This is a genomic window from Pectobacterium jejuense, from assembly GCF_026800125.1.
GTDB classification, from domain to species: domain Bacteria; phylum Pseudomonadota; class Gammaproteobacteria; order Enterobacterales; family Enterobacteriaceae; genus Pectobacterium; species Pectobacterium jejuense.
On record NZ_JAPQKX010000003.1, the window covers coordinates 288,358 to 346,028 of the forward strand.

The following is a 57,671-nucleotide window of genomic DNA, read 5'->3' on the forward strand; positions in this document are numbered from 1 at the left end:
TGCCATCAGGGACTGCGTTAACTGGTAGCCGCTGCCAAACGGATCGTCCCATGGATTCCAGAAAGACGTCACACGGCGCATACGGTAAGGCTCAGCGACAATCAGCAGGCCAACGGCAAACACGCCACAGCCGATGATCGCCAGAAACTGCCACATCTTGGCGCCAGCCAGAAACAGCATCGCCAGCGTCGTAATAAACAGTACAACCACGGTACCGAGGTCAGGCTGTGCCAGCAGCAGCACCGCCAGCACCACCATCACGCCCATTGGTTTGCAAAAGCCCCAGAAGTTATTTCGCACTTCTTCAACTTTGCGCACCATGTAGCTGGACAGGTAACAAAACAGCGCCAGCTTGGATAATTCCGCAGGCTGAATACGCAATGGCCCCAGCGAAATCCAGCGGGATGCACCGTTGACCGAGCTTCCCACCGCCAGCACCACCAACAGCATGACCATCGCGAGCAATAACAGCACCGGGCTGTAGCGCTGCCATATCTCCATCGGGACACGCAGCGTGATTAACGACAAGCCAAATGCCAACCCCAGATAAATCGCATCACGCTTCGCGAACAAGAACGGGTCGCTGGCAAGGCGCTGCCCAACAGGCATAGAAGCCGACGTCACCATCACAAAACCAATCACAGCCAGCCCAAGCGTCAACCACACCAGCGTTCTGTCGTACAGAACCACGCTGAGCGTATCGCTTTCGCGCGTTCCCATCACCCAGCTCTTGATGCGCTCGATAAACGCCAGCCCGAAGAACCGCATCAGCCTAACTCCTCCGCCAGACGAGCGAATTCATCGCCTCGCTGTTCAAAACTGCGGAACTGATCCAGGCTGGCGCAGGCTGGCGACAGCAGCACCATATCGCCCGGCTTAACGCGTTCAGCGATGATACGCATCGCCTGTTCCATCGTTTCTGTCTGCTCGGCAATGTCCGGGCGCAGCGCAGCCAGCTGTTGCCCATCCTGGCCGAAGCAGTACAAATGAATGCGCTCGCCCTGCAAATACGGCACCAGCGGCGAGAAATCGGCAGATTTACCGTCACCGCCTAACAGCAGGTGCAGTGTGCCTTCTACCGCCAAACCGCTCAATGCGGCCTCGGTGCTGCCCACATTGGTGGCTTTAGAGTCATTGATCCACCGCACACCGTTGCGCTCAAAGGCCATTTGAAAGCGATGAGGCAGTCCGGTAAATGACGTCAACGCCGTCAGCGCAGACGCACGCGGAATCTTCACTGCATCAGCCAGCGCCAGCGCTGCCAATGCATTGGTATAATTGTGCTGCCCGACCAGCTTGATTTCACGGGTATTGAGCACACGTTCACCGTCCACCCGCAGCCAGGTTTCTCCCTGCTGACGGTTAAGATGGTAATCGCCGACATCGACACCAAAACTGCGGCAGCGTGCATCCGCACCGCGAACCGGCATGGTCAGCGCATCGTCAGCATTCACAACACACAAATCCGCGTGTTCATAAATACGCAATTTCGCCGCCCGATACTGCTGTAGACCAAACGGATAACGGTTGGTGTGATCTTCTGTCACGTTCAGAATGGTTGCCGCAGCGGCGTGCAGACTACTCGTCGTTTCCAACTGGAAACTCGACAGTTCCAGCACATAAAGCTGAGCGGGCTGTTCGAGCAGTTGCAGCGCAGGTAGGCCGATGTTGCCCCCCACGCCCACCTGCCAGCCTGCAGCACGCGCCATTTCACCGACCAGCGTCGTCACCGTGCTTTTACCGTTAGAACCGGTAATCGCCACAATCGGTGCCTGCGCTTCACGGCAGAACAGTTCGATATCGCCAACGATCTCAATGCCAGCGTCAGCAGCGTCACACAGAATCGGCGTCGCCAACGCAACACCAGGACTGGCGACGATCAAATCTGCGTTCATCAGCCAGTCTTCATTCAGGCTACCGAGGTGTCGTTCTACCTGCTCCGGCAGCTTATCCAGACCCGGCGGACTGATACGGGTATCCACCACGCGTGGTACGACATCGCGCGCGAGAAAGAAATCAACACAGGAGAGCCCGGTCAGGCCCAACCCGATAATGACGACTTTTTTACCCTGATAGTCCACCATGTCTTACCGTACCTTCAGCGTTGCCAGGCCAATCAGCACCAGCATCAACGAAATAATCCAGAAGCGCACAATCACGCGCGGTTCCGGCCAGCCCTTAAGTTCATAATGATGATGAATCGGCGCCATGCGGAAAATCCGCTGCCCGCGCAACTTAAAGGACCCGACTTGCAAAATCACCGACAGCGTTTCGACCACGAAGACACCGCCCATAATCACTAACAAAAACTCTTGGCGCAGCAGGACCGCAATAGTCCCCAGCGCGCCGCCCAGCGCCAGAGAACCTACGTCCCCCATGAAGACCTGGGCTGGATAGGTGTTAAACCACAGGAACCCAAGCCCTGCGCCCACAATAGCGGTACAGACGATCACCAGTTCACTGGCATGACGGATATACGGAATGTGCAGGTAACCGGCAAAATTCATGTTCCCCGTTGCCCATGCCACCAGCGCAAAACCCGCCGCAACAAACACGGTCGGCATGATTGCCAAACCATCCAGACCATCGGTCAGGTTTACCGCATTACTGGTGCCGACAATCACAAAGTAGGCCAGCGCAACATAGAGCAGGCCCAGTTGCGGCATCACGTCTTTGAAAAACGGCACAACCAGCTGCGTGGCTGGCGTATCTTTTCCGATGGAATACATGGTGAAAGCCACCACGAGCGCAATCACCGACTGCCAGAAATATTTCCAGCGGGCAATCAGCCCTTTGGTATCCTTACGAACCACTTTGCGATAATCATCGACAAAACCGACTGCGCCATAGCCTGCTAACACCAGCAGTACGCACCAGACATACGGGTTAGACAGATTCGCCCACATCAAAACGGAAACGATAATCGCCACCAGAATCATCACGCCACCCATCGTCGGGGTTCCGCGCTTACTGAAATGTGATTCTGGCCCTTCGTTACGCACAACCTGCCCAATCTGCAAACGCTGCAGCCAGGCAATCATGTGCGGCCCCATCCATAAGGAAATAACCAATGCGGTCAGCAGGCTGACAATGGCGCGGAACGTCAAATAAGAAAAGACGTTAAAGCCGGTATAAAGTTTGGCCAAATGTTCGGCCAGCCATACTAACATTGAGCATTCTCCTGTAATGCATGTACAACCTGCTCCATCGCAGCACTGCGTGAGCCTTTGACCAATACGCTGATGACGTTATGTTCTGACATCAGCACCTTCAAACGTGAAACCAGCGCGGCTTTATCCTGAAAATGCTCACCATTGCCACTGGCAGTGCCGATCAATTCACTCAACGTTCCCACACTCAATACGCGATCAATGCCCGCAGCACGCGCCGCTTCGCCCACTTGACGATGGCACTCAGGGGCTTCATCCCCCAGCTCGCCCATATCACCAACGACCATCACACGGTAGCCCGGCATCTCTGCCAGCACCTGTGCCGCTGCCGTCATTGAACCGACATTTGCGTTGTAGCTGTCATCCAGCAACAGCTTGCCTTCAGACAAGGCAATCGGGAACAGCCGCCCAGGCACCGCCTGAAGCTGAGATAATCCAGCTTTAACGGCTTCCAGCGTCGCTCCGATGGACATCGCTAGCGAAGCCGCAGCCAATGCGTTCGAAATGTTATGACGACCCGGTAAAGGCAGCAGAACCTGCGTTTCACCAAACGGCGTATGGAGCGTGAAACGCGTGCCTTGCGCCAAAACATCTACGTCGCTGGCAAAAAAATCGATATCGCAAGCAGCCTGCGGTGAGAAACGCCAGACGGTTTTATGATTCAGCATGACCTGCCAGTGCGGGAAATCGTTGCTATCTGCATTCACGATCGCTACGCCGTCTGCTGGCAAACCAGAAAATATCTCACCTTTCGCCTGCGCCACGCCGGCCAGTGAACCAAAACCTTCCAGATGCGCGGCGGCCAGATTGTTGACCAGCGCGCTTTCCGGCCGCACCAGATCGGTGGTATAGGCAATCTCACCAATGTGATTTGCCCCCAGCTCAATCACTGCGAACTGGTGTTCCGCCGTCAGACGCAACAGCGTTAGCGGCACACCGATATCGTTGTTGAAGTTACCGGCGGTATACAACACGGAGCCACACTGGCGCAGAATTGCCGCCGTCATTTCTTTAACTGAGGTTTTTCCGGAAGAGCCTGTCAGGGCGACAACACGCGCCGTTGACTGCTGACGAACCCAGGCACCTAATTGGCCCAGCGCCAAACGCGTATCGCTCACCAGCAGTTGCGGCACATCGATAGGTAAGTGCTTACTGACTAAAAGAGCCGCCGCGCCGCCTTTTACCGCATCAGCAGCGTAATCATGTGCATCGAATTTCTCGCCTTTCAGCGCGACAAACAGACAGCCAGACGCCAGCTTACGGGTATCGGTTGAAACATCCTCAATATCAATATCATTGCCAATCAGCTGCGCATTCAGCACCGTGGCAAGCTGCTGCAAGGAGACGCGAATCATGCAATCACCCCCAGCAGGCGGGCAACGGTGATGCGATCGGAATAATCGAGACGCTGATTGCCCACCAGTTGGTAGTCTTCATGCCCTTTACCCGCAACCAGCACCACGTCATTTTCCTGCGCCTGCATGATCGCGCTGGTAACCGCTTCAGCACGCCCGTGAATCACCTGAACCCGTCCGGCATCCAGCAGCCCGGAGAGAATATCGGCAACAATGGCCTGAGGCTCTTCGCTACGCGGGTTATCATCGGTAACCACAACGCGGTCGGCCAGTTGTTCTGCGATACCGCCCATAAGTGGGCGCTTACCTTTATCACGATCGCCACCACAGCCAAACACACACCAGAGTTTCCCCTGACAGTGTAGGCGAGCCGCTTCAAGCGCTTTTTCCAGCGCATCTGGTGTGTGGGCGTAATCCACAACGACCGTTGGTTTTGCTTCAGCATGGAAAACTTCCATGCGGCCACATACTGGTTGCAACTGAGAACCCGCGATAACCAATTTATCAAGCGGATAGCCCAGAGACAGTAGGGTTGCCAGCGCCAGCAGCATATTGCTGACGTTAAACGCGCCCATCAGGCGGCTTTCAATTTCGCCATGTCCCCAGCTTGAATCAAACACGATCGTGGCACCATTGTCGTGATAATCAATCTGTGTCGCTTTCAGCCAGCGCCCACGACAGCCGGGGACCAAATTGTTTTCCATGGTTACAGCAACCGCGTCCGGCAACTTCGCCAACCAGCGCAGCCCGACCTCGTCATCAGCGTTGATAATCATCTGCCCAACACGATGCTCGGCGAACAGTGCCCATTTGGCCGCTTCGTAGCTTTCCATATCGCCATGGTAATCAAGATGATCGCGGCTCAGGTTAGTGAACACCGCAGCCGCGAACGGCAATGCAGCCACACGATGCTGCACCAGGCCGTGGGAAGATACTTCCATGGCGACGAACGTCGCACCTTGCTCGACCAGTTGACTCAGCACCTGCTGAACATCGACAGCAGATCCTGTCGTATTCTCTGTCGGAATCGCCCGACCTAATAGGCCGTTGCCTACGGTGCCCATCACGGCACTCGTTTCGCCTAATGCCTGACTCCACTGTGCCAGAAGCTGAGTCGTCGTCGTTTTTCCGTTGGTTCCCGTTACGCCAATCAGCTGTAACTTTTCCGCAGGCTGCTGATAAAAACGGCCTGCCAGCGCGGACAGTCGCTGGTTCAGATTGCTGAGATACACCACTGGCACACCGTGCATTTCGCGAACGGTGCCATCAGCGGCCTCACCTTCAGCTTCGGCAACAATCGCTGCTACGCCTTGCGCAATTGCCTGCGGGATATAGCGCCGTCCATCTGCTTTGTGCCCGACAATCGCGACAAACAGATCCCCGGCAGCCGCAACGCGGCTGTCTAATGTCATTTCCCGCAGCGCGCGCGCCGGAGTGTCTTGCACCCACGGCGCAAGTAAATCGCGCAAATTACGATCTGCCACCTGATCCCTCTTCTCTATTAATTACAAACTCGTTTTTGTCACCTGTCGGCAACGCATCCGGTTCGATATTCATCGTACGCAGAACGCCGCCCATGATGGCGCCAAAGATTGGCGCAGAAACCGCGCCGCCGTAGTACTTCCCTGCCTGCGGATCGTTAATCACGACAACCAGAGCAAAACGTGGGTTACTGGCTGGTGCCACACCCGCCGTATAGGCAATATATTTATTGATGTACTTGCCATCCGGGCCAACTTTCTTGGCCGTACCGGTTTTAATCGCGATACGGTAACCTTTGATGGCCGCCTTGGTACCGCCGCCGCCTGGCAGCGCTACGCTTTCCATCATGTGCACCACGGAACGCACCAGCGCTTCAGGGAAAACACGCTCTCCTGGAACCGGTGGATCAACTTTGGTAATCGACAACGGACGGTAAATACCGAAACTGCCGATCGTGGCGTAGACTCGCGCTAACTGTAACGGTGTTACCATCAGCCCGTAGCCGAAAGAGAAGGTGGCCCTCTCTATGTCAGACCACCGTTGTTTTTGAGGGTATAAGCCACTGCTTTCTCCGACCAACCCCAAATTGGTCGCTTTTCCTAATCCAAAGCGCGCGTAAGTATCTACTAGCGCAGAGGAAGGCATCGCTAACGCCAGCTTAGACACGCCAACGTTACTCGACTTCTGAAGCACGCCCGTCAGCGTCAATTCGCTATAGCGCGCCACGTCTTTGATCTCATGACCATTGACGTAGTACGGCAGGGTGCTGAGTACACTGTTTTCTTTCACGACACCGCGCTGTAGCGCCGTCATCACCACCATCGGTTTAACGGTAGAGCCGGGCTCGAAGATGTCGGTAATCGCGCGGTTACGCATAATGTCTTGCGGCGTACCCGCCAAATTGTTCGGGTTATAAGACGGGCTATTCGCCATTGCCAGCACTTCGCCCGTATTCACATCGACCAGTACGGCCGTGCCTGACTCAGCTTTGTTAAAGGCAACTGCGTTATTGAGTTCACGGTAAACCAGCGCCTGCAAACGCTCATCAATACTGAGCGCCAGATTGTGTGCAGCCTGGCTGTCAACGGAGGAGATATCTTCAATCACGCGGCCAAACCGGTCTTTACGCACGGTTCGTTCACCGGGTTGCCCGGTCAGCCAGCGGTCAAAACTTTTCTCAACGCCTTCAATGCCCTGTCCATCGATATTGGTGAAGCCAATGAGGTGAGAGGTCACTTGTCCAGAAGGATAGTATCGGCGAGACTCCTGCCGCAGATTGATGCCCGGCAGCTTCAGCTTATGGATATATTCACCAATAGCTGGGTTCACCTGACGAGCCAGATAAACGAAGCGACCTTTAGGGTTAGCGTTGATCTTGGTCGCCAACTGATCCAACGGAATATCGAGCGCATCAGACAGGGCTTTCCAGCGCGTATCCAACGTAATCCCGCCACGATCGTTCACTTCTTTCGGATCGGCCCAGACGGCATTCACCGGCACGCTGACGGCCAAAGGACGGCCAGCACGATCGCTTATCATACCGCGTGCGGTTGGCACTTCCTGTACACGCAGGGAACGCATATCCCCTTCGCGCACCAGTTTGTCTGGGTTGATGACCTGAAGATAAGCTGCACGTGCCATCAAGCCAACCATCGCAAGCAGGATACAGCCGCAAAGCAACGCAAAACGCCAGCTAACAAAGCTGGCTTGATCTTCCTGGCGCTTTAACTTTCCTGTACGGGCTGCTTTCATGCTTAGCTGGTTGCCTATTTAGTTCATTGCTTAACCACAATGTTTTCCTGTGACGGATCAACGTGCCCCATTTGCAGTTTTTCCGTCGCGATCCGCTCCACGCGGCTATGATCCCCTAGTGAGTTTTCCTCCAGGATCAGGTTTCTCCATTCGATATCCAACGCATCACGCTCTAGCAGAAGCTGTTCGCGTTCTGCTGTCAGCAGGCGTGTCTTATGCGCCGTGGTGACCACAAAGACCGCAGAAACCAGCACGGCAATCAGCAGCAGCACCGGGAGCTTTGCATTACGCAGCAAATCCTCACCGATGACGCCGACCAGAGTATGCCGCTCGTTACCGATCACGCTGGCAGTCTCTCAGCGAAGCGCAGAACAGAACTGCGCGCGCGTGGGTTTTCCGCAACTTCTGCTTCCGAAGGCATCATTTTCTTGCCGACAGCTTTTAACGTCTGTCCGCCCTGGCTGCGCAACTGCTCTTCAGTTAACGGCAGGCCCGCCGGCACCTGTGGCCCACGGCTCTGATGGCGAATAAACCGTTTCACAATCCGATCTTCTAACGAGTGGAAGCTAATCACCGACAGACGTCCTTGCGGAGCCAGTACGCTCAGTGCACCTTCTAGCGCACGTTCGATCTCTTCCAATTCGCTATTGATGTAAATGCGGATCGCCTGAAAACTGCGCGTTGCCGGATGCTTATGCTTTTCTCTAATTGGGCTGGCGGCAGCGATCAATTCAGCGAGTTCTTTTGTCCGCGTCATCGGGTCGAGACGATTACGCTCCACAATGGCGCGGGCAATACGTTTGGCAAAACGCTCTTCGCCGAACGTTTTCAAGACCCAGACAATATCGTCAGCTTCCGCTTTCATCAGCCATTCCGCGGCGGACAAGCCACGCGTCGGATCCATACGCATATCCAGCGGGCCATCACGCATAAATGAGAACCCGCGCTCCGGGTCATCAAGCTGAGGGGAAGAAACGCCAAGATCGAGCAGAACGCCATCGATCTGCCCAGTGAGTCCGAGTTCCGCAACATACTCCGCCATCGCGGAAAACGGCCCATGAATAATAGAGAAACGAGGATCGTCAATCGCCTTGGCGGCTTCAATTGCCTGAGGATCACGATCGATAGCTAACAGACGTCCTTCCGGCCCCAGTTGGGAAAGAATCAGACGAGAATGACCACCACGGCCAAATGTGCCGTCGATGTATATGCCGCCGCTGCGAATGTTCAGGCCATTTACTGCCTCATCCAGCAGGACGGTGGTATGTTTATAATTTTCCAGCATGACTATAGCGATAGGTCCTGCAACCGCTCAGACAGAGGTTCCTGAGTCGATTGTTCAGCGTCAATATCATCCCTGACCTGTTGATACCAAGTCTGTTCATCCCACAGTTCAAACTTGTTGAACTGCCCGACTAGCATCACTTCTTTTTTGAGGTCCGCATGCTGCCTTAACGTATTCGCAATCAACAAACGCCCTGCACTATCCATTTGGCACTCGCTGGCATGCCCCAATAACAAACGCTGAACACGACGTTCAGCAGGGTTCATACTCGACAAGCGCGACAATTTTTGTTCAATAATTTCCCATTCAGGTAAGGGATAAAGCAGCAGGCATGGCTGATGCAGGTCAATGGTGCACACCATTTGACCTTGCGATTCCCCGTTCAGCATTTCCCGATATCGGGTAGGCACAGCAAGGCGCCCTTTACTGTCGAGGTTAACCAGCGTAGCCCCACGAAACATACCTGAGTTACCCCTCCATAACCTTTTTCACCACTTTACCCCACAAAATCCCACCTTTAAGAGTGTACGGAGGGTATGAAAACCTTGTCAAGCCAGAGCTGGCGCGCTTTGGGATTATTCCTGAATGAATTCGGGCCGTCATAGAGGTAAAAGGAATAAGGAGTCAGAATTAACAAAGATTAACATCATGATAATTTGAGGAAAATTTATCGCGGAACGGGAACATTGCAAACATATAGCCACCAACTCCGGCATATCGATTATTTTTATTGTCACAAGCTGATACCAAAGACAGCGGTTTTCAGAATAGTCTTACCAAGCCGAACACCTTGAATACCAAGGCCTACACAAGCCCGCAGCATCATACCGTAGCTGTTAACATCTGCTCAATGTCACATTTTTAACATCAACATCACCGATTCTTCATTAATCAGCCAATTTACGTTCATTGATGCCCCTACCGACGAATGCGGTTTCCTGAAAAGAAAAGCAGGCTCAGGAAATGTGCCGAATAAATTAAGCACCCCTCATCCTCAAAGACGCATTAAAAATGAGGCACCACGAGCAACCCTGTTTTATCGGTCATCTACTCACTTCCTTTAATGCTTTAACGCAATTCCTTCCCGCGCAGAAAGGCCTTTCACCAAAAAACCATAACGCTTTGTTTTTAAATAATTTTAAATCTCTTGTCGCGATAAAAAAACGGGAAAATTACCGGACAGACATAAAGTAGCGGGAAAGTATAAAAAACGCTCACAAATAAATATTTTTACCTAGTACAAAGCCAATCATGCAGTGATGTAAACTACGCGAATAAAATAAGGCATGACAAAAAACCACACCAAACCATTACACCAGTTTATCCGCCCTAAGAATGGAGCAACCAGGAATGTTTTCCCCGACGTCACGATTGCGAAGTGCCACCGCAGATACCTTTGCGCTCGTTGTCTATTGTTTCGTCACTGGCATGGCGATAGAAATCATGCTTTCCGGTATGAGCTTCGAGCAATCGCTGTCTTCACGCTTGTTATCTATCCCCGTCAATATTGCCATTGCCTGGCCGTATGGGCTTTACCGCGATCGCGTGTTGAACATGGCCAGACGTCACGGCGGTGAGCATTTCCTGGTGCGCAGCGTTGCCGATCTGTTTGCCTATGTCAGTTTCCAATCTCCGGTTTACGCCATCATTCTCTGGTCTATCGGGGCGAACCCCGCACAAATCCTAACCGCGGTTACCAGTAATTTGGTGGTGTCGATGGTGACGGGCGTGATATATGGCTACTTTCTGGAATATTGCCGTCGGCTATTCCGGGTCGCCTTGCCGTAAAAATGAATTGGGACTGGATAAGGAAGAAGCGCCATAGCAATCTATGGCGCAAAAAGCAGGTAGAGATTACGCGCGGCTCAAAGAACCACGACGATACAGATTACGCCGGATACGATTCAAACCCGGTTTCGGCCTTTTCGGCTCATCCAGACTGGCCAACACCAGTTCCAGTACGCGCTCCGCGACTTCACGATGGCGCTGAGCGACAGACAATACTGGACATTCCAGATAATCCAACAGTTCATTGTCCCCAAAGGTCGCGATAGCCAGATTATTCGGCAAACGCCCGTTAATCTTCAGGTTGACGTCCATCACGCCCTGCAATAGCGGGAATGACGTGGTGAATAACGCTTCAGGCATAGGATTATTTTTCAAATAATCCATAAACGCAGCAGCAGCAGCCACGCGTTCATAGCTATTAGAATAAAGGTAATTCACTTCGCGCGGATCGCCCGCCCATGCCTGACGGAACCCCTGCTCACGCAGGAAGCTGACGGAAAGCTCGGGCAAGGCACCAAGATAAAGTACCGATTTCGCAGGCACTTTCCTTAATTCCTGCGCCAGCATTTCAGCATCTTCAAGATCGGCCCCCACCACGCTGGTGAAGTGCTCACGATCTAACGCCCTGTCTAACGCAATAATCGGCAAGCTGCCGTTTATCCAACGTTGATAAAACGGGTGCTCCGGCGGTAATGCGGTAGAAACAATAATCGCGTCAACCTGACGCTGCAACAGATGCTCAATACACCGCATCTCGTTGTCTGGCTGATCTTCTGAACACGCAATTAATAGCTGATATCCGCGCTGTCTGGCCTGACGCTCCAGATAATTAGCGATGCGTGTATAGCTGGTATTTTCCAAATCGGGAATAACCAAACCAATTGAACGCGTACGCCCGGCACGTAATCCAGCCGCGACGGCGTTGGGATGATAATTGTGCTCCCTGACGACAGCCATGACTTTCTCAACGGTCTTATCGCTAACGCGATATTGTTTTGCTTTCCCGTTAATGACATAGCTGGCTGTCGTGCGTGAAACACCCGCAAGACGCGCGATTTCATCCAGTTTCACGGTAACCCCTTAGTAGGCCGGAAAATAAGTAGGCCGGCTCAATAAATAGTGTGATGACCATAAAATCATCATGGATATGGCGTAGATCTAACAGCAGAAGCTTTTGTACGGCAACTGCTTTTATCACGTTACCCACATATTTCAAGCTGCCATATCAATAATGGATGTCTTTTAAGCCGAATATATTGTGTCTATATAAGATAAGGGAAATAAAAAGGCCCGATACTATTATCGGGCCTCTTAAAAGAAAAAGCAGCGAAAAGTCGATTAACGCATGATTTTATCGCCGCGCGATACACCGACGATACCAGAGCGCGCCACTTCAACAATTTCGGAGACTTCACGCACGGCACTGAGGAACGCATCCAGCTTATCGCTGGTGCCAGCAAGCTGTACGGTATAAAGCGAAGCGGTGACATCCACGATCTGGCCGCGGAAAATATCGGCGCAGCGTTTCACTTCTTCACGACCATAGCCTGTCGCCTGTAGCTTCACCAGCATGATCTCACGCTCAACGTGCGCGCCCTGTCCCAGTTCGCTAACGCGCAGGACATCCACCAGCTTGTGCAGCTGCTTTTCGATCTGCTCCAGCACTTTCTCATCGCCTACCGTCTGGATAGTCATACGAGATAGCGTTGGGTCTTCGGTTGGTGCCACCGTCAGACTTTCGATGTTGTAGCCGCGTTGGGAAAACAGGCCGACGACACGTGACAAGGCGCCTGATTCATTCTCAAGTAATACTGATAAAATCCGCCGCATGATCAGGTCCTCTCCGTTTTGCTCAACCACATTTCATCCATCGCACCGCCGCGAATCTGCATGGGGTAAACATGCTCGCTGCTGTCGATGTTGATATCAACAAACACCAGACGGTCTTTCTGCGCCAGCGCTTGCAACAGCTTGCTTTCCAGTTCGTCCGGCGTATCGATAGAAATCCCGACGTGACCGTACGCTTCAGCCAACTTGACGAAATCCGGTAATGATTCCATGTAAGAACTGGAATGGCGGCCAGAGTAAATCATGTCCTGCCACTGTTTCACCATGCCGAGGAAACGGTTGTTCAGGTTAATGACCACCACAGGCAGATCATATTGCAGCGCCGTAGAAAGCTCCTGAATATTCATCTGAATACTGCCGTCGCCCGTTACGCAAATTACAGTCTCTTCCGGCAGAGCAAGTTTGATACCCAATGCCGCAGGCAGGCCAAAGCCCATCGTGCCCAGTCCACCGGAGTTCACCCAGCGGCGCGGTAAATCGAAAGGATAATACAGCGCGGCGAACATCTGGTGCTGGCCGACGTCCGATGCCACATAGGCTTTGCCTTCGGTCAGCCGGTGCAGCGTTTCAATCACCGCCTGCGGTTTAATCTTGTCGCTGTCGGTGCTGTATTTCAGACAGTGACGCCCACGCCACTGTTCGATAACCTGCCACCAGTCGCGCAGCGCATCAAACTGCTGCTGTGCGCCATCTTGCGCCAGCAACTCCAGCATCAGGCTTAATACCTGTTTGGCATCGCCAACGATAGGAACATCGGCATTGACCGTTTTGGAAATCGACGCGGGATCGATATCAATATGCAATACCGTCGCATTCGGACAGTACTTCGCCAGATTGTTCGTCGTACGGTCGTCGAAGCGCACCCCTACGGCGAAAATGACATCGGCGTTATGCATAGCCATGTTGGCTTCATACGTCCCGTGCATCCCCAGCATACCGAGGCATTGACGATGCGTGCCGGGAAAACCGCCCAGCCCCATCAGCGAAGTTGTCACTGGCAGGTTAAGTTTTTCGGCCAGCGTCAGCAGTTCTTCGTGGCACTCCGCGTTAATCACGCCGCCACCGCCGTAGATAATCGGTTTTTCTGCCGCCAGCAGCGTTTGCAGCGCACGACGAATCTGCCCTTTGTGCCCTTGAACCGTCGGGCTATAGGAACGCATGCTGATGCTTTCGGGATAAACGTACGGCAGCTTATTCGCCGGATTCATAACGTCTTTCGGCAGATCGACCACCACAGGCCCCGGACGTCCGGTTGATGCCAGATAAAACGCTTTTTTCAGGACAGTCGGGACATCTTCCGCTTTCTTGACCAGAAAACTGTGCTTCACGATCGGACGAGAGATCCCCACCATGTCGCATTCCTGGAAGGAATCGTAGCCAATCAACGAAGTCGCAACCTGACCGGACAACACCACCATAGGAATGGAGTCCATATAGGCAGTAGCGATACCGGTAATGGCATTGGTCGCACCGGGACCGGACGTGACCAGCACAACGCCGACCTCACCCGTCGCGCGCGTATAGCCATCCGCCATATGTACCGCACCTTGCTCATGCCGCACCAAAATATGATCGATACCGCCAACCGTATGCAGGGCGTCGTAAATATCCAACACCGCACCGCCCGGATAACCGAACACATGTTTTACGCCCTGATCGATCAACGATCGGACCACCATTTCGGCGCCTGACAACATCTCCATGGGTCTGCCTCTTTTGTTCAGAAAGCGGAATCCGCTTCTGTATTGATCGGGAGAAATCCCCGAGCTCACATTGTATTAATACTGTTAACTTTTAGTACAAGAATACGAAATATTATAGGGATTACTGATAACCCATTAACATAACGCCAGATTATGACGCAGACAAACGGCAAAAAACCACCGCCCTTAATCGTGCCTAGGGGAAATCGAACGTGAGGGAAAAAGGAACTGAGATAAAATACTAACTGGGAACCTTCCGACCTGAGAGATCGTCCATGAAGGACATAAATTACAGAGTGAAATATTGAGGCCGAAAACCACATTTCTTTTCAGGAAACGCGCTTCTCGGCCTACGACATCATCAAGACTCTGCGTACATCGCATCAATTTCCAACTGGTAACGCTGGTTGATGATCTTCCTGCGCAGCTTGAGCGTTGGCGTCAGTTCCCCTTCTGCCATCGAAAACGGCACGGGCAGCAGCGTGAATTTCTTCACCTGCTCCACGCGGGAGAGCTCCTTCTGCATCTCCCGCAAACGCTGTTCGAACAGCTCAATAATATGGCTGTGGCGCAGCAGCTCCAGACGATCGTGGTACTTCAGGTTGATGGAGTGAGCATATTCTTCCAATGCTTCGAAGCAGGGAACAATCAGCGCAGACACGTACTTACGCGTGTCCGCAATAATCGCAACCTGCTCGATGAAGCGATCCTGTCCCAGCGTACCTTCCAGATGCTGCGGTGCAATATATTTACCGCCGGAGGTTTTCATCAGATCTTTCAACCGTTCGGTAATAAACAAGTTACCGTTGGCATCCAGCTCTCCCGCATCGCCGGTTTTCAGCCAGCCATCTTCGGTAAACGTTTCTGCGGTTTCCTGCGGACGGTGGAAATAACCCCGCATGATGGTCGCACCGCGTACCTGAATCTCTTTTTCCTCGCCAATGCGGACCTCAATGCCCGGCAGCGGCGTACCAATAGAGCCCAGACGGAAGCGGCCTTCCTCCCAACAGGAAACCGTCGCACAGGTTTCGGTCATGCCGTAACCATAGATAATGCGAATCCCAATCGACCGGAAAAACAGAATGATGTTGTCATCCAGTCGCGCGCCTGCGGCTGGCATAAAACGAATCTCGCCCCCCAGCAGTTGGCGCAGTTTCCCTAACACCAGACGGTCTGCATAGTGGTGCATCACGCGGCGGAAAAGGCCGCCCTTCTTCGCGGTCTGGCTCGTCAGAAAAGCATGTTGCCCCTGCGCGATAGCCCAGTTAAATAGCCGCTGGCGATACCACGGTGCCTGCGCCACTTTTTCATGGATGGCGCTATACACTTTCTCATAAAAACGCGGTACGGCGCACATCACCGTCGGCTTCACCGCCTGCATCGCATCACGAACCAGATTCGTGTTGTTGAGATACACGTTCTGGGCACCACGATGCATGATGACAAAGCTCCACGCACGTTCAAATACGTGGGAAAGCGGCAAGAAACAGAGCGATACGTCATTTTCTGACATATCCAGACGATCGTCATGTAGCTTAAGCTGCATCGCCATGTTGGTGTAATCCAGCATGACGCCTTTCGGCTCGCCGGTAGTACCAGAGGTATAAATCAGCGTAAACAGATCGTTGAGATCGCGGCTGTCGATACGCGCTTGCCATTCATCACGCCAGAAATCGTCTACGGCCTGCGCTTCAAATTCATGCAGGGATTGTACGATGTCGCTACCACGCAGGTTAACGCCTTCATCCATCACGATGATGTTTCGCAGTTGCGGGCACGTATCCCGCAGCGCCAGCAGCGCATCCAACTGCTCCTGGCCGCCGACGAATATCGTACGGATATCCGCATCGTTGATGATGAATGCCGCCTGTGCCGCCGTATTCGTGGCATAGATTGGCACGCTGATCGCACGCAGGTGCAGCAGCGCCAGATCGGCCAGCGACCAGTTCATTGAGTTGTGAGAGAAAATCGCAACCCGTTCCTGAACATCCAGCCCCAGCGCTAAAAGCGCGCTGGCAATGCGCTGAATGCGCTGCCCGGCCTGTGTCCAGGTGAGCTGCTGTTCGCCCGCAGGCGTCCACTCGCGCAACGTGATACGGCCTGCGCAGTGATTGATTCGATCTTGGACCCGGTGCACCACATGGTATGGCTGTAAATGATTATTCATCTGTAAAAGAATTTCTAAGGGGGAAGAATTTGACAGCGTTTCAGCGTACAGCTGTACATTATTTGGCGTGCAGTCTACCGTCATTGTTCAAAACCGCAACGATCTTTCGTTCATTCGGCGCAGGCTATCGCTGGTTTACTTGATGCATGTCACACCAATCAAAAGTTGACATAACCCTGATAATCGCGTACCAATAAAGGAACACCGAATTTTAGATGACGAGACACCATGTTCAACTTTACTGTCCTACTAAGCCTACTACTAAACGCATCCTTCTTGCGCGGTAGGTTTGTGGGCAGAGTTCAGAACTAAGTTTCTCGCCACACGATACAAAAACCCGCGCTGATGCGCGGGTTTTTTTTTACTCGCCGAGCGCCAAGTACAAGTAGACACGACAAGGAACTAAACCGATGAGCGAGCAAGTCATTATTTTCGATACCACATTACGCGATGGTGAACAGGCATTACAGGCGAGTCTGAGTGTAAAAGAAAAGCTGCAAATTGCCTTCGCCCTGGAGCGTATGGGCGTTGATGTCATGGAAGTCGGCTTTCCTGTGTCCTCTCCCGGCGACTTTGAATCTGTTCAGACGATCGCCCGTAATATCAAAAACAGTCGTGTGTGTGGCCTGACCCGCTGCGTCGAGAAGGACATCGATGTCGCTGCAGAGGCGCTGCGTGTCGCAGAAGCGTTCCGTATCCACACCTTTATCGCAACCTCACCGATGCACATCGCCACGAAGCTGCGCAGCACGCTGGATGAAGTGATCGAACGCGCTATTTACATGATCAAACGCGCGCGTAACTACACAGATGACGTTGAATTTTCCTGCGAAGATGCGGGACGTACGCCAATCCCAGACCTGTGTCGCGTGGTTGAAGCCGCCATCAATGCCGGTGCTCGAACCATCAATATTCCTGACACCGTCGGCTACACCATGCCGCATGAGTTCGGCAATATCATCGCCTCGTTGTACCAACGTGTTCCCAATATCGATAAAGCTATCATTTCCGTTCACACTCATGACGATCTGGGTCTGGCCGTCGGCAACGCCATGGCAGCGGTGCATGCAGGCGCTCGTCAGGTCGAAGGCACACTGAACGGTATCGGCGAACGCGCGGGTAACTGTTCACTGGAAGAAGTCATCATGGCGATCAAAACTCGCCATAACATTCTGAATGTACACACCAACATCAATCATCAGGAAATCTACCGTACCAGCCAACTGGTCAGCCAGATTTGCAACATGCCTATCCCTGCTAACAAAGCGGTTGTGGGTGCTAACGCCTTCGCTCACTCCTCTGGTATTCACCAGGATGGCGTGCTGAAGAACCGTGAAAACTACGAAATCATGACGCCGGAATCCATCGGCCTGAAAGAAGTACAGCTGAACCTGACTTCCCGTTCCGGTCGCGCGGCGGTGAAACACCGCATGGAAGAGATGGGCTATCAGGACAGCGATTACAATCTGGACGATTTGTACTCTGCCTTCCTGAAACTGGCGGACAAGAAAGGTCAGGTCTTTGATTACGATCTGGAAGCGCTGGCCTTTATCAGCCGTCAGCAGGAAGAGCCTGAGTTCTATCATCTGGATTATTTCAGCGTTCAGTCTGGTTCCAGCGTGATGGCAACCGCCTCTGTCAAACTGATCTGCGGCGAAGAAACCCAGTCAGAAGCCGCGACGGGGAATGGCCCGGTGGATGCCGTTTATCAGGCGATCAACCGCATTACGGGTTATCAGGTTTCACTGGTCAAATACCAACTGACCGCCAAAGGTCAGGGTCGTGATGCGCTGGGTCAGGTTGATATTGTCGCGGATTATCAAGGGCGTCGCTTCCACGGCGTCGGTCTGGCAACGGATATCGTTGAATCTTCCGCGCAGGCAATGGTAAATGTATTAAACAACATCAAACGTGCTCAGCAGGTAGAAAAAGAAATTCAACGTCTGCAGCAGCACAGTAACCAACAACAAAACGATAGCAAACAACAAAACAGTCAGGAAACAGTGTGATGACAAAGAGCTACCATATCGCCGTTTTACCCGGAGACGGCATTGGCCCAGAAGTAATGGCGCAGGCCCATAAAGTACTGGATGCGGTACGTCAGCGTTTTGGCATCCGCATTACCACCAGCGAATATGACGTTGGCGGTATCGCCATTGACCGTCAGGGCACGCCGCTGCCACAGGCGACCGTCGCAGGCTGTGAGCAGGCCGATGCGATTCTGTTTGGTTCCGTGGGTGGCCCGAAATGGGAACACCTGCCGCCGGCAGAACAGCCAGAGCGCGGTGCGTTATTGCCTCTGCGTAAGCACTTCAAACTGTTCAGCAACCTGCGTCCTGCTCGTCTGTATCAGGGGCTGGAAGCGTTTTGTCCGCTGCGTAGCGACATCGCCGCGAAAGGCTTTGATATCCTGTGCGTCCGCGAACTGACGGGTGGGATCTACTTCGGCCAGCCAAAAGGTCGTGAAGGTAGCGGTCAGTATGAGCGCGCTTTCGATACCGAGGTGTATCATCGTTTTGAGATTGAGCGCATCGCCCATATCGCGTTTGAATCCGCTCGCAAACGTCGCAGCATCGTGACCTCCATCGATAAAGCCAACGTGCTGCAAAGCTCGATTCTGTGGCGCGAGATCGTCAACGAAGTCGCCAAAGCCTATCCCGATGTGAAGCTGTCCCATCTGTATATCGATAACGCGACGATGCAGTTAATTAAAGATCCGTCTCAGTTTGACGTGATGCTGTGTTCTAACCTGTTCGGTGACATTCTGTCCGACGAGTGCGCCATGATTACCGGTTCAATGGGCATGCTGCCTTCCGCAAGCCTGAACGAGCAAGGCTTTGGCCTGTACGAACCGGCTGGCGGTTCGGCACCGGATATCGCTGGTAAAGATATTGCCAACCCGATTGCACAGATTCTGTCGCTGGCGCTGCTGCTGCGCTACAGCCTGGGTGCGGATGATGCCGCAGAAGCGATCGAAAAAGCCGTCAATACCGCACTGGCTGAAGGCTACCGCACTGCCGATCTGGCAAGCACCGGTAGCGCGATCGGCACCAATGAAATGGGCGACGTGATTGCGCGTTTTGTCGCGCAAGGGGCATAACCATGGGTAAGACGTTATATCAAAAATTGTTCGACGCGCACGTGGTTCATGAAGCGCCGAACGAAACGCCGCTGCTGTACATCGACAGACATCTGGTACACGAAGTGACTTCACCACAGGCCTTCGACGGCCTGCGCGCGATGAGCCGTAAGGTTCGTCAACCGGGGAAAACCTTTGCGACCATGGACCACAACGTGTCCACGCAGACCAAAGACATCAACGCCAGCGGTGAGATGGCCCGCATTCAGATGCAGGAGTTAATCAAAAACTGTGCAGAATTCGGCGTTCAGCTGTATGACCTGAACCACCCGTATCAGGGTATCGTTCACGTTATCGGGCCTGAACAAGGGATGACGCTGCCGGGTATGACCATCGTCTGCGGTGACTCACACACAGCAACGCACGGCGCGTTTGGCTCACTGGCTTTCGGTATCGGTACGTCGGAAGTGGAACATGTGCTGGCGACGCAAACCCTGAAACAGGGTCGCGCCAAAACCATGAAGATCGAAGTCACCGGCGATGCCCCAAACGGCATCACCGCGAAAGACATCGTGCTGGCGATCATCGGTAAAACCGGTAGCGCAGGCGGCACCGGTCACGTGGTTGAATTCTGCGGTACCGCTATTCGTGCGCTGAGCATGGAAGGCCGTATGACGCTGTGCAACATGGCGATTGAAATGGGCGCGAAAGCGGGTCTGGTTGCACCGGATGACACCACTTTCAACTACCTGAAAGGCCGTCAGTTTGCACCGAAAGATGCCAACTGGGACGCCGCCGTTGCGTACTGGAGCACGCTGAAATCCGATGATGACGCGCAATTCGATACGGTTGTCACGCTGGACGCCGCTCAGATCGCGCCGCAGGTCACCTGGGGTACCAACCCCGGTCAGGTTATCGCCGTCAATCAGGAAATCCCTAGCCCTGACTCTTTCAGCGATCCGGTAGAACGCGCCTCCGCGGCCAAAGCACTGGCCTATATGGATTTGCAACCCGGCATTAAACTGACTGACGTGAAGATCGATAAAGTCTTCATCGGCTCCTGCACCAACTCGCGTATCGAAGATTTGCGCGCCGCGGCAGAAATCGCCAAAGGGCGTAAAGTCGCCGCTGGCGTTCAAGCTATCGTCGTACCCGGTTCCGGCCCGGTAAAAACCATGGCGGAACTGGAAGGGCTGGATAAAGTGTTCATTGAGGCGGGCTTTGAGTGGCGCTTACCGGGCTGCTCCATGTGTCTGGCAATGAACAATGACCGTCTGAACCCCGGCGAGCGTTGTGCATCAACCAGCAACCGTAACTTTGAAGGCCGTCAGGGTCGCGCTGGCCGCACCCATCTGGTTAGCCCGGCAATGGCTGCGGCTGCCGCAGTGACGGGTCGCTTTGCCGACGTCCGCGAGTTGAATTAAGAGAGAAACCGACATGGCTAAATTTACTCAACACACTGGTCTGGTGGTTCCTCTGGATGCCGCTAACGTCGATACTGACGCCATCATTCCCAAGCAGTTTCTGCAAAAGGTAACGCGTACCGGTTTCGGCCAACACCTGTTCCACGACTGGCGCTTTCTGGATGATGCGGGCCAACAGCCTAACCCTGAGTTTGTGCTGAACCAGCCGCATTACAAAGGGGCGAGTATCCTGCTGGCTCGAGAAAACTTCGGCTGTGGCTCTTCCCGTGAGCACGCACCGTGGGCGCTGACCGATTACGGCTTCAAAGTCGTTATCGCTCCAAGTTTCGCCGATATCTTCTACGGCAACTCGTTTAACAACCAGCTGCTGCCGGTGAAGTTGAGCGACGAGGAAGTGGACGAGCTGTTCAAGCTGGTTGACGGGCAGGAAGGCATTAACTTCACGGTCGATCTGGAAAATCAGGTCGTTCAGGCGGGCAGCAAAAGCTATCCGTTCGAAATCGACAGCTTCCGCCGTCACTGCATGATCAACGGATTAGACAGCATCGGCCTGACGCTGCAACACGAAGCGTCTATTACCGAGTATGAAAAGAATCAGCCTGCCTTTCTGAACTGATTCAAGACTACAAATAGCCCGAAGCCCGCACTTTATTGCGGGCTTTTTCTTTTGGAAGAATGGGCGGATTACAACAGCGCTGCAATCAGATAGAAAGCCAACATACTCAAAAGCACTGCGCCCACAATATTTCTGATAAAGAATGAAATCACGACACTCACTATCGCGCCGAGAAAATACGGGTTATCAGGAAATGCGCGAATCACGCCGTGGTCCATTAAAATAATCGGTCCGCAAATCGCAGTGAGTAAACAAGGTGCTGAATACTTTAATGCACGATGGAGTAAAACCGGAATTTTTACCGGTACGGCAGGCTCAAGAAAAATGTAGCGATTAAAAAACACGATCCCTGCCAGAACGAATATCAATAACCAGCTCATTTTTCTTCCTTAAACACAGACGCAATGAACACAGAGAAAAACATGCCGCCGACGCCGGCGATAGCAATGGCACCTTCTATCTTGAAATAGGTTAATAGCATCGACAACAGCAGAGAAAACAGAACGCCAGAAAAGGTACTGATTTTCTTTATCATCGGTACAACAATGGTGATGAACGTGGCAACGATAGAATAATCAAGATGATACTTATCCAAATCGGGCACAGATGACGCCATGACCACGCCAAGAATGCTGAAGATATTCCAAAAAATATAAAAGGTGAAACCGGCACCAATTAAATAGCTGGTGCTAACGTTGTTCTTCCGGTCTTTCTTTTCGCTGAGTGCAAAAAGCTCGTCTGATAATAAAAAGCCGATAGGAAGGCGCTTTCTCAATTTCAACGTTGAAACATATTCGCGTAGCGTCAGGCCATATATCAGGTGCTGAGCGGTAATAAAAAAAACAGAGATTAATAGCGTCGCGACATTCGCCCCAGACATAAGTAAGCCTAGTGACACGAGCTGCGCCGCCCCCGCGAAAATAATCGCGGACATCCCGATACTTTGCCCAACGGACAATCCCGACTGGATAGCCATAGAGCCAGCCAGAATTCCCCAGGGCACCACGGACAAACAGAGCGGAAGCATTTCAACCACGCCGGTCATAAAATGCTTCCACGGACTAACAGTCTCTTTTGATTCAGACGATGAACGGGCTACGGTGTTTTCCATATAACATTGCACTACCATAAAAATATCGATAGCGGAAAACTAACAAAACGTTTTTTAAGAGTATTGGATGAATTTGCTGCGCCCCAGAATAGGGGCCGAGTATAACTACAGATTGCCTTTAGCAAACTCCCCTGGCGTCAGCCCCAAAGAATTTTTGAAATGACGGTGGAAGTGGCTCTGATCGGTAAAACCGCACCGTACGGAGACATCAAGGATAGCATCGCCTTTACGCAGCAATGCCTTAGCTTTGCGCAGACGAGCCTGAATCAAGTAGGCGTGAGGCGTAATCCCCACCACCGCTTTAAACTGTCGTAAGAAGTGCCACACACTGAGTTCGGCCAGCGCGGCCAATTCAACGAGAGCCAGTTCTCTCTCGGGGTAGCTGTCCATAAACGCTTTAACGTTCAGTATATTTTGGGTCGCAACGGGCAACATCTGTGGCGTCAGGCGCGTCTTGCTGTAGCGCATCGTCAGCCAGGTTAATGACGACAACAGCAGCGTTTCTTTCAAGAGCATATTGCCCGGCTGAGCGAGCATATTGAACGTCATGAGCAACTGATCCGACAGCCCTGGGTCGTGAACAACGGCGTCGGGAAACCACGGGATGGAATCCTTTGAGCGTTGCAGATCCTGATTGATCGAACGAAAAAGATCGGGGTGCGGATAAATGGCGCGATAGGCCCAGCCAGTTTCGACCTCCGAACTCCCCGTGTGTACATCGTCTGCGTTCACCAGAATGATGTCGCCTTTGGGCGCAACGTGCTCTGCGCCAGAGCGATAAAAACGCTGAGCCCCCTGCTCAATTACGCTGATGCAATATGTATCATGCACATGACGAGGAAAACGCTGCTGATAGTACTGCGCCTGCAACATATCCAGACCACCTAATGCCTCCAGGTGTCTGAAGTGTGTTTGCTCTTGCACTACCGGCTTTTTATGCACGCGTTAATCCTCTTATCGTTTGTACAAAATTGCTCTAGCGGAAGCGACATGCGCATCCTTCTTTATCGCCAGAAACAGCGTACCTGTTCACTGATTCTATCAGAAGCGGATTCACATCCCCATGCTCGAAAAAACAACGAAAAAAGCCAGCGACAAAGCCGCTGGCCACTGATGATGATTCCTGTCTTTTACCAACCGGGTTACATCAGATGAAATCGGGACACGCCAAGATTCAACCGTTCGGCCTGCTGCTCAAGCGATGCAGCAGACGAGGACGCTTCAAGCACCAGCGTCGCGTTCTGTTGCGTGACGCGATCCATTTCTGATATCGCTAACGACACCTGATTGATACCACTGCTCTGTTCATCAGACGCCAGCGCAATCTCATTGATAATGCGGGTGACGTTATTAATTTCAGCCACAATTTCGGCCATCGCTTTACCCGCTTCGGATGCCAGCGCCGTTCCTTCCGTCACTCTGGTTTCAGATTCTTTAATTAATGCAGCAATTTCCGTTGCGGCGTTAGCCGAGCGCTGTGCCAGATTACGTACTTCCCCTGCAACTACCGCGAAGCCTTTTCCCTGCTCGCCCGCTCTGGCTGCTTCAACCGCCGCATTCAGCGCCAGAATATTGGTCTGGAATGCAATCCCGTTAATGAGCGTGATAATCTCAGAAATCTTGTCCGAACTTCTGGCGATGTCCGACATAGAACCCACAACCTGTTCAACAATGCTGCCGCCGTTCACCGCTTTGGCTGAGGTCTCCGTCGCCACATCGCTGGCATGGTGCGCGTTATCGGTATTCTGCTTCACCGCAGCCGTGAGCTGCTCCATGCTAGCCGCCGTTTCCGCTAACGCCGCAGCCTGCTGCTCGGTTCGTGCAGACAAATCTGTATTACCGACGGCAATTTTCGTCGAACTGCTGTGAATCGACTCTGCACTATCGCGTACCGAGCCAACCGTTTCGGAGAGCGAATCCTGCATTTGCTGGATGTTGTTCCCCAAAATACCGATTTCATTCCGTCCGACATCCACACTCGTGCGCGTTAAATCACCGTGCGCGATTGCCTGTATACGCGACACCCAATACTGCACTGGGTTAATAATGACCCGACGAATGACTAAGAACGTCATGCCCGTTAATACGACAGCCAGAATAAAGGCACCTATCATGAGCGTATAGCCCAGAGTGGAATTCCTTTCAGCCGTCACATTAATATTTTTTGCCATCTCAACTCGATAAAGATAAGACGCTTTCAACGGCACATCATAGTCATCATCCAATTTAGACATCACTGTCGATTCAAACGCATTGAGTTCTTCAACATTGCCCTTCTTCGCTATATCAAACATGGGTTTAATACCGCGTTCAACATAATCGCCATAGCGCGCTTTTAATTCGTTATCGCGGGCGAGTTCAACATCAGAGCGAACCGACCTATTTTGATACCCATTAAACATTTGCTGAGACAGCGACAGGCGTTCTTCTGCCGCTTTCATACTTGCATTGTAGTTATCAGTAAGACCATTACGTAAGTGATTCACAGCATGTAGCAAATTCATACGCGCCGCACGCATATGATTAGCACTATCAACAAGTTCCATTCGAACATTCAATTCCAGTGTCGAACTATTTAACGACTGTTCAGCCTGCTTAAGAAAATAGGACGATGTGGAAACTGCCAAGGCAAAAAGAAGTAAAACACCAGAAAAAACAATGACGAAAAGGGGCGTCAGTTTAATGTTGTGCACGCCAGGGGCAGCGTGCCAAGGTTCTGGTTTTTCGTAAATCGCTATTGACTGATAAGGAACATCGCTCATTTTTACATCCGTCGAGTTATTCAAAAAATTGCTGTGAAGTAAATTGCTGGTAAGCAAGAAAAAATAAAACGCCGCTACATGTTACATAATATTTAAGGACTGTGACAATGTGCGTTAAACACAAGATAAAAAACAGTGGGCTATAAAAAATAATTTATCCATAGGACCGCCATCACAAAAAAATCGCCTATAATTTCAACGAAAATAGTTTCCTAAAAAAACAATTTATAATGAAAACCATTACACTAAATTAGTGAATTATTTTAGTCATTATTCTTACACTAATATTAATTATAAGAGAAAAAATAGATTAACGGAGTCATTCTTTTTTATTGAGAATAAACACGCTTGAACATTCAACATTACTGACTGATTCACTATTTCGTCATCCTGAATACAGAACCCCCACATTACTCCGCACGACGAGCACACAAGGCGTCACACACCGAGAAAAAGCAGTAAGCCGAGTTGCCATTTCGATCACGGTATTTTCCCGCGGAGGTACTATGCTGAAAACGTTCAACTCAATGTGTGAGAGGAGCCTATGGCGCGCATTATTCAGCGTTACCGTTTAAGCATCTCTGGCGATTGCCGGGCCTGGTTCAACATCGACCATCGCCTCACCAATGATTTTCCTCGTCCGCCTCATGCCTGAATCAGCGCCACGCTGATTATTTCCTGTTCCTGCATTCCTTACTTCGGCGTTACATAACGTGTCGTGACGGAATTCTTTTTTCTGGAGATCTATGGCATGAAACGCATCCCTGAACCATTCCGCATTAAGATGGTAGAAAATATCCGCATGACCACGCAGGCGGAACGTGAAAAAGCGCTGACAGAGGCGGGGTACAACCCTTTCCTGCTGCGTAGCGAAGATGTCTACATCGACCTGTTGACTGATTCTGGCACTGGCGCGATGAGCGACCGCCAGTGGGCTGGTTTAATGATGGGTGATGAAGCCTACGCGGGGTCACGCAATTACTACCATTTGTGCGAAAAAGTCGAAACCTTACTAGGCTATCCGTTTACGATTCCTACCCATCAGGGTCGCGGCGCGGAACAGATTTTATTTCCGTGTCTGATAGCCAAGAAACAGCGTGCTGGCGGCGCGAAAAAGCCGGTCTTCATTTCCAACTTTCACTTCGATACCACCGCTGCGCACGTGGAGCTAAATGGCGCTCGGGCCATTAACGTCGTCACACCAAAAGCTTTTGATACGAACACGGCCTATGACTGGAAAGGCGATTTCGATCTGGACCAGTTACAAAGCGTGATTTCACAGCATGGCGCGGAGAATGTCGTCGCCATTATCACCACGGTAACCTGCAACAGCTCAGGCGGACAGCCCGTCTCGATGAGCAACATGCGCGACGTCTACCGTATTGCACAGCAGCATCAGATCCCTGTGGTGATTGATTCGGCACGTTTCTGCGAAAACGCCTGGTTTATCAAGCAGCGCGAAGCGGGCTACGCGGATAAATCCATTAAAGCCATCGTGCATGAAATGTATGAATACGGCGACATGCTGACGATGTCCGCGAAGAAAGATCCCATGGTGAATATTGGTGGGCTGTGCTGTTTCCGCAGCGACGAGGACCTGTTTAACGAGGTGCGCATTCGCTGCGTTCCGATGGAAGGTTTCGTCACCTATGGCGGACTGGCTGGACGAGATATGGAGGCGCTCGCCATCGGGCTGGAAGAAGGGATGGACGAAGACTATCTGGCCTACCGTATTGGACAGGTCGCCTATCTCGGAGAACGCCTGAAAGCCGGTGGGATTCCGATTCAGTATCCCGTTGGAGGACACGCTGTCTTTGTCGATGCTGCACGGCTATTGCCTCATATTCCGCCAGAGCAATTCCCTGCACAAGCTCTTAACAATGCGCTGTATCTGGAAGCCGGTATCCGCAGCGTTGAAATCGGCTCGCTTCTGCTGGGGCGCGATCCAGACACCGGGCAACAGAAAGCGTCACCGCTTGAGCTACTGCGTCTGACTATCCCACGCCGGGTCTACACCAACGACCACATGGACTATATTGCAGATGCCCTTATCGCATTAAAATCCCGTGCCAGCGATATTAAAGGGTTAACGTTCACCTATGAGCCCCCCGTGCTGCGGCACTTTGTCGCCCGTCTAAAACCGGTGGAGTAACCTGCCGTAAGCATGCCCGGTGTCTTTCTCTGCGGACACGCATTTGGCAGGCTTATCTGCGGCACGCCGGATCACAGTATCCATATGATGAGTATTTGGTCCACGCCATCAGTCCCAGAAAATCACGCAAAGCAAATCCGCCGCAACGTCGATAGCTGTCGGCAATACTGAAACAATAGAAGACACACGGCTTACCGAGGAATTTATGACGACGTATCACTTTTCTCTCACGCTATCGGGCGTTTCCGCAGACACCGCAGGACTGGAGGATGCGCTTTTTACCAGCGGCTGCGACGATGCCTTGATCTGCTTCTATGGCAGCGCTGTCTATCTCGAATTTGATCGAGAAAGCCCTAGCTTTTCTAAAGCTGTCATTAGCGCTATTCATGATATTGAATCCGCGAGCATCAAAGCCAAAGTCCACTCCGTGGATGCAGCCTGGGTTGGGATCAGTGACATCGCCGCTTTATCTGCGCTATCGCGTCAGGCGATTGCGCTTCTCAAAGATGGGAAACGTGGTGCGGGGGATTTCCCCTCCCCGGTCCAGCGCTTACGCGGTACATCGCCGCTGTGGGAGTGGAGCGATGTCGCCGACTGGCTGGCCAAACAAAAAAAAATACCCCAGGAATTAGCCGATAACGCCAGGGAGCTTGCCACGATTAATCTGGCCTTACAGATCCGCAATGCACGCCAGCAGGACGAATTGGTACGTTATTGTGCATTACTCAGCGAAGGCAAACCATTACGTGAACAAATCATTACGTGAACAGTGCCACAGGTATCCCCTTGCCCTGCAAACCACTCCCGATAGTCAAAAGCTAGCGGCAGGTAAACACCATAAAAAAAGCCAGCGAAAAATTCGCTGGCTGGTGAAACATCACCATTACTCAGAATACATTGTTTTATTCAGAATAAATTGTCTTACTCAGAATAAATTGTCTTACTCAGAATAAATTGTTTCGTACTACCTAGAGCCAATGACGGTACTCGTCGTCAGACATGTCTTTCAGGTGCCACTGCGTCGCCTGCTGCAGTAATGCAATGCGCTGTTGGGTAGACATCCATCGAAACCACTTCGCTTTACAGGTCGATAAGTAGGTTCGATAGAACTGGTACAAACTGGAAATCGCCATAAGCCACCTCCTCTCTTTCCTTGTTGCAAAGTATCGACGTAATATAGGGAAAGATAAATTGATGACTTTAGTGCAGGGAGTTCCTCTTTTATGTCTTCCCCTCGATTGCAACAACAGTTCATCCGCCTGTGGCAACACTTCCAGGGGCAAACCACCGACACCACTCTGCAAGAGTTGACCGGGGTGTTGAACTGCTCACGCCGCCATATCCGCTCATTACTGAACGCGATGCAGCAGGAAGGTTGGCTTGTCTGGCAGGCCGAAGCTGGAAGAGGAAAGCGCTCGCAGCTATCGTTTGTGTATACCGGATTAGCGCTACAGCAGCAGCGTGCCGAGGATCTGCTGGAGCAGGATCGCATTGAGCAGCTAGTGCAGTTGGTGGGTGACAAAGAAGCGGTACGCCAGATGTTACTTGCCCACCTTGGACGGAGTTTCCGGCAGGGAAAGCATATTCTGCGCATCCTCTATTACCGACCCTTACGCAACTTACAGCCCGGTTCGGCGCTGCGGCGTTCGGAAATGCACATTGCGCGGCAAATTTTTAGTGGGCTGACCAATATAAATGAGGAAAATGGGGAAATAAAACCCGACCTTGCTCATCATTGGCAGATGCTGGCACCGCTGCACTGGCGTTTTTATCTGCGTCCGGCCATTCGCTTCCATCACGGTCGCGAGCTCACGATGGATGATGTCATCACCTCCCTCAAGCGCCTCACCGCATGGCCGCTGTTTTCGCACCTTGAAACCATCACATCACCGATGCCGTTCGTGATTGATATCCGGCTGAACAGCCCGGATAACTGGCTGCCGTGGCTTTTGGGCAGCGTGCACGCCATGATTTTGCCGCAGGAATGGCAAACGCTACCCGATTTCGCTCAACACCCGATTGGTACCGGCCCTTACGCCGTGGTGCGCAATAACAGCAACCAGTTAAAGATCCGCGCCTTCGATGATTATTTTGGCTATCGGGCGCTGATCGATGAAGTCAACATCTGGGTACTGCCGGACGAACCGGAGGAAATGCCGGTCTCCGTCCAATTCCAGTCTGATGATTCTCGCCATGAACAGTTGGAAAGCCGGATGGAAGAAGGCTGCTATTTCCTGCTGTTCGATAAACGTTCACCGCTTGCTAAATGCCCGCAGGTTCGCCGCTGGCTCTGGCAGGTCTTTAACCCGATTTCGCTACTCAGCCATGCCGACACCAGCCACCAGCGCGACTGGTCCCCCGCCTACAGCCTGTTGCCACGCTGGCATCATCACCATCCAGACGAACGCCAACCTATTCCCGCAGGGCTGACGCAGGTGACGCTGACCTTTTATCATGAGCACCCTGAGTACCGAATATTAAGCGAAATCATGCGTGCGCTGCTGGCGGAACACGGCGTCACGCTGCATATCCAGACGGTCAGCTACGAAGACTGGTATCAGGGCAATGCCGAAAGTGACATCTGGTTTAGCAGCGTGAACTGCTATTTGCCGCTCGAATTCTCCCTATTCGCGATGCTCTACGAACTTCCGCTGGTGCAGCACTGTCTGGATGACGATCTGCATGCGGATGCACAGCAGTGGCGCAATCACTCGCTGCCGATGGCGGAATGGTGTGAAAAGTTGATCGGTAGCGGCCAGGTGCACCCTCTTCTACATCACTGGCTACAGCTTCAGGGTCAGCGCAGTATGCGCGGCGTCAGGATGAATATGCTGGGCTGGTTTGATTTTAAATCCGCCTGGTTTGCACCGCCGGAACGCTGACTGTATCTGAAAAAGTGCGGGACAAAGTGAATCGCGCCGCACTCTTCTGTCTATTTTTGCACATGCATTCGTAAGAAATGCTCGACGTCGACCGTCTCGTAACCATTACGTTCGTTGAAGGTGCCGGATTTGTCCCACCACATTCCCTCACCCAAGGCAAATGCTGCACGATAGCGGGCCATTACGTCATCCGGAGCAGCTTTCAAATCCGCCCGCAATTTATCCAGAGTCCATACGGTCTTCTTAAATGCCTTCCCCGTGACCCGTTCGACGACATCGGCAAGTTGCCCGTATGAGATCGTGTCACCTGCCACGTAAACAACCTCATTAGCCAATCGTGGTTCAGCCAGCAATATTTCAGTCGTCAGCCAGCCAATGTCCTCGGGGATCGTCACTGTCACTTTGGTATCCCAACTTCCCAAGCCATGAACGGTTCCACGTTCCAGATCCACCACGTCGAAGGCTGGCTCAAACAGGAAACTCGTGAACATGCCAGTCGAGACAATCACCCATTCGGTACTCAGTTGGCTACGTAGCAGCTGCCTCACGTCGTACTGTTCATCAAAAACCGGATGGCCGCTGTTTCGGCCCACAACGTCATAATCAACACCGAATTGCCAAGGAAAATAGCGCGCAACGTTGGCAGCCAACACCGCTCTGGTTATTTTCATCTGAGTGCCCGGCCCTGCCACAAATCCCGAACAATTCAATACCGTCTTATAACTATTGAAAAGCGCTGTCAGGGCGTGTTCATCAGAAGCCAGGTCGAATCCCATAACGTCAATGCCTAGTGCGCGGAGTTCAGCCAGCTTTGCCCTATCCTGCACCGAAGGATCGTTAATAGTACCCGGTGAAACGAGCGCCGTGACCGACAACTCCAAGGCTCGCGCACGCGGGGCGAGAGCACGTAGGACAGCCATACCGAGCTGTCCTGCACCAAGCACAAGAATGTCCTTCAGCACCGATCCGCTGTTATTCATTTTTTAACTCCTTCGAAATTTCAAATTATCGACATCATAGGGATGAGCGAATTTTCCCCATGCATTCAGTTTGCCAATATGTCCCTGAGCTGATAACTCTTGTAAAAATCAGCCATTTCAGAGATGGAGTGTTATGTTATACAAGAATGCGCGCATGATAAGATTCAGCCACATCACTTAATAATTTGAAAAAATCAAACAATTAAGTGATGTAGCCGCTGACACGATAGGTACGCCATATACGCGTCTTATGAAGTTTCATAACAAAATGAGGAGACATCGTATGGATCGGTTTCAGGCCATGGAAATATTCATGCGAGTGGTCGATGCGGGTAGTTTCAAAAAAGCGGCGGAAACCATGCATGTTTTACCCTCCACCGTAACCCGCAGCATTAAGGAACTCGAATCACATCTGGGGGCTCGGTTACTCAACCGAACAACACGAGCGCTCAGCATTACGGATGTTGGCCTGCGCTATTACGACAGTTGCAAAGCGATCTTGCATGATGTGCACGCCGCTGAAAGCGTAACGGCACAGCAAAAGGAAGAACTGCATGGAACGATCAGAATCGGTGCGACATCTTCTCTGGTCAAAAATTTCCTTATCCCCACGCTGCCCGACTTCTTTGAACGTCATCCCGGAATAAAGTTGGACTTCCACTTGGGTGATGCCACCGTGGATATCGTCCAGCAGGGTATCGATTGTGTCATCAGAACCGGAGAACCGCCGTTATCGCGACTGGTCGCACGGCGACTCGGTGCGTTCCAGTGGTATATTTGCGCGTCTCCACGCTATCTAGAGAAGCATGGTTACCCTACAACGTTAGACTCGCTCAAAGAGCACACCGCAGTAGGATATACCCACAGCCGGACAGGACATTCAGCTCGCTGGGATTTTCACGATGGATCGCGCACCGTAGCAATTCCAATAACAGCACAGATCAGCGTAAATGACACTGATGCCTATGTTGCCGCTGGTGTAGCCGGTTTGGGGCTAATACGCATTGCCAGCTATATGGTGCCCCAGCAACTTGCTGATGGACATCTTGTCAGGCTACTTCCTGATATCAGTGCACCACTTGAACCTCTTTTCATTCTCTACCCACAAAGCCGCCACCTCTCGCCTGCGATCCGCGCCTTTATCGACTGGTGTACTGCGCGGATCGGGCAGGAGGCCATTAAATGGTAAATGACCACAAATAGGACACAAAAGCCGTCACGTTAAGCGAAGTTGTGAGCATACGGCTGTTACACCACAGTATCTGAGCGAGCCTATAGGGCGAGTTTGAGTTTAAATCCACCAGGTTTGCGCCGTCGGAACGCTGAGAGCCTTTCGCTGCCCGACTTAACCCTTTACAATGTGCCGTTCTCAACGGGGTGCGGAAAATTTTTCGCTGAGAAGATACCCGTCGAACCTGATCCGGTTAATACCGGCGAAGGGATTTGAGAGTGCTGCTTATTGCTGCCTCAAAGTCCTTTGCCACCCTATGATTCTCAGGAGTGCAAAGTGTTAAATCAATTATTACCGCGTTCAGCCACCGTGCTGAAAACCAGCCTGTCTTGCCTGCTACTGCTCTCAGCTTCGGCTTTCGCCAAACCCGCGTTGACCGTTTATACCTATGATTCATTCGCTTCCGAGTGGGGTCCAGGCCCTGTCATCAAGACCGCGTTTGAAAAAGAGTGCGAGTGCGAGCTGAACTTCGTCGCGCTGGAAGATGGTGCCTCGCTGCTGAACCGTCTGCGTATGGAAGGCAAGAACAGCAAAGCGGATATCATTCTGGGACTGGACAACAATCTGTTGCAGGCAGCGGAGCAAACCGGCCTGTTTGCGCCACACAATCTGGACACCCGCGCCGTTACGGTACCGGGCGGCTGGAGCAATAAAACGTTCGTTCCTTATGACTACGGCTATTTCGCGTTTGTGTATAACAAAAACACGCTGAAGAACCCGCCGAAAAGCCTGCATGAGCTGGTGGACAGCAACGAACCGTGGAAAGTGATCTATCAGGATCCACGTACCAGCACGCCGGGACTAGGCCTGCTGATGTGGATGCAGAAAGTGTATGGCGACGATGCGCCGCAAGCCTGGCAAAAGCTGGCGAAGAAAACCGTTACCGTCACCAAAGGCTGGAGCGAAGCCTACGGTCTGTTCCTGAAAGGGGAAGCGGATCTGGTGCTGAGCTACACCACGTCGCCCGCCTATCACATCATTGAAGAGAAGAAAGACAATTACGCAGCAGCGACCTTCAGCGAAGGACACTATCTGCAAATTGAAGTCGCCGGACAGCTGGCGTCCAGCAAAAATCCCGAGCTGGCAAAACGTTTTATGCAGTTCATCCTGAGCCCAACCTTCCAGCAGGCGATCCCTACCACGAACTGGATGTATCCGGCGGTTAAAACCGACCTGCCAGCAGGCTTCGCAACGCTCGCGGTGCCGGAAAAAGCCATGCAGTTCAGCGCGCAGGAAGTCGCTGACCAAAGGACGCAGTGGATTCAGGCATGGCAACGCGCCGTCAGCCACTGATCGGCGGACGTCTGTGGCCAGGGCTACTGGCCACAACGCTGTTAATTTCCGTTGCCGCACTGGCTTTCGGTGCCCTGTGGCTACAGGCGCCAGAAAGCCAGTGGCGCACGCTATGGCATGACAGCTATCTCTGGCATGTCATTCGATTTACCTTCTGGCAGGCCTTTCTCTCCGCACTGTTTTCTACCGTTCCGGCCATTTTTCTAGCCAGAGCGCTGTATCGACGACGCTTTCCCGGCCATCGCTGGCTGCTGCGCCTGTGCGCGATGACGCTAGTGCTGCCCGTGCTGGTGGCCGTGTTTGGCCTGCTCAGCGTTTACGGTAGACAAGGCTGGCTGGCTTCTGCGCTGGGCTGGTTTGACCTGAAATATACGTTTTCGCCCTATGGGTTGCAGGGCATCCTGCTGGCACACGTCTTCTTCAATCTGCCTCTGGCAACCCGATTGCTGTTGCAGTCGTTAGAAGGCATCGCTATCGAGCAACGTCAGTTGGCCGCGAATCTGGGCATGAACAGCTGGCAGCATTTACGCCTGCTGGAATGGCCCGCCCTGCGCCGGCAGATTTTACCCACTGGCGCGCTGATTTTTATGCTCTGCTTCGCCAGCTTTGCCACAGTGCTGTCGCTGGGTGGCGGCCCGCAGGCAACCACGATTGAGCTAGCTATCTATCAGGCATTAAGCTTTGATTACGATCCGGGGCGCGCGGCGCTGCTGGCGTTAATTCAGATGGTTTGCTGTCTTGGTTTGGTACTGCTGAGCCAGCGACTGGGCCGCATTCTGCCGGTCGGCAGCACACAGCAGCTTGCCTGGCGCAACCCGCAGGATAGCGCCTTAAGCCGCGTTATCGATGGCCTGCTGATTGGTGCGCTATTGCTGCTGGTCGTCCCTCCTTTGCTGGCCGTGGTGGTGGATGGCGTGAACCGATCGCTGGTTACCGTGCTGCAACAGCCCGTGCTCTGGCAAACGCTGTTTACCTCGCTGCGCATTGCCTTAGGCGCGGGGCTGCTGTGTCTGGTACTGACCATGATGCTGCTCTGGAGCAGTCGCGAGCTCAAGCTACGCCAGAAGCCACTCTACGGACAGTTGATGAACCTGAGCGGTATGCTCATCCTCGCCATGCCCGGTATTGTGCTGGCAACCGGCTTTTTCCTGCTGCTGAATAACAGCATCGGATTGCCGCAGTCCCCTTACGTACTGGTAGTGTTCACCAATGCGCTGATGGCGATTCCCTACGCGATCAAAGTGCTGGAGAACCCAATGCTGGACGTTGCCGAGCGTTACAACCGACTCTGCACATCGCTGGACATTCGCGGCTGGCAGCGTCTGAAGCTAATTGAACTCGCCGCGCTGAAACAGCCGCTAGCACAGGCATTGGCCTTTGCCTGCGTGCTGTCGATCGGTGATTTCGGCGTTATCGCGCTGTTTGGCAATGAGCAGTTCCGCACGCTGCCGTTCTATCTGTACCAGCAAATTGGTTCCTATCGCAGCGCCGACGGCGCAGTCACGGCGCTGCTGTTAATGCTGCTGTGCTTTATGTTATTTACCCTGATTGAGAAACTGGCGGGCCGTCATGATCGCGCTTGAGAAATTGACCTACTTTTATCAGCACTTGCCCATGCGTTTTGATTTTCACGTCAAACCGGGCGAGCGCATCGCCATCCTCGGCCCTAGCGGTGCAGGGAAAAGTACGCTGCTGAATCTGGTTGCGGGTTTCCTGATGGCAGACAGAGGGGAATTACGGCTTAACGGCGAGTCTCACCGCGAGACACCGCCTGCTAAACGGCCAGTTTCGATTCTGTTTCAGGAAAATAACCTGTTTCCTCACCTGACGATTGGGCAAAATATCGCGCTGGGGCTTCATCCCGGCCTGCGACTGAGTGCAGAACAGCGCGAGACGTTACGGCAGATCGCCGATCGGGTCGGTCTGGCCGATCTTCTGGATCGTCTGCCGTCGCAGGTTTCCGGCGGGCAGCGTCAGCGTGCGGCATTGGCACGCTGTCTGGTGCGTCACCAGCCCATTCTGCTACTGGATGAACCGTTCTCGGCGCTCGATCCTGCGCTGCGTCAGGAGATGCTCGATCTGGTTGAAAGCGTGTGTCAGGAGCGTGAGTTCACGCTGTTGATGGTATCTCACAATCTGGATGATGCCATGCGGATCGCGAAGCGTACGGTGCTGATCGTGGACGGGCAGATTTATTATGATGGGCCGACTCAGGCGTTACAGGATGGCAGCGCCGAGGCAGCCGCCATCCTAGGAATTTCACGTCCGTCTTCGGATTGAGGAACTAAGGCAAAGCCTGATAGCGCAGGTTGCTGAACGTCACGTCTCCCTCGCCCGAAGCATACAAAGCAGGCCGCAAACTGAGGAAGTCATACGCAACGTTGTGATGGTAGCCGGATACTTCCATCTGCACCGGGTATTTCTTCCACGGTTCCTGATCCGAGGTTCGGGTGTAGAACGTCACAATATGGCGATCGTTTTTCATCCGAATCTGCACCTCATTGCCCGTAATATGCGGCAATTTCTTCTCCGCCCTTTCCAGCCCGTAGCGATGCATGACGGTGCCATCCTGATTAAACGACAGCCCGACGTACAGCTTCGCGTTGTAGAACAGCAGTAAACCAGCCTGCGCGCCGGGAGCAAAGTTCGCCGTCACTTCAATCTGGTAAGCCTGATCGCCGGGGATCATCGTCAGTGGCGCGCTATCTTTCGGCGACGTGCCTTTTGCCTTTAGATGCAACTTACCGTCGCTAAGAGTAACCCGCTTTAGCTCTTCCGCATTGGCGCGGTAGAAATGCCAGCGTGCCGGAAATTTATCGTCGGTAAAGCTATCAGACCAGCCAATGCCGTGAGGCACCGCCTCACCGCCTTCCGGCTTGCGAATCGGTTTGCCAGTATCGAATCCGGCTGACGTAAACCAGCCGTCATCGCCCCAGACAATCGGCTCCAGCATCGCCTGCCGCCCCAGCGTCATAAAGCCGTTTTCATAGCCGTGATACACCATGTACCAGTTTTTATCCGGTCCTTCGATCAGCGTCGCATGGCCGCGCGACCACCACTTCTCTGAACGATCCTGCGTGCGGATAATCGGGTTATGCGGCGAGTTTTCCCACGGTCCGTTGATCGATTTAGATCGCGCAGCAATCACCATGTGCCCGGTCGGTGGCCCAGCCGTTCCGCCTTCCGCCAGCACCATGTAGAAGTAGTCGCCGTGGCGCAGCATCTTAGGCCCCTCCTGCGAGAAGCTTTCCACATCCCACTCTTCCGGGTACTGCCATCCCTGATAGACCACCGCCATGTCACCGACCGTCGATAGTCCGTCGTCCGTTAATTGCACGCGGTTACCACCCGACATAAAGATGTAACGCTTGCCATCCTCTCCCACGACGTGGCCGGGATCGCTAGCTGGGTTTTTCAAGCCAGTATCTTTCGGCGGCGTCCACGGGCCGTGGATATCATCGGCGGTAATCACATACAGCGTTTTCTTTTTCGTCCCTTTGGCATCGATAATCCGGTTGGTAGTGAAATAGATGTAATACTTGTCGTTGTGTTTCACCAAATCCGGTGCCCAGATTGCATCGACAGGCGTCGTGATCGCCGGGCCAAGTGGTTCCCAGTTCACTAAATCGCGCGAGCGCCAAATCAGCAGTCCGGGGATGTCGTCAAATGACGAGAACGTCATGTAATAGTCATCCCCGTCTTTGATAATCGTGGGGTCAGGATGATCGCCCGCAATAATCGGATTGAGATAACAGCCATTGCCCAAATCCGCCTGACGCTGCTGTTCAATCCCCCGCATCCATTCGTTGGCTGGGCCAGCCTGACAGGCCATCGCCGTGCCGATACCCATTGCCATCAATAACATACCGCTTAATACGCCTTTCCCTACCGCTCGGGACATGCCCATTTATCACCACCCACTATCCTAATGATTATTTTATAATTTATAACATTGAAACCCTGTTCCAATTGTGAAAACAGTCACGCTTCTCTCGGTTATACGGCGAAAAATCAAGCGCTAATAACACCGTGCCATTTTCAATATACTGTGACCAATTCGACATATTCAGTTTTTATCCCTTGTAGGTATTGTGTCTTTTTGTGCTGCTGTGCTTATATGAATTGGCGATTGAATAACTCATTCGAACACAACACTCGACCGCAAATAACTCGAACATAAATAGGATTCCCGTGACGCACTACACTTCTTCCACTTCAGCACTACTACACACCGCGCATGTTGACGCGGTCGTCGTCGTGCGCGTGGTGGTCGTGGTCGTCGTCGGCAGCGCGCCGTAACGGGTTCCGAATCGAAGATTCTCAAACCCCGCCGGCGCAAGCCGAGCGGGGTTTCTTGTTTCTACCCTCCCCGCTCCGACACCGCACCGGCCCTGATGAAGGATGTAAACATGCGTTATACAGGCGCTCAGTTAATTGTTCGGCTGCTCGAACAGCAGGGCATCACCACCGTAGCGGGCATTCCCGGCGGCGCGGCTCTGCCGTTATATGATGCACTGGGTCAAAGTAAGACGATTCGCCACGTTCTGGCTCGCCACGAGCAAGGCGCTGGGTTTATGGCACAAGGCATGGCGCGAGCCAGCGGACGCGCTGCGGTTTGTATGGCTTCCAGCGGGCCGGGGGCGACCAACCTGCTCACCGCCATCGCCGATGCCAAACTGGATTCGATCCCGCTGGTGTGTATCACCGGTCAGGTGCCTTCCAGCATGATCGGTACCGATGCGTTTCAGGAAGTCGACACCTACGGCATCTCTATTCCCGTCACCAAACATAACTATCTGGTTCGCGATATCAACGAGCTGCCGCGCGTGATTCCAGAAGCCTTTCGCATCGCGCAGTCGGGCCGCCCCGGTCCGGTGTGGATCGATATTCCAAAAGACATTCAGAACGCGACCATTGAGCTGAGCGAACTGCCGGGCGTCTTTCCTCTCGATACGCCACCCGCCATCGCCCAGCAGGAAATCGAGCGTGCTGCAGCCATGATTAATGCGGCTCAGCGTCCGGTGCTCTATCTGGGTGGTGGGATTGTTAGCGGCGTCGCACACGAACAAGCGCTTCAATTGGCGGAACGTTCTAGCCTGCCAACCACCATGACGCTGATGGCGCTGGGAACCATGCCCGTCGATCATCCTCTGTCGCTCGGGATGCTGGGTATGCACGCCGCACGATCAACCAATCTGATCTTACAGCAGGCAGATTTGTTAATTGTGCTAGGTGCGCGTTTTGACGATCGCGCGATTGGTAAAGCGGAGCAGTTTTGCCCGCAGGCCAGCATCATTCATATCGATATCGATCCCGCCGAACTGGGTAAGATCCGTCAGCCGCACGTGGCGATCAACGCGGATGTAGCACAGGCGTTGGATCAGCTGCTGCCGCACATTACGCCGCAGCAGCGTGACGTCTGGCGTACCACCGTTCGCGGGCTGCAACAGGAATTTCCGTTCAGCATGCCGGGCGCTGACGATCCATTAAGCCATTATGGTCTGGTTCAGGCCACGGCACAGGCGCTGACGGATGATGCCATCATCACGACCGATGTCGGCCAGCATCAGATGTGGGTCGCGCAGTCTTATCCGCTGCGTCGCCCGCGCCAGTGGCTGACATCCGGCGGGTTTGGGACGATGGGCTTTGGCCTGCCTGCGGCAATTGGCGCGGCGCTGGCTGAACCGGATCGCACCGTGGTGTGTTTCTCGGGTGACGGCAGCCTGATGATGAATATTCAGGAAATGGCGACGGCAGCAGAGGAAGGACTTAACGTAAAAATCGTCCTGATGAACAACCAGTCGCTCGGTCTGGTTCACCAGCAGCAGGATATGTTTTTCCAGAAGCGCATCTTCGCGGCCGATTACCGCTACAGCGCGAATTTCCTCGCGATTGCCGCAGGTTTTGGCTTTGCAACCTGCGATCTGAACGCCGCAGCCGATCCACAGGCCGCGCTGCAAGAGATGCTCAATCAACCGGGTCCTGCGCTGATCCACGTACTCATTGACGCCAATGAAAAAGTGTTACCCATCGTGCCACCGGGTGCCGCGAACATCGATATGATCGGAGATTAATGACTATGTCAATTCAACCAACTTCGCCAACGCAAGCAACGTCAAATCAGGTCACGCTGGAACTCTCAGTGCGCAACCACCCCGGCGTGATGTCACACGTTTGCGGCCTGTTTGCCCGCCGGGCATTTAACGTAGAAGGCATTCTGTGTATGCCGCTGGCAAATGGAGAGGAAAGCCGGATCTGGCTACTGGTTAAAGATGACCAGCGGCTACAGCAAATGATCAGTCAGGTGGAAAAGCTGGAAGACGTCCTTCAGGTTCGCCGTCACGGTGAAGAAATGCGTATTTTTGAGCAGGTCGCCGAGTTCTACTGCTAAATGGCTTGGCCGGGTCTTCCCGGCCTGCCCAACATTACCCGTTTAACACCTGCCATAGCAGATGGCGGTAAACTGGCATCAGCGGGTGCTGAATCAGTACGACCAACAAGGCAACCGCCGCCACGGACATCACGGGCGCGCCCCAGCGCAAACGTCTGAGCGGCATCTTTCTGCTAAACCAGTCATGATTTTTACGCTTATCACTGCGCCACCAGCGCCAGTTTAGCCAGCCTGCGCCCCACACCATGATGGCAGTAATCAGCAGCAGCCACTTAAATCCTGCGCTGTTCGTCCCCGCGGGAATATCAATCGCAACACCAGCCAAAATGCCGGGTAAGAAATAGGCCGGCGGCCACAGCAGGCAGCCGATGATATTCGGCACGGCAAATTTATAAGGCGGTAACCCCAGCATCCCCGCCACCATCGGAATAAGCGGACGCGTCGGGCCGACAAAACGTCCGATCAGTATCGTCGGCATCGGGTGCTGATACAGGGCATATTCCGTTTTACTCAGCAACGCCTGATGCTTTTTCAGGAAAGACCAGTTATGCAGCGGTGCCTTAAAACGCATGCCAATAAAATAGGAAATCCAGTCCCCTAGCAGGCAACCAATAATCCCTGCCGCCCACGCCGGGTAAAGCCCCATTTGTCCGCTGCCGATCAGTGCTCCCAGCGTTGCCATCATCACCGTTCCCGGCAACAACAGCCCCACCAGAGCCAGAGATTCAAGAAAGGCAACCAGCATGACGGCGATCAGTGAATACGCTAGCGATTGGGTAACCAGATGATCCAGCCACGCTTCCATAAAATCTACCCGTACGTTATAAAAATAAGGATTGTCTGGATCATAGCAGAAGCCGTCAACTCCTGATTTCACCCCCTCATTCGATTGTGGCTACGGTAAAAATCAACACGCCGGATTACCACACGATTTCGTCTCCCAGGCGCGAGCGCCCCTCCGTCTGCTAGCACGAAACCCAGCAATATCCTACTGAAAATATGTAGCATAGTTTATCTATCCCGCGTTGAAGCGATCTCAGCTCACGGGTATAGAAAGCCTGTACGTTCTGATAAATATCAACTATTCCCCTTATCAAGGCACACGCAATATCATTTTCCAATTCAAGCCGTTAGCACCACTTCAGTAATGTTGTTTTATGGTCAATTCTTTTGCACCGAGGGGCATCAACACTTATGATAGCGGTCATTTTTTGCCACTGTGCCATACTGCCACTATGTTTTTTAAACTACTCAACCATTTCGGGTTACGACGTCTTATCCTACTCTTGGCAGTGGCGAGCGCCTTGGTAACACTGGCAAACAGTTTTTATGCCAGCTATCGCGTCCAACGAGAGCTGCTGATTGATAATACGCTTGAAGCCAACCGCGTTTACGCCACCAAACTCGCGGCGATGACCCATTCCTTTTTTAAAGAAGCCCAGCAGCAGTTAGCCTACAGCGCCAATATCGTCGCCACCCAGATGGATGATAAGGTCAGCCTGCTTAAAGAAGCCGACCGCCTGCGGCTACAGACCAGCAATTTTAACTCTGTCGTCATTGCCGATGAAAAAGGCATCGTCAGAGCCACATCGCCCGATACGTTCCAATTAATCGGGAGAAGCCTGACATCAGAAGGCGCTCTCGAAGCCTTGAAAGAAAAGCAGCCACTTATCAGCCAGCCCTATGTCTCCGCCGCCAATAACCTCATCGTGCTGATATCTTCGCCGATATTCACACGAGATGGCCGCTATAAGGGGTTTATCGGTGGTTCGATCTATCTTAAGCAGCCCAGCGTGCTCAATACCCTCTTAGACAAACACTATTACCGCGATGGTTCTTATATTTACGTTACCGATAAGAACAAAAAAATGCTGTATCACCGTGACATGGAACGTATTGGCAAAACAGAAACCAATAATCTGCAGATCGATGCGCATCATGAAAATAATGGCAGCCAGCATATGGTGAACTATCTGGGCGAAGCCATGCTGGCGGGTTACGCCGTTGAAGTCACCTCACAGTGGCAGATTGTGGCGCTTCGCCCAATGGACATCACGCTGAAACCGCTCGATAGCCTGATGCTGAACGTGCTGCGTCATACGCTTCCGCTCGCGCTGTTGACCATCTTCTGCGTCTGGCTGCTGGCCCGACTCATCGCCCAGCCGCTGTGGCTACTGGCGCGTAGTGCCAATAAGATGGATGCACTCGATGTCTCCGACGACATCAGAAATATCCACTCCTGGTATTTCGAAGCCTCGCAGCTCAAACAGGCCATGCTGTTGGGTATCGATTTACTCCAGCGCAAAATTGGTAAGTTGCGTTCTGAAGCACACTCAGACCCCATGACCGAACTGCTCAATCGTCGCGGGTTGGATAGCGTGCTCCGCTACTGGCAAATGGGGCAAAAAAGCTTTGCGGTCATCGCGCTGGATATCGATCGCTTCAAGCGCATCAATGACACTCACGGCCACGATGTCGGCGACAACGTCATTCGCTATCTCTCACAGCTTATTCGCACCAACTCACGCGATGCCGACATTCTGTGCCGCAGCGGCGGTGAAGAATTTTTGATTCTACTGCCGGAAACCAGTCTCGACGTCGCACTCAGCATCGCTGAACGGCTACGACAGCGTGTGCAGGAATTGACCATTCCTGTCGTGGGCAATATCACCATCTCATTAGGCGTTGCCCTGTGGGAACCGGGCGTCAGCGATATGCCAATCGATCGCACCTTCAAGCTGGCAGATGAAGCCCTGTATCAAGCCAAGCAAGAAGGCCGCAACCGTGTGGTTTCAGCCTCCGGCAACGAGCAGTAATCCATTTTCCCCTCTTCTCTCTCATAGGTGATGTCGCTGGACATCACCTGTATAAATAACCATACTTACCTCTACCATCCTTCCCTATCTCGCTTGCTATAAAAGGCCGCTTAGTGACTCAGGTTCGTCAGGGGTTTCTACTGACCCGCCACTGGAACGACACACCAGCCGGCACGCAGGTTGAATTCTGGCTGGCCACCGATGAGGGCCCGCTGCTCGCGCGCCTGCCGGTACAGCAGGCCGTTGCCTTTATTCCCGCACAGCAGGAAGCCCGCGCCAGAACGCTCTTACAGCAGGAAAAACGCTGGCAGTTAAAACCGCTCGCCATGCAGGATTTCCACCATCAGCCGCTGCTGGGGCTGTATTGCCCGCAATACCGACAGCTGCTGCGGCTGGAGAAATTGCTGCGTGAAGGCGGCGTTCAAGTCTACGAAGCGGATATTCGTCCGACGGAACGCTTTCTGATGGAGCGCTTTATCACCGCGCCCGTGTGGTTTAGCGGCAACGCCGTTTCAGATAGTCTGATGACGGACGCTCGCATGAAGCCGAATCCCGATTACCGCCCGACGCTCAAACTGGTGTCATTGGATATCGAGACTACCCGCCACGGCGAGCTTTACTGCATCGGGCTGGAAGGCTGCGGACAGCGTCAGGTTTACATGCTTGGCCCACCGAACGGCACGCCTGCCGAGCACGAGGATTTTACGCTGGAGTACGTCGCCAGCCGCCCGTTGCTGCTGGAAAAGCTGAATACCTGGATGCAGCAGCACGATCCCGATGCCATCATCGGCTGGAATCTGGTGCAGTTTGACCTGCGCGTCTTGCAGAAACATGCCGAGCGCTACAACATTCCACTCAAGCTGGGACGTAACGGGCAGGCGTTAGAATGGCGGGAGCACGGCTTTAAACAGGGGCATTTTTTTGCCAGCGCCACTGGCCGTTTGATTATCGACGGCATTGAAGCGCTCAAGTCTGCGACATGGAATTTTGCCTCGTTTAGTCTGGAGTTCGTCGCGCAGTCGCTGCTGGGGGAAGGTAAAGCTATCGACACGCCCTATCAGCGAATGGATGAAATCGACCGCCGTTTTGCCGAAGATAAGCCCGCTCTCGCGCGCTATAACCTGCAAGATTGCGAGCTGGTCACGCGTATTTTCGACAAAACCGAGCTGCTGCCTTTCTTGCTAGAGCGCGCCAGCGTCACTGGGCTGGCGGCCGACCGCAGCGGGGGTTCCGTTGCAGCATTTTCCCACCTTTATTTACCGCGCATGCATCGCATGGGTTACGTTGCCCCGAATCTGGGTGACGTCGCGCTTGAAGCCAGCCCCGGCGGATTTGTGATGGATTCGCGTCCCGGTCTGTATGACTCGGTGCTCGTGCTGGATTATAAGAGCCTCTACCCTTCCATCATCCGTACGTTCCTGATCGACCCGGTCGGGCTGGCGGTGGGGACACAAAATCCTGATGCTCAGCACGCCGTCTCCGGCTTTCGTGGGGCGTGGTTCTCCCGCGAACAGCACTGCCTGCCGGCGATTGTCGAGCAAATCTGGCAAGGACGTGAAGCGGCGAAGCGTACCAACAATAAGCCACTGTCGCAGGCGCTAAAGATCATCATGAATGCCTTTTATGGCGTGCTGGGCGCGACAGGCTGCCGCTTCTTCGATCCGCGTCTCGCCTCCTCCATCACCCTACGCGGCCATGAAATCATGCGCAAAACGCGCGAACTGATTGAGGAACAGGGCTATCAGGTGATTTATGGCGATACCGACTCCACCTTTGTCTGGCTGAAGCACGCGCATAGCGAAGAAGAAGCAGCAAAGATTGGCAACGCGCTGGTGCAGCACGTTAACCACTGGTGGACACAGCACCTGCAAGACACTCAGCAGTTGACCAGCGCGCTGGAGCTGGAGTTTGAAACGCACTTTCGCCGCTTCCTGATGCCAACGATTCGCGGCGCGGAACAAGGCAGTAAAAAGCGCTATGCCGGCATGATCGACACGCCACAAGGCGAAAAGATGGTGTTCAAAGGGCTGGAAACCGTGCGCACCGACTGGACACCGCTGGCACAGCAGTTTCAACAGCAGCTCTATCTGCTGATTTTTCAGCAACAGCCTTATCAGGACTGGCTGCGGGATTATGTCGATCGCACCCTGAACGGGGATTTTGACGATTTGCTGATCTACCGTAAACGGCTGCGCCGCCGGCTCGATGATTACCAACGCAACGTGCCGCCCCACGTCAGAGCCGCTAAAATCGCCGATGACTATAACCGCCAGCAAGGACGACCGCTGCAATACCAAAACGGCGGCTGGATCAGCTATGTGATGACCGTCAACGGCCCCGAACCATTGGAAACCCGGCATTCTCCGCTGGATTACCAGCATTATGTCGAACGCCAGCTCCAGCCCGTCGCAGACGCGATTCTGCCTTTCCTGCACGACGATTTTGCTACACTGGTAACAGGTCAGATGGGTTTGTTTTAAATGAACGTTACTCAGGTTTTAAAAGGCGGGTATTCATGTTTTTACATGAAACAGGCTAATTCGCGCCACAGCAAGTTTGAGGGGTGACGAACGCACCATCATCCATTACCATAACGCCCTTTCTGAATTTGCATCAGCAGCATTATCGTCAACCGATAATGTAATCAGACATTCCTCCGACACAGACGAACATCGAGCTAAGAATTTATGCCTTTTACACTTGGTCAGCGCTGGATCAGCGATACGGAAAGCGAACTTGGACTGGGAACGGTTGTTGCCGTCGATACGCGTATGATTACGCTGCTTTTCCCTGCCAGCGGTGAAAACCGACTTTATTCCCGCAGCGACGCCCCCATCACCCGCGTGATGTTCAATCCCGGCGACACCGTCACCAGCCATGAAGGCTGGCAGCTCAAAGTTGATGACGTGCGAGAAGAAAAAGGGTTGCTGGTGTATTGCGGCCAACGCCTGGACGATGAAACGTCGGCGGAACTGCGTGAAGTCTTCCTCGACAGCAAACTGACGTTCAACAAACCGCAAGATCGCCTGTTTGCCGGGCAGATCGATCGTATGGATCGCTTTGCCCTGCGCTATCGCGCCCGCAAGCATCAGAACGAGCAGGCGCTACAGCAGCAGGTCGGATTGCGCGGCATGCGTGCCAGCCTTATCCCTCATCAGCTTCATATCGCTCATGAAGTCGGTCAACGCCACGCGCCACGCGTTCTGCTGGCGGACGAAGTCGGTCTGGGGAAAACCATTGAAGCGGGGATGATCATCCACCAGCAACTGCTGGCGGGTCGTGCCAGTCGCGTGCTGATTGTCGTGCCGGAAACCTTGCAACATCAGTGGCTGGTCGAAATGCTGCGCCGCTTTAACCTGCTGTTCTCACTGTTTGACGACGAGCGCTACGCCGAAGCCAAGCTGGACAGCAGCAATCCGTTTGAAACTGAACAGCTGGTGATCTGCTCACTGGGATTTGTTCAACGCAGCGCCCAGCGCTTTGCGCAGCTCGTCAACGCCGACTGGGATCTGCTGGTGGTGGATGAAGCCCACCATCTGGTCTGGAGCGAAGAAAGCCCTAGCCCGGAATATCAGGCCATTGAAACGCTGGCACGCGCCACGCCAGCCGTTCTGCTGTTAACCGCAACGCCGGAACAGCTCGGCCAACAGAGCCACTTTGCGCGCTTGCGCCTGCTCGATCCCAACCGTTTCCACGACTATCAGGAATTCGTTGCTGAACAGCAGCAGTACCGCCCGGTTGCCGACGCCGTCACGCTGCTGTTAGCGGGCGAAAAAGCCCAAACGGCTGAACTGAATGCGCTGAGCGATCTGCTGGGCGAACAGGATATCGAGCCGCTGCTGAAAGCCATCAACAGCGACAGCGATGACAATCAGAAAGCGCGTCAGGAACTGATCACCATGCTGATGGATCGCCACGGCACCAGCCGTGTGCTGTTCCGTAACACGCGTCAGGGGGTTAAAGGCTTCCCGCAGCGAGTCCTGCATCAAATCCGCCTGCCGCTGCCAGCGCAGTACCAAACGGCGATTAAAGTGTCCGGCATTATGAACGCGAATAAGGCGCTGGAAGTCCGCGCCCGCGACATGCTGTACCCGGAACAAATTTATCAGCAGCTCGAAGGGGACGATGCCACCTGGTGGAACTTCGATCCGCGCGTGGAATGGTTACTGAACTACCTGACCGCCAATCGTGATGAAAAAATCCTGGTGATCTGTGCACAGGCAGCCACCGCGCTACAGCTGGAACAGGTGCTGCGCACGCGTGAAGCCATCCGCGCCGCCGTCTTCCATGAAGGACTGTCTATTCTGGAGCGTGACCGCGCCGCCGCCTATTTTGCTTCTGAAGAAGAAGGCGCACAGGTGCTGATCTGTTCAGAGATCGGTTCCGAAGGCCGTAACTTCCAGTTCGCCAGCCATTTAGTGATGTTCGATCTGCCGTTCAACCCCGACCTGCTGGAACAGCGTATTGGTCGTCTGGACCGTATCGGGCAGGCCAAAGAAATTCAGATCATGGTGCCGTATCTGGAAAATACCGCGCAGGCGTTGCTGGTACGTTGGTATCACGAAGGGTTGGACGCGTTTGAACACACCTGTCCGACGGGTCGTACCATCTATGATGCTCACCATGCACAGCTGATCGAGCGACTGACGACGGTCGGCGAACAGCAAGGGCTGGATGAGTTTATTCACACTTGCCGTCAACAGCACGACAGCCTGAAGCAACAGCTTGAACAAGGCCGCGATCGCCTGTTGGAAATGCATTCTAACGGTGGCGAACAGGCTCAGCTGTTAGCGCAAGCCATTGCCGAGCAGGACAATGACGTCAATCTGGTGACGTTCGCCCTGAACCTGTTCGATATTGTTGGCATTAATCAGGAAGATCGCAGCGATAACCTGATCATCCTGACGCCATCCGATCATATGCTGGTGCCAGACTTCCCGGGCCTGCCGCAGGACGGCTGTACGATCACCTTCGATCGCGATCAGGCGCTCTCCCGCGAAGATGCACAGTTTATCAGTTGGGAACACCCGCTTATCCGCAACGGGCTCGATCTGGTGCTGTCCGGCGATACTGGAAGCTGTGCAGTGTCACTGCTGAAAAATAAAGCGCTGCCAGTCGGCACGCTGCTGGCAGAATTGGTTTACGTGGTGGAAGCGCAGGCACCGAAACACCTGCAACTGACCCGCTTCCTGCCGCCTACGCCGGTTCGCCTGCTGATGGACCGTAAAGGCACCAATCTGGCGGCACAGGTTGAGTTTGAGAGCTTCAACCGCCAGCTCAATGCGGTAAACCGCCATACGTCCAGCAAGCTGGTGAATGCCGTACAGGCCGATGTTCACGCCATGCTGCAACAGGCAGAAGCGCTGGTGGAAACGCAGGCGCGCCAGCTCATCGCCGAAGCTCAGGAGCAGGCTGACCTGCAATTGCGCCGCGAGTTGGAACGTCTGGAAGCGCTGAAAGCCGTCAACCCGAATATTCGTGAAGATGAGCTGACTGCGCTGGAAAACCAGCGCGAGCAGGTGCTGAGCAACCTGCATGAAGCCAACTGGCGTCTGGATGCAATTCGTCTGGTTGTGGTAACACATCAGTAAACGTTTCTGACAGCGGTATAGGCATAAACCTCATACCGCTGTTATAAAGACACGTTGTTTGCAAAATCGAGATACACGGGCATACCACGGGGCGAGGTCTCCCTGCGGGAACCTCATCCCCGTGTTCTCCCTAATATCACACATTATATGTTGTCTGAAGGTGCTCCGATGGAACCCTATAATCCGCCTACCGATCCCTGGTTGCATATTCTGTATCAGGATCAGCACATCATGGTGGTGAATAAACCCAGCGGTCTGCTGTCGGTTCCCGGCCGTGCGCCAGAACACAAAGACAGCGTCATGAGCCGTATTCAGGCTGACTATCCGACGGCCGAATCCGTACATCGTCTGGATATGGCAACCAGCGGCGTGATTGCTGTCGCCCTCACGAAAGCCGCCGAACGTGAATTAAAGCGTCAATTTCGCGAGCGTGAACCCAAGAAATCCTACCTTGCCCGCGTCTGGGGACATATGGCGCAGGATGAAGGCGTCATCGACCTGCCACTGATCTGCGACTGGCCGAACCGCCCGAAACAGAAAGTCTGCTTTGAAACAGGAAAAGCAGCGCAGACTGAATATCAGGTACTTTCGCGTGACGCTGACGGTACAACACGCGTCAAGCTGATGCCGATTACCGGTCGCTCCCACCAACTGCGTGTTCACCTGCTCGCGCTAGGTCACCCTATCCTCGGCGATGGCTTTTATGCGCATCCCGATGCCAAAGCACTCGCCCCCCGCCTTTTACTGCACGCGCAAGAACTGGCCATCACCCACCCTGAGTTCAATACCCCAATGCACTTTCGTTGCGAAGCGGATTTTTGAGGCCGATGCGCTGACGGTATTTGCAAATCGGGTTTGGTTGAGCGGTAAAACGGGGAAGGTGTAAGAAGAGGAAGGATGCGGATTATTTTGTCTGATTCGCGCTTTTCAACAGTTCATAGGCGGCCTGAATATCCTGCGCTTTGCGCTTGGCCATCTCCATCATCCTCGGCGAAAGCTTCTTGGCGACCAGCTTATCGGGATGATGCTCGCTCATGAGCTTGCGGTAGGCGCGCTTAATCGTCACCGCGTCATCGCTGCTGCGCACGCCCAGCGTACGACAGGCACTTTCGACCGTTGGCCCACGCGGCGGTGAAGCCGGACGTTGGCCGCCATAAGAGTGTCCGTTGGAGTAGCCCCCGCTGGAGTGACCGTTACTGCGGCGCTGATGCGATTTACCGTTCTGGCGTGACTGATTCTGCCGCGACTGTTGCCCCGTGCTACTCTCCATATTCCGCAGAAAGAACTCAAACTGCTCGCGCGTCACGCCCAGCTCATCGGCAATCACATACAACACACGTCGTTCATTTGGATGCAAAACGCCATCAACAAACGCGACCTGAAGTTGAATTTCCAGAAACATCTTAATTAAATCAAAACGTCCCAGACAGGCATCGCGTAGCTTGCGTAATTTTATTCGCAGAGGGAAATGGCTGGTCTTTCCTTCACGGAAAGCCCGTTGAGCGGCGGTTCTGGCCTCACCAAACAGCTCAAGGCGATCCATCATTTTGGTCGCGATCTTGATATCGGCTTCCGTCACCCGGCCTTTGGATTTGGTCAGATGTCCCATGGCCTGAAAGGTCGTGAGAAAGAACAATGACTGACGGGTAGACTGAGCGGAGAAATAATCACGGCGACGCGATGCCCGGGCTTTGTCAATCCAATGCCCCATCAGTAAGCCCATGATCATTCCCCAGATGCCAGCGCTTGAGACGATTCCCAGCGCCAACCCCAGCAACTTTCCCCAATACCGCATATACTCCTCAAATCCTCATGCCGTCAGCCAAAAATTGCTTTATCATACCTGTCATTTATCTTTGCACCTAACGGCGGTGCGTATAGGCGGTGGGGATTTAACACTGGCGCAACGCTAACGAGTGATATAGTCTCTGACCGTTTGCCGGCATGATGCCCCTGATGACGGAACACCTGATACCACGTATGAAAAAAAGCTTCCCAACTCTGCTGGCCACTCTGGTTTGGTCGGCGCTTTACAGCCAGCACGCGCTGGCCGATCTCGCTGCACAGTGCATGCTGGGTGTACCTACGTACAACAGACCGCTGGTAACAGGCGATCCTAATCAGCTGCCGGTCAATATTCAGGCCGACAAAACCGAAGCCAACTATCCCGACAACGCCAAATTCATCGGCAATGTTAACATCCAGCAGGGCAACAGCGTCATGACCGCCGAGCAGGTGGAGCTGAACCAGCTGGATCCAACAACGCAGGGTAGCACGCCTACGCGTACCATTACTGCGACGGGAAATGTCCACTACGACGACAATCAGGTTATCCTGAAAGGCCCTAAAGCCTGGGCCAACCTGAACACCAAAGATACCGACGTCTATGAAGGCGACTATCAGATGGTGGGCCGTCAAGGGCGTGGTTCCGCCGACAAAATGAAAATGCGTGATAGCAATCGCTACACCATTCTGGAAAACGGCTCCTTCACTTCCTGTCTGCCGGGAGATAATAGCTGGAGTGTCGTCGGTTCGGAAGTGATTCAAGACAGAGAAGAGCAGGTTGCCGAAATCTGGAACGCGCGTTTCAAGATTGCTGGCGTACCTGTGTTCTATAGCCCGTATTTACAGCTTCCTATCGGCGATAAACGACGCTCTGGCTTCCTGATCCCCAATGCGAAATATGGTAGCAGCAATGGCTTCGAACTGCTGACGCCCTATTACTGGAACATTGCCCCTAATTTTGATGCCACGATCACACCGCATCTGCAAACTAAACGTGGTATGCAGTGGCAGAACGAATTCCGCTACCTGACCACGCCAGGCCTTGGTGTCATTCAGTTCGACTGGCTGCCCAGCGACAATGAATACGCCAAAGTCTCCCCGCAGGACGATAACGACACCCGCTGGCTGTTCCACTGGGGTCACAGTGGCGTGATGGATCAGGTATGGCGGTTTAACGCGGACTACACAAAAGTCAGCGACGACCGCTACTTCACCGATCTGGATTCGCGCTACGGTTCGACCACCGATGGCTACGTCACCCAAAAACTCAGCGCAGGCTATGCGAACCAAAACTGGGATACCACGGTGTCCACCAGACGGTTCCAGGTCTTTTCCAACGCAACCAGCCGTGATGTCTACCGTGCTGAGCCGCAGCTTGATATCAATTATTACCAGAATGATATCGGCCCGGTTGATATGCACCTTTATGGTCAGGCGGTAAAATTTACCAACGTCAACGACAATCGCCCGGAAGCGACTCGTCTGCACGTTGAGCCAACGCTGAATCTCCCACTGGCAAACCGCTGGGCCAGCCTGAATACCGAAGCCAAGCTGTTAGCGACGCACTACCAACAGGATAATCTGGATCGCTATCGTGCGACACCAAGTAGCACTCAAGATATACAAGATTCGAAAAATGCACTGAAAGATTCGGTGAATCGGGTGATGCCGCAATATAAAGTCGATGGCAAAATGGTCTTTGAACGCGAAATGGACTGGTCGCAGGCCTATACCCAGACGCTGGAACCTCGCGCGCAATACCTGTTCGTGCCTTATCGCGATCAGAGCAGTATCCATACCTATGACTCCACGCTGATGCAGACCGACTATTCCGGCCTGTTCCGCGATCGCAGTTATAGCGGTCTGGATCGTATCGCATCCGCGAATCAGCTTGTGACCGGTGTCACTACGCGTATTTATGATGATGCACTGGTTGAACGTTTTAACGCTTCTATTGGTCAAATCTATTACTTCGATCGTCCACGTACCGGCGACCGCAATACGTCTCTTGATAAAAGTGATAACAACGGCAGCCAGGTGTGGGCCGGTGATTCATTCCTGAAAATCGATGATAGGTGGGGCATTCGCGGGGGTCTGCAATATGACAACCGCCTGAACGAAGTCGCGCTGGGCGACGCCGTGTTAGAATACCGTCGCGATGCGGAACGTCTGGTACAGCTAAACTACCGTTATGCCAGCCCTGAATATATTCAGGATATGATTCCTAATGTCAGAAACCCTGGCTTCCAGCAAGGTATCTCGCAGGTGGGTGTCACCGCGAGCTGGCCGATCGTCGAGCGTTGGGCGGTGGTTGGAGCTTATTATTACGATACCAAGGCTAATCAGCCGGCAAACCAGCTGATTGGTTTACAGTACAATACCTGCTGTTGGGCTGTGAGCGTCGGTTATGAACGTAAAATTACCGACTGGAATAGTGCCAGCCGCAGCAGCGAATACGACAACAAAGTGTCGTTTAATATCGAATTACGTGGTTTAAGCAGCAATTACAGTCTGGGTTCCGACAAAATGCTGCGTTCAGGCATTTTGCCTTACCAGCGCGCATTCTGATGCAATACGGAGTTCTTATACACTAAATAATTCGAGTTTCAGGAAGGCGGCAAGGGAAGGAATCCCGATGAGCTTACTCAAGTAAGTGATTCGGGTGAGTGAACGAAGCCAACGCACATGCAACTTGAAGTATGACGTGTATAGATGTGGCAAACAGGCTGTCTCACTGAAACGTTGGAACTTTTAACCCGCCTTGCGGATGAAATAATGGGAAAGGTATGAAGAACTGGAGAACGCTTATTCTCGGATTGGCACTGAGTGCCTCTACCGCGTTCGCAGCACCACAGGTGGTTGACAAAGTCGCAGCAGTGGTCGACAACAGCGTCGTGTTGGAAAGTGATGTAAACAGTCTTTTGCAGTCGGTAAAACTGAACGCCCAGCAGGCTGGGCAACAGTTGCCGGATGACGCCACGCTGCGTCATCAGATTACCGATCGCCTGATCATGGATAACATCATCCTGCAAATGGCGCAGAAGATGGGTATCCAGGTGACGGATGAGCAGCTGAATCAGGCGATTACCAATATTGCCGCTCAGAACCGGATGTCTCTGGACCAGCTAAAAAGCCAGCTGGCTTATGAAGGTCTGAACTACAACACCTACCGTAACCAAATTCGCAAAGAGATGCTGATTTCGGAAGTGCGTAACAACGAAGTCCGTCGTCGCATTACCGTGCTGCCACAGGAAGTCGATACGCTGGCTAAGCAAATCGCCACCCAGACCGGTGAAAACGATGAGCTGAATCTGAGCCACATTCTGATCCCATTACCAGAAAACCCGACTCAGCAGCAGGTTGATGAGGCGGAAAATCTGGCAACGTCGCTGCTGAAACAAATCAATGAAGGCGCGGATTTTGGCAAATTGGCCATTACCTATTCCGCAGACTCTCAGGCGCTGAAAGGCGGCCAAATGGGCTGGGGCAAGTTACAAGAGATCCCAACGCTGTTTGCTGAACGCTTAACACAGGCGCAGAAAGGTCAGGTCGTTGGCCCGATCCGTTCTGGTGTGGGTTTCCACATTCTGAAAGTGAACGATATTCGTGGCGGTAACAAAAGCGTATCAGTCACCGAAACGCATGCTCGCCATATTCTGATCAAACCATCTGTCGTTATGACAGACAGCCAGGCGCAAGCCAAGCTGGCCGAAGTGGCACAGCAGATCAAAAACGGCAGCACCGATTTCGCCTCACAAGCCAAACTGCTCTCTCAGGATCCAGGTTCAGCGAATCAGGGCGGCGACCTTGGCTGGGCTTCTCCAGATATGTACGATCCGGCCTTCCGTGATGCGTTGTTGAAACTGAAGAAAGGCGAAATCAGTCAGCCTGTTCACTCCTCTTTTGGCTGGCACCTGATTCAGTTGCTGGATACCCGTCAGGTTGATAAAACCGACGCGGCGCAAAAAGAGCAGGCGTACCGTATGATCTTTAATCGTAAATTCGCTGAAGAAGCGCAAACCTGGATGCAGGAACAGCGTGCAGCGGCCTATGTCAAAGTGATTAATGGTGCCAGTAACTAATGCAGACTGAGAGCAATACGCCACGCGTTGTGATCACCCCCGGCGAACCCGCCGGGATTGGCCCCGATCTGGTGATTGCTCTGGCTCAGCAGGCCTGGCCTGTAGAGCTTGTGATCTGTGCGGATCCTGACCTGTTACTCAGTCGCGCATTGCAGCTGTCTATGCCGCTGGCGCTGCGTGACTATCAACCCGGCCAGCCCGCACAGCCACAACAGGCAGGCAGCCTGACCATTCTGCCTATCGCCGCACCGGCAACCATCATTCCAGGCCAACTGAATGTCGCTAACAGCGCTTATGTCGTTGAGACGTTGGCGCGTGCTTGCGATGGCTGCCTGAACGGCGAATTCGCCGCGCTGATTACCGGCCCGGTGCATAAAGGCATTATCAACGATGCTGGTGTCCCATTCAGCGGACACACTGAATTTTTCGCCGATCGCAGCCGCTGCGACCGTGTCGTCATGATGCTGGCAACAGAAGAACTGCGCGTCGCCTTAGCGACCACGCACCTTCCGCTTGCAGCGGTTTCTGCGGCGATTACCCGCCAGAGCCTGCACGAAGTCATCACGATTTTGCATCATGATTTGCAGACAAAATTCGGCATTGCTCAACCGCAAATCTATGTTTGTGGGCTAAATCCTCATGCCGGTGAAGGCGGCCATATGGGCCGTGAAGAGCTGGATGTGATTAACCCAGCGCTGGACGAACTCCGGCAGCAGGGCATCACGCTGGTTGGACCGTTGCCTGCCGACACGCTGTTCCAGCCAAAGTATCTGCAACACGCTGACGCTGTTTTGGCGATGTATCACGATCAAGGGCTCCCGGTTCTGAAATATCAGGGCTTCGGGCGCGCCGTTAATATCACGCTGGGGTTACCTTTTATTCGTACGTCGGTCGATCACGGTACAGCGCTTGAGCTGGCCGCAACCGGCAGCGCCGACCCCGGCAGCTTCATCACGGCATTAAATCTTGCCATTAAAATGATAAAACACAGTAATGAATAATCGCGTACACCAAGGTCACTTCGCCCGTAAACGTTTTGGGCAAAACTTTTTAAACGATCACTTCGTGATCGATAGCATCGTTTCGGCGATTCATCCTCAACCGGGCCAAGCGATCGTTGAGATCGGTCCCGGCCTCGGCGCGTTGACCGCGCCCGTTGGCGAGCGGATGGATCGTTTTACCGTTATTGAGTTGGATAGGGATCTGGCCGCACGGCTGGAAACGCATCCGACGCTGAAAGACAAGCTGACGATTATTCAGCAAGATGCCATGACGATCGATTTCGCCGCGCTCGCTGAACAGGCTGGGCAACCGCTGCGTGTTTTCGGCAACCTGCCGTATAATATTTCCACACCGCTGATGTTCCACTTGTTCACCTATACTCAATCTATCCGCGACATGCACTTTATGTTGCAGAAAGAAGTGGTTAACCGCTTGGTGGCAGGGCCGAACAGTAAAGCCTTTGGACGCCTGAGCGTCATGGCACAGTATTATTGTCAGATAATCCCAGTGCTTGAAGTACCACCAGAGGCATTCAAGCCCGCGCCTAAAGTTGATTCCGCCGTAGTGCGACTCGTTCCTCATGCCGAGATCCCCTACCCGGTCAGCGACATTCGCGTGCTGAGCCGCATCACGACGGAAGCGTTTAACCAGCGCCGTAAGACACTACGTAATAGTCTGGGCAACCTGTTCACCCCGGAAATTCTCACCGAGCTGGGAATCGATGTCTCCAGCCGCGCAGAGAATGTGACCGTTGAACAATATTGCCGATTGGCGAACTGGTTGAGCGAGCATCCTGCAAAACAGGAATAACTGGAGTTCATCATGATTAATGCGCCCCGTGTTTGTGTACAGGTTCAGAGCTTCTACGTGGAATCACAGTCGGAGCCTGATGAAGAACGTTTCGTGTTTGCTTACACGATTACGGTTCGCAATCTGGGGCGTCATGAAGTCCAGCTTTTGGGACGTTATTGGCTGATCACCAACGGTAACGGTCGCCAGACTGAAGTGCAGGGTGAAGGCGTAGTCGGCGAACAGCCGATTATCCAGCCCAGCGGCGAATTCCAATATACCAGCGGTGCCGTCATCGAAACGCCTCTCGGCACGATGGAAGGCCACTATCATATGGTTGACCATCAGGGTAAAGCGTTTCAGATTTCCATCCCCGTTTTCCGTCTGGCTATTCCTTCACTGATACATTAATTATGTCTACCTATTTAGTTGGCGATGTTCACGGCTGTTTCGTGGAACTTAATGCGCTATTGGCGCAAGTTTCCTTTAATCCAGAGCAAGATACGCTCTGGCTAACTGGCGATTTAGTCGCACGCGGGCCGGATTCCCTCCAGGTTCTACGCTTTGTTCGCTCCCTCGGTTCCTCTGTTCGCATGGTGCTTGGCAATCACGATCTGCACCTGCTGGCCGTTTATGCTGGTATCAGTCGCAACAAGCCGAAAGACCGGCTAAACGCGCTCCTTACCGCGCCCGATGCCGACGAACTCATCAACTGGCTACGTCGTCAGCCGATCTTGCAGGTTGATGAAGAACTAAAGCTAGTTATGGCGCATGCGGGTATCACACCGCAGTGGGATCTTCCAACGGCGCTGATGTGTGCACGCGAAGTCGAATCGATCCTGAGCAGCGACAGCTACCCACTTTTCCTTGATGCTATGTATGGCGATATGCCGAACCACTGGAGCACGGAGCTCAGCGGTCTGGCCCGTCTACGCTTTAGCACCAACGTCTTTACCCGTATGCGCTACTGCTTCTCTGGCGGGCAGTTGGATATGCTCTGCAAAGAACCGCCGAGTCAGGCACCTTCTCTGCTAAAACCGTGGTTTGAGCTGCCGAGTCAGGTTGCCGGGGAATACGCTATTGCGTTCGGCCACTGGGCCTCGCTGGAAGGGAAAGGCACGCCGGAAAACATTTA

47 protein-coding genes and 1 riboswitch (2 of these 48 only partly in view) are annotated in these 57,671 nt (G+C 53.2%); of the genes, 25 read left to right on the forward strand and 22 right to left on the reverse strand.

Annotated features, from left to right (window positions below):
* The 9 genes in view from ftsW to mraZ are tightly spaced (at most 23 nt apart) and all read right to left on the reverse strand, a layout consistent with a single transcriptional unit that may run on beyond the window.
* Positions 1-768, reverse strand: the 5' portion of a protein-coding gene (ftsW, locus tag NXT09_RS07690; RefSeq protein ID WP_010298016.1) for a cell division protein FtsW. Its footprint begins 435 nt before the window's first position; 768 of the gene's 1,203 nt are visible here — the first part of the coding sequence; the start codon lies at positions 766-768; its stop codon lies off the left edge, out of view.
* Complete coding sequence (gene murD, locus NXT09_RS07695) at positions 768-2,084, reverse strand: UDP-N-acetylmuramoyl-L-alanine--D-glutamate ligase (RefSeq protein ID WP_268579325.1); 1,317 nt, start codon at positions 2,082-2,084, stop codon at positions 768-770. Before murD ends, ftsW begins: the two co-directional genes overlap by 1 nt.
* Positions 2,085-2,087: 3 nt before the next feature.
* Positions 2,088-3,170 (reverse strand): phospho-N-acetylmuramoyl-pentapeptide-transferase, encoded by a 1,083-nt coding sequence (gene mraY, locus NXT09_RS07700; protein WP_010298023.1) that lies wholly within the window; start codon positions 3,168-3,170, stop codon positions 2,088-2,090.
* Positions 3,164-4,525: a UDP-N-acetylmuramoyl-tripeptide--D-alanyl-D-alanine ligase gene (murF, locus tag NXT09_RS07705; protein ID WP_268579326.1), complete on the reverse strand. Its 1,362-nt coding sequence runs from the start codon at positions 4,523-4,525 to the stop codon at positions 3,164-3,166. Before murF ends, mraY begins: the two co-directional genes overlap by 7 nt.
* Entirely contained in the window at positions 4,522-6,009 is a 1,488-nt protein-coding gene (gene murE / locus NXT09_RS07710) for a UDP-N-acetylmuramoyl-L-alanyl-D-glutamate--2,6-diaminopimelate ligase (RefSeq protein ID WP_268579327.1), read from the reverse strand. The genes murF and murE overlap by 4 nt, the downstream gene beginning before the upstream one ends.
* Positions 5,996-7,759: a peptidoglycan DD-transpeptidase PBP3 gene (ftsI, locus tag NXT09_RS07715; protein ID WP_010298031.1), complete on the reverse strand. Its 1,764-nt coding sequence runs from the start codon at positions 7,757-7,759 to the stop codon at positions 5,996-5,998. The genes murE and ftsI overlap by 14 nt, the downstream gene beginning before the upstream one ends.
* Positions 7,760-7,782: 23 nt before the next feature.
* Positions 7,783-8,103 (reverse strand): cell division protein FtsL, encoded by a 321-nt coding sequence (ftsL, locus tag NXT09_RS07720; RefSeq protein ID WP_039470042.1) that lies wholly within the window; start codon positions 8,101-8,103, stop codon positions 7,783-7,785.
* Positions 8,100-9,044, reverse strand: a complete 945-nt coding sequence (rsmH, locus tag NXT09_RS07725; protein ID WP_201877950.1) for a 16S rRNA (cytosine(1402)-N(4))-methyltransferase RsmH — start codon at positions 9,042-9,044, stop codon at positions 8,100-8,102. The genes ftsL and rsmH overlap by 4 nt, the downstream gene beginning before the upstream one ends.
* Positions 9,045-9,046: 2 nt before the next feature.
* The gene (gene mraZ / locus NXT09_RS07730; protein WP_010298042.1) at positions 9,047-9,505 is read right to left on the reverse strand and encodes a division/cell wall cluster transcriptional repressor MraZ; all 459 of its coding nucleotides are present in this window, start codon (positions 9,503-9,505) and stop codon (positions 9,047-9,049) included.
* 889 nt (positions 9,506-10,394) lie between these two features.
* Between mraZ and NXT09_RS07735 the strand changes: the two genes are divergently transcribed.
* Positions 10,395-10,832: an L-alanine exporter AlaE gene (locus NXT09_RS07735; RefSeq protein WP_268579328.1), complete on the forward strand. Its 438-nt coding sequence runs from the start codon at positions 10,395-10,397 to the stop codon at positions 10,830-10,832.
* Positions 10,833-10,898: 66 nt separating this feature from the next.
* On the opposite strand, the gene cra is transcribed toward NXT09_RS07735, so the two are convergent.
* From cra to NXT09_RS07755, 4 genes are all read right to left on the reverse strand, one after another.
* A complete protein-coding gene (cra, locus tag NXT09_RS07740) occupies positions 10,899-11,903 on the reverse strand; it encodes a catabolite repressor/activator (protein WP_039278293.1) in 1,005 nt (334 codons plus the stop codon).
* Between the two features lie 267 nt (positions 11,904-12,170).
* Positions 12,171-12,662: an acetolactate synthase small subunit gene (gene ilvN, locus NXT09_RS07745; protein WP_010681718.1), complete on the reverse strand. Its 492-nt coding sequence runs from the start codon at positions 12,660-12,662 to the stop codon at positions 12,171-12,173.
* Between the two features lie 2 nt (positions 12,663-12,664).
* Positions 12,665-14,383 (reverse strand): acetolactate synthase 3 large subunit, encoded by a 1,719-nt coding sequence (gene ilvI / locus NXT09_RS07750; RefSeq protein WP_205551701.1) that lies wholly within the window; start codon positions 14,381-14,383, stop codon positions 12,665-12,667.
* A 361-nt stretch (positions 14,384-14,744) separates the two neighbouring features.
* Entirely contained in the window at positions 14,745-16,550 is a 1,806-nt protein-coding gene (locus tag NXT09_RS07755; RefSeq protein ID WP_268579329.1) for an AMP-dependent synthetase/ligase, read from the reverse strand.
* Positions 16,551-16,960: 410 nt separating this feature from the next.
* On the opposite strand from NXT09_RS07755, the gene leuA reads away from it, so the two are divergent.
* From leuA to leuD, 4 genes are read left to right on the forward strand one after another with little or no spacing between them, the layout of a single operon-like run.
* Positions 16,961-18,559 carry a 2-isopropylmalate synthase gene (leuA, locus tag NXT09_RS07760; protein ID WP_039278285.1) on the forward strand — a complete coding sequence of 533 codons (1,599 nt, stop codon included), beginning with the start codon at positions 16,961-16,963 and terminating at the stop codon, positions 18,557-18,559.
* A complete protein-coding gene (gene leuB, locus NXT09_RS07765) occupies positions 18,559-19,650 on the forward strand; it encodes a 3-isopropylmalate dehydrogenase (RefSeq protein WP_010298064.1) in 1,092 nt (363 codons plus the stop codon). Before leuA ends, leuB begins: the two co-directional genes overlap by 1 nt.
* A gap of 2 nt (positions 19,651-19,652) precedes the next feature.
* On the forward strand, positions 19,653-21,053 hold the full coding sequence (leuC, locus tag NXT09_RS07770; RefSeq protein WP_268579330.1) for a 3-isopropylmalate dehydratase large subunit: 1,401 nt from the start codon (positions 19,653-19,655) through the stop codon (positions 21,051-21,053).
* A 13-nt stretch (positions 21,054-21,066) separates the two neighbouring features.
* Entirely contained in the window at positions 21,067-21,669 is a 603-nt protein-coding gene (gene leuD, locus NXT09_RS07775; RefSeq protein WP_039526799.1) for a 3-isopropylmalate dehydratase small subunit, read from the forward strand.
* Positions 21,670-21,737: 68 nt separating this feature from the next.
* Here leuD and NXT09_RS07780 read toward each other — a convergent pair whose 3' ends face one another.
* The 4 genes from NXT09_RS07780 to NXT09_RS07795 all read right to left on the reverse strand — a co-directional run bounded on the left by NXT09_RS07780 (position 21,738) and on the right by NXT09_RS07795 (position 25,542).
* Positions 21,738-22,049, reverse strand: coding sequence for an AzlD domain-containing protein (locus NXT09_RS07780; protein WP_039501490.1), 312 nt, complete (start codon positions 22,047-22,049; stop codon positions 21,738-21,740).
* Complete coding sequence (locus NXT09_RS07785) at positions 22,046-22,780, reverse strand: AzlC family ABC transporter permease (RefSeq protein ID WP_268579331.1); 735 nt, start codon at positions 22,778-22,780, stop codon at positions 22,046-22,048. The genes NXT09_RS07780 and NXT09_RS07785 overlap by 4 nt, the downstream gene beginning before the upstream one ends.
* Before the next feature lie 105 nt (positions 22,781-22,885).
* The gene (locus tag NXT09_RS07790) at positions 22,886-23,722 is read right to left on the reverse strand and encodes an AraC family transcriptional regulator (RefSeq protein ID WP_014916665.1); all 837 of its coding nucleotides are present in this window, start codon (positions 23,720-23,722) and stop codon (positions 22,886-22,888) included.
* Between the two features lie 200 nt (positions 23,723-23,922).
* The gene (locus tag NXT09_RS07795) at positions 23,923-25,542 is read right to left on the reverse strand and encodes a methyl-accepting chemotaxis protein (RefSeq protein WP_268579332.1); all 1,620 of its coding nucleotides are present in this window, start codon (positions 25,540-25,542) and stop codon (positions 23,923-23,925) included.
* 544 nt (positions 25,543-26,086) lie between these two features.
* Here NXT09_RS07795 and tnaC point away from each other — a divergent pair.
* The 3 genes from tnaC (at position 26,087) to NXT09_RS07810 (ending at position 28,460) form a co-directional block, all read left to right on the forward strand.
* Positions 26,087-26,197, forward strand: a complete 111-nt coding sequence (tnaC, locus tag NXT09_RS07800; RefSeq protein ID WP_039501496.1) for a tryptophanase leader peptide — start codon at positions 26,087-26,089, stop codon at positions 26,195-26,197.
* Positions 26,198-26,293: 96 nt separating this feature from the next.
* Positions 26,294-27,694 carry a tryptophanase gene (gene tnaA, locus NXT09_RS07805; protein ID WP_268579333.1) on the forward strand — a complete coding sequence of 467 codons (1,401 nt, stop codon included), beginning with the start codon at positions 26,294-26,296 and terminating at the stop codon, positions 27,692-27,694.
* A 205-nt stretch (positions 27,695-27,899) separates the two neighbouring features.
* The gene (locus NXT09_RS07810; RefSeq protein WP_268579334.1) at positions 27,900-28,460 is read left to right on the forward strand and encodes a helix-turn-helix transcriptional regulator; all 561 of its coding nucleotides are present in this window, start codon (positions 27,900-27,902) and stop codon (positions 28,458-28,460) included.
* A 202-nt stretch (positions 28,461-28,662) separates the two neighbouring features.
* Here the strand turns inward: NXT09_RS07810 and sgrT are convergent, their stop codons facing one another.
* On the reverse strand, positions 28,663-28,827 hold the full coding sequence (sgrT, locus tag NXT09_RS07815; RefSeq protein ID WP_095992910.1) for a glucose uptake inhibitor SgrT: 165 nt from the start codon (positions 28,825-28,827) through the stop codon (positions 28,663-28,665).
* A gap of 90 nt (positions 28,828-28,917) precedes the next feature.
* On the opposite strand from sgrT, the gene sgrR reads away from it, so the two are divergent.
* Positions 28,918-30,576, forward strand: a complete 1,659-nt coding sequence (sgrR, locus tag NXT09_RS07820; RefSeq protein ID WP_268579335.1) for an HTH-type transcriptional regulator SgrR — start codon at positions 28,918-28,920, stop codon at positions 30,574-30,576.
* Positions 30,577-30,626: 50 nt separating this feature from the next.
* Here the strand turns inward: sgrR and NXT09_RS07825 are convergent, their stop codons facing one another.
* On the reverse strand, positions 30,627-31,556 hold the full coding sequence (locus tag NXT09_RS07825; RefSeq protein WP_268579336.1) for an aromatic alcohol reductase: 930 nt from the start codon (positions 31,554-31,556) through the stop codon (positions 30,627-30,629).
* Positions 31,557-31,839: 283 nt separating this feature from the next.
* Between NXT09_RS07825 and NXT09_RS07830 the strand changes: the two genes are divergently transcribed.
* The 4 genes from NXT09_RS07830 (at position 31,840) to thiQ (ending at position 36,360) form a co-directional block, all read left to right on the forward strand.
* On the forward strand, positions 31,840-32,745 hold the full coding sequence (locus tag NXT09_RS07830) for a LysR family transcriptional regulator (protein ID WP_268579337.1): 906 nt from the start codon (positions 31,840-31,842) through the stop codon (positions 32,743-32,745).
* A 174-nt stretch (positions 32,746-32,919) separates the two neighbouring features.
* Positions 32,920-33,016: riboswitch (TPP riboswitch) on the forward strand.
* Between the two features lie 80 nt (positions 33,017-33,096).
* Entirely contained in the window at positions 33,097-34,080 is a 984-nt protein-coding gene (gene thiB / locus NXT09_RS07835; protein WP_205555817.1) for a thiamine ABC transporter substrate binding subunit, read from the forward strand.
* The gene (gene thiP / locus NXT09_RS07840) at positions 34,056-35,663 is read left to right on the forward strand and encodes a thiamine/thiamine pyrophosphate ABC transporter permease ThiP (protein WP_268579338.1); all 1,608 of its coding nucleotides are present in this window, start codon (positions 34,056-34,058) and stop codon (positions 35,661-35,663) included. Before thiB ends, thiP begins: the two co-directional genes overlap by 25 nt.
* The gene (thiQ, locus tag NXT09_RS07845) at positions 35,650-36,360 is read left to right on the forward strand and encodes a thiamine ABC transporter ATP-binding protein ThiQ (RefSeq protein ID WP_268579339.1); all 711 of its coding nucleotides are present in this window, start codon (positions 35,650-35,652) and stop codon (positions 36,358-36,360) included. Before thiP ends, thiQ begins: the two co-directional genes overlap by 14 nt.
* A 4-nt stretch (positions 36,361-36,364) precedes the next feature.
* Here the strand turns inward: thiQ and NXT09_RS07850 are convergent, their stop codons facing one another.
* Positions 36,365-37,987: a family 43 glycosylhydrolase gene (locus NXT09_RS07850; RefSeq protein WP_268579340.1), complete on the reverse strand. Its 1,623-nt coding sequence runs from the start codon at positions 37,985-37,987 to the stop codon at positions 36,365-36,367.
* A gap of 502 nt (positions 37,988-38,489) precedes the next feature.
* On the opposite strand from NXT09_RS07850, the gene ilvB reads away from it, so the two are divergent.
* Positions 38,490-40,154 carry an acetolactate synthase large subunit gene (gene ilvB / locus NXT09_RS07855; RefSeq protein WP_268579341.1) on the forward strand — a complete coding sequence of 555 codons (1,665 nt, stop codon included), beginning with the start codon at positions 38,490-38,492 and terminating at the stop codon, positions 40,152-40,154.
* Positions 40,155-40,159: 5 nt separating this feature from the next.
* Entirely contained in the window at positions 40,160-40,471 is a 312-nt protein-coding gene (gene ilvN, locus NXT09_RS07860; RefSeq protein WP_029368145.1) for an acetolactate synthase small subunit, read from the forward strand.
* A gap of 34 nt (positions 40,472-40,505) precedes the next feature.
* Here ilvN (NXT09_RS07860) and NXT09_RS07865 read toward each other — a convergent pair whose 3' ends face one another.
* Entirely contained in the window at positions 40,506-41,276 is a 771-nt protein-coding gene (locus NXT09_RS07865) for a DedA family protein (RefSeq protein WP_268579342.1), read from the reverse strand.
* 430 nt (positions 41,277-41,706) lie between these two features.
* Here NXT09_RS07865 and NXT09_RS07870 point away from each other — a divergent pair, with 430 nt between their 5' ends.
* The 4 genes from NXT09_RS07870 to rluA all read left to right on the forward strand — a co-directional run bounded on the left by NXT09_RS07870 (position 41,707) and on the right by rluA (position 49,700).
* The gene (locus NXT09_RS07870; RefSeq protein ID WP_268579343.1) at positions 41,707-43,287 is read left to right on the forward strand and encodes a sensor domain-containing diguanylate cyclase; all 1,581 of its coding nucleotides are present in this window, start codon (positions 41,707-41,709) and stop codon (positions 43,285-43,287) included.
* Positions 43,288-43,400: 113 nt separating this feature from the next.
* Positions 43,401-45,767, forward strand: a complete 2,367-nt coding sequence (locus NXT09_RS07875) for a DNA polymerase II (protein WP_268579344.1) — start codon at positions 43,401-43,403, stop codon at positions 45,765-45,767.
* 207 nt (positions 45,768-45,974) lie between these two features.
* The gene (rapA, locus tag NXT09_RS07880) at positions 45,975-48,878 is read left to right on the forward strand and encodes an RNA polymerase-associated protein RapA (protein ID WP_268579345.1); all 2,904 of its coding nucleotides are present in this window, start codon (positions 45,975-45,977) and stop codon (positions 48,876-48,878) included.
* Between the two features lie 168 nt (positions 48,879-49,046).
* Positions 49,047-49,700: a bifunctional tRNA pseudouridine(32) synthase/23S rRNA pseudouridine(746) synthase RluA gene (gene rluA / locus NXT09_RS07885; protein WP_014916685.1), complete on the forward strand. Its 654-nt coding sequence runs from the start codon at positions 49,047-49,049 to the stop codon at positions 49,698-49,700.
* Between the two features lie 82 nt (positions 49,701-49,782).
* On the opposite strand, the gene djlA is transcribed toward rluA, so the two are convergent.
* Positions 49,783-50,673: a co-chaperone DjlA gene (gene djlA / locus NXT09_RS07890; RefSeq protein ID WP_014916686.1), complete on the reverse strand. Its 891-nt coding sequence runs from the start codon at positions 50,671-50,673 to the stop codon at positions 49,783-49,785.
* Positions 50,674-50,822: 149 nt separating this feature from the next.
* Between djlA and lptD the strand changes: the two genes are divergently transcribed.
* The 6 genes from lptD to apaH all read left to right on the forward strand — a co-directional run.
* Positions 50,823-53,231: an LPS assembly protein LptD gene (gene lptD, locus NXT09_RS07895; RefSeq protein ID WP_268579346.1), complete on the forward strand. Its 2,409-nt coding sequence runs from the start codon at positions 50,823-50,825 to the stop codon at positions 53,229-53,231.
* Positions 53,232-53,449: 218 nt separating this feature from the next.
* Positions 53,450-54,745 (forward strand): peptidylprolyl isomerase SurA, encoded by a 1,296-nt coding sequence (gene surA / locus NXT09_RS07900; RefSeq protein ID WP_205551744.1) that lies wholly within the window; start codon positions 53,450-53,452, stop codon positions 54,743-54,745.
* Positions 54,745-55,746, forward strand: a complete 1,002-nt coding sequence (gene pdxA, locus NXT09_RS07905) for a 4-hydroxythreonine-4-phosphate dehydrogenase PdxA (protein ID WP_268579347.1) — start codon at positions 54,745-54,747, stop codon at positions 55,744-55,746. Before surA ends, pdxA begins: the two co-directional genes overlap by 1 nt.
* Positions 55,739-56,557 (forward strand): 16S rRNA (adenine(1518)-N(6)/adenine(1519)-N(6))-dimethyltransferase RsmA, encoded by an 819-nt coding sequence (rsmA, locus tag NXT09_RS07910; RefSeq protein ID WP_014916690.1) that lies wholly within the window; start codon positions 55,739-55,741, stop codon positions 56,555-56,557. Before pdxA ends, rsmA begins: the two co-directional genes overlap by 8 nt.
* 12 nt (positions 56,558-56,569) lie before the next feature.
* A complete protein-coding gene (gene apaG, locus NXT09_RS07915) occupies positions 56,570-56,947 on the forward strand; it encodes a Co2+/Mg2+ efflux facilitator ApaG/CorD (protein WP_268579348.1) in 378 nt (125 codons plus the stop codon).
* Between the two features lie 2 nt (positions 56,948-56,949).
* Positions 56,950-57,671, forward strand: partial view of a bis(5'-nucleosyl)-tetraphosphatase (symmetrical) ApaH gene (apaH, locus tag NXT09_RS07920; protein ID WP_268579349.1) — the 5' portion only. It continues 136 nt past the right edge of the window; the window shows 722 of its 858 coding nt (coding positions 1-722); the start codon lies at positions 56,950-56,952; its stop codon lies beyond the right edge, outside the window.

Bases quoted from the DNA above. Each gene is read 5' to 3' on its own strand.
- rapA (WP_268579345.1), top strand. From the start codon at position 45,975: ATGCCTTTTACACTTGGTCAGCGCTGGATCAGCGATACGGAAAGCGAA.
- mraZ (WP_010298042.1), bottom strand. From the start codon at position 9,505: ATGTTTCGTGGGGCTACGCTGGTTAACCTCGACAGTAAAGGGCGCCTT.
- pdxA (WP_268579347.1), top strand. From the start codon at position 54,745: ATGCAGACTGAGAGCAATACGCCACGCGTTGTGATCACCCCCGGCGAA.
- murD (WP_268579325.1), bottom strand. From the start codon at position 2,084: ATGGTGGACTATCAGGGTAAAAAAGTCGTCATTATCGGGTTGGGCCTG.
- NXT09_RS07755 (WP_268579329.1), bottom strand. From the start codon at position 16,550: ATGAATAATCATTTACAGCCATACCATGTGGTGCACCGGGTCCAAGAT.
- tnaA (WP_268579333.1), top strand. From the start codon at position 26,294: ATGAAACGCATCCCTGAACCATTCCGCATTAAGATGGTAGAAAATATC.
- rluA (WP_014916685.1), top strand. From the start codon at position 49,047: ATGGAACCCTATAATCCGCCTACCGATCCCTGGTTGCATATTCTGTAT.
- leuB (WP_010298064.1), top strand. From the start codon at position 18,559: ATGACAAAGAGCTACCATATCGCCGTTTTACCCGGAGACGGCATTGGC.
- sgrR (WP_268579335.1), top strand. From the start codon at position 28,918: ATGTCTTCCCCTCGATTGCAACAACAGTTCATCCGCCTGTGGCAACAC.
- lptD (WP_268579346.1), top strand. From the start codon at position 50,823: ATGATGCCCCTGATGACGGAACACCTGATACCACGTATGAAAAAAAGC.
- murF (WP_268579326.1), bottom strand. From the start codon at position 4,525: ATGATTCGCGTCTCCTTGCAGCAGCTTGCCACGGTGCTGAATGCGCAG.
- sgrT (WP_095992910.1), bottom strand. From the start codon at position 28,827: ATGGCGATTTCCAGTTTGTACCAGTTCTATCGAACCTACTTATCGACC.
- NXT09_RS07825 (WP_268579336.1), bottom strand. From the start codon at position 31,556: ATGAATAACAGCGGATCGGTGCTGAAGGACATTCTTGTGCTTGGTGCA.
- thiQ (WP_268579339.1), top strand. From the start codon at position 35,650: ATGATCGCGCTTGAGAAATTGACCTACTTTTATCAGCACTTGCCCATG.
- rsmH (WP_201877950.1), bottom strand. From the start codon at position 9,044: ATGCTGGAAAATTATAAACATACCACCGTCCTGCTGGATGAGGCAGTA.
- leuD (WP_039526799.1), top strand. From the start codon at position 21,067: ATGGCTAAATTTACTCAACACACTGGTCTGGTGGTTCCTCTGGATGCC.
- rsmA (WP_014916690.1), top strand. From the start codon at position 55,739: ATGAATAATCGCGTACACCAAGGTCACTTCGCCCGTAAACGTTTTGGG.
- NXT09_RS07810 (WP_268579334.1), top strand. From the start codon at position 27,900: ATGACGACGTATCACTTTTCTCTCACGCTATCGGGCGTTTCCGCAGAC.
- mraY (WP_010298023.1), bottom strand. From the start codon at position 3,170: ATGTTAGTATGGCTGGCCGAACATTTGGCCAAACTTTATACCGGCTTT.
- djlA (WP_014916686.1), bottom strand. From the start codon at position 50,673: ATGCGGTATTGGGGAAAGTTGCTGGGGTTGGCGCTGGGAATCGTCTCA.
- surA (WP_205551744.1), top strand. From the start codon at position 53,450: ATGAAGAACTGGAGAACGCTTATTCTCGGATTGGCACTGAGTGCCTCT.
- apaG (WP_268579348.1), top strand. From the start codon at position 56,570: ATGATTAATGCGCCCCGTGTTTGTGTACAGGTTCAGAGCTTCTACGTG.
- thiP (WP_268579338.1), top strand. From the start codon at position 34,056: ATGGCAACGCGCCGTCAGCCACTGATCGGCGGACGTCTGTGGCCAGGG.
- NXT09_RS07865 (WP_268579342.1), bottom strand. From the start codon at position 41,276: ATGGAAGCGTGGCTGGATCATCTGGTTACCCAATCGCTAGCGTATTCA.
- NXT09_RS07850 (WP_268579340.1), bottom strand. From the start codon at position 37,987: ATGGGCATGTCCCGAGCGGTAGGGAAAGGCGTATTAAGCGGTATGTTA.
- NXT09_RS07870 (WP_268579343.1), top strand. From the start codon at position 41,707: ATGTTTTTTAAACTACTCAACCATTTCGGGTTACGACGTCTTATCCTA.
- ftsI (WP_010298031.1), bottom strand. From the start codon at position 7,759: ATGAAAGCAGCCCGTACAGGAAAGTTAAAGCGCCAGGAAGATCAAGCC.
- tnaC (WP_039501496.1), top strand. From the start codon at position 26,087: ATGGCGCGCATTATTCAGCGTTACCGTTTAAGCATCTCTGGCGATTGC.
- leuC (WP_268579330.1), top strand. From the start codon at position 19,653: ATGGGTAAGACGTTATATCAAAAATTGTTCGACGCGCACGTGGTTCAT.
- leuA (WP_039278285.1), top strand. From the start codon at position 16,961: ATGAGCGAGCAAGTCATTATTTTCGATACCACATTACGCGATGGTGAA.
- ilvN (WP_029368145.1), top strand. From the start codon at position 40,160: ATGTCAATTCAACCAACTTCGCCAACGCAAGCAACGTCAAATCAGGTC.
- ilvN (WP_010681718.1), bottom strand. From the start codon at position 12,662: ATGCGGCGGATTTTATCAGTATTACTTGAGAATGAATCAGGCGCCTTG.
- NXT09_RS07735 (WP_268579328.1), top strand. From the start codon at position 10,395: ATGTTTTCCCCGACGTCACGATTGCGAAGTGCCACCGCAGATACCTTT.
- NXT09_RS07785 (WP_268579331.1), bottom strand. From the start codon at position 22,780: ATGGAAAACACCGTAGCCCGTTCATCGTCTGAATCAAAAGAGACTGTT.
- ilvI (WP_205551701.1), bottom strand. From the start codon at position 14,383: ATGGAGATGTTGTCAGGCGCCGAAATGGTGGTCCGATCGTTGATCGAT.
- NXT09_RS07795 (WP_268579332.1), bottom strand. From the start codon at position 25,542: ATGAGCGATGTTCCTTATCAGTCAATAGCGATTTACGAAAAACCAGAA.
- NXT09_RS07830 (WP_268579337.1), top strand. From the start codon at position 31,840: ATGGATCGGTTTCAGGCCATGGAAATATTCATGCGAGTGGTCGATGCG.
- NXT09_RS07780 (WP_039501490.1), bottom strand. From the start codon at position 22,049: ATGAGCTGGTTATTGATATTCGTTCTGGCAGGGATCGTGTTTTTTAAT.
- ilvB (WP_268579341.1), top strand. From the start codon at position 38,490: ATGCGTTATACAGGCGCTCAGTTAATTGTTCGGCTGCTCGAACAGCAG.